A 47558-nucleotide genomic window follows, 5' to 3' on the forward strand; every position below is an offset into this window, starting at 1 on the left:
ACGAAGTGGGGCCCGGCCCGGGCCCGAGCGGACCATTCTCGGGCTCTCCACCGCCCGCGCCGTCGTTCTCGCGATGGTGCTGTGCGCGGTGGTGCTGACGCTGGCGATGCCGCTGAGCACCTATCTCAGCCAGCGCAGCGAGGCCGAACAGGTCGCCGAGCAGCGTGAACAACTCGAAGCGGACGTCGCGCGACTGACGCGCGAGAACGAGCAGGCGGACGATCCGGCGCACGTGAAGGCGCAGGCGCGGGAGCGTCTGCAGTACGTGATGCCGGGGGAGACCCCGTACCAGGTTCAGCTCCCGGGGGCGACGGCGCCGCCGGTCGAGGACCTGACCAAACCCAAGCACGACAACGACCCCTGGTACACCGACCTGTGGCGGCCGATCGCCGAGCCGCAGCCGACGCCCACGGCGCCGCCTGCGCTCGCACCGACGGTGCCGCCCGAGCCGGACGAGGCGGGGACGATGACCATTCCGGACGATCAAGGAGGACCCACCGGGTGAGCGAGCACGAGATTCCACAGGCCGACCTGGACGTGGTGGCAGCTCAGTTGGGCCGCGAGCCGCGCGGTGTCCTCGCGATCGCGTACCGCGCACCCGACGGCACCCCCGGCGTCGTCAAGACCGCGCCCCGCCTGCCGGACGGCACCCCGTTCCCGACGCTGTACTACCTGACCGACCCGAGGCTGACCGCGGAGGCCAGCCGTCAGGAGTCCGCGGGTGTGATGCGGGAGATGACCGAACGCCTCACCCGCGACGCCGCGCTGGCCGCGAACTACCGGGAGGCGCACGAGTCCTACCTGGCCGAGCGCAACGCGATCGAGTCGCTGGGCACGGATTTCACCGGCGGCGGCATGCCGGACCGCGTCAAGTGCCTGCACGTCCTGATGGCCCACGCGCTGGCGAAGGGGCCGGGGGTGAACCTCCTCGGTGACGAGTCCGTCGCCCTCGCCGCAGACCACGGGCTGCGCGGCACCGCGATTCCCGCCGACTGGCCGCAGTACGTCGCACCCGACGCCACCGGGGACGCCGAATGACCCGCGTCGCGGCCATCGACTGCGGCACCAACTCGATCCGCCTGCTCGTCGCGGACGCCGACGACAACGGCGTGCTCACCGACGTCGCGCGGGAGATGCGGGTCAACCGCCTCGGGCAGGGCGTCGACGCCACCGGGCGGTTCGCGCCCGAGGCCATCGAGCGCACCCGCGTCGCGCTCGAGGAGTACGCCGGGATGATCCGCGAGACCGGGGCGACGAAGGTCCGCATGGTCGCGACGTCCGCGACGCGTGACGCCGCGAACCGCGAGGACTTCTTCGCGATGACCCGCGAGATCCTCGGCGCCGTCATCCCCGGCGCGGAGGCCGAGGTGATCACCGGTGACGAGGAGGCCCGGCTGTCCTTCGCCGGCGCGGTCGGCGAACTCGACTCGGCCGCAGGTCCTTTCGTCGTCGTCGACCTCGGTGGCGGGTCCACCGAGCTGGTCCTCGGTGACGGTGACGGCGTGCGCGCCGCGTACTCGACGAACATCGGCTGCGTCCGGTTGACCGAGCGCTGCCTGCACGACGATCCGCCGACCGCGGAACAGGTCGAGGCGGCCCGCGCCTTCGCCGCCGAGAAGCTGGGGGAGGCGTTCGACCGCGTTCCCGTGGAGCAGGCGCACACGTGGGTCGGGGTCGCGGGCACCATGACCACCCTCGCTGCGGTGTCCCTCGAACTGCCGGAGTACGACGCCGAGCAGGTGCACCTGTCGCGGATGTCGTTGGAGCGACTGCACGAGGTGAACGCGACGCTGTTGAACATGACGCACGAGCAGCGCGCCGCGATCACCGTCATCCATCCGGGACGGGTGGACGTCATCGGCGGCGGCGCCATCGTTGCCGACGTCCTCGGTGTGGAACTTGCCCGCCGCGCCGGCATCACCGAGATGATCGTCAGCGAACACGACATCCTCGACGGCATCGCCCTGTCTGTTCTCTGACCTGGCGGCGCCCGCCCCCGTAGCCCAATTGGCAGAGGCAGCGGACTTAAAATCCGCAAAGTGTCGGTTCGAGTCCGACCGGGGGCACTCAATCGCAGCAGGTGGAAGCGGTTTCTTGGTGTTGCAGGCGTTTCGGTGTATCGCCGCACGTGGACGGGTGCCCGATGGGGCAGCGGTTGCCGTAGTGGCTGCGCGGGCATCTACCGGCTGCCGTGCTCCGGATCTCGGCCCGGTGTGATCGGTGGACGTCCACCGGGCCGGCGTCGGTCTCGGAGGGCGTAGGAGAGCGACACGCCAGCGAACGTAGTTGTCGAGCTCGCCGACGCACAGGGGAGGATCGGCCCGCCGCGCAGTCTTGTCCTGAGGAGACTGCGTGGCGGGCCGTCCACGTCGCCTCGAATGTCGAGATTCTGAGCGACGCGTACGAACGCTAACCGATGTTGCTGGTTACTTGCCAGTCACAATTGATCTTGATCGGTTTCGGGACTTCTGGCCGTCCACCCGCGTCATCGATTCACTTCGGGGAGCATTCGACCTCGCGCAGGCCTACGCTCCACGGTGACCGTCGACGACGTGGGAGGCGCCGTGCGTACCGGGACTGCTCATCGACTGCTCGTGCTCCTGGCGGCGTTCGCGCTGCTCGTCGGAGGGCCGCTCGCAGCGGCTCCGTCGGCCGGGGCGGCGGTCCCGGCGCCACCCGCCGGATACGGCTTCTCCCAAGGCGCGGCGCAACTGTTCCTCAGCGCCGACGACCTCGATCGGGAACTGGACGCGGTGTCGCAGACGGACGCGAAATGGCTTCGGGTGATGGTCGACTGGTCGACCGTCGAACGCACCGAGGGCGTCTTCGACTGGACCGTTCCGGATCGGGTGATCGGCGCGGCCCGCAGTCACGGCCTGCAGGTGCTGTCCATCGTTCTCACCGCTCCGACCTGGGCGCGGCAGGGCGGCGCGCTCGGCGCGACGTATGCCCCGCCAGCCGACCCCGCCACGTTGGGGCGGTTCATGCAGGCGTTTGTCGCCAGGTACCCGGACGTGACGCACCACGAGATCTGGAACGAGCCGAATCTTCCGATCTTCTGGGGACAGTGGCCGAACCCTGGTCAGTACACCGCACTGCTGAAGGGGGCGTACACGGCGATCAAGGCGGTGCAATCCGATTCGACGGTGGTGGCCGCCGGGCTGAGTCCGCAGGCGGGAGCGGTGGACTTCGTCACCCGGATGTACGAGGCAGGTGCGAAGGGGTACTTCGACGCCGCCGCGATGCACCCCTACGTGTTCCCGTCGGGTATCGCCGTGACGCCGAACGGGTGGACGGAGACCGAGCAGATCCGCTCGGTGATGGTCGCCAACGGTGACGGCGCCAAACAGATCTGGCTGACCGAGATGGGTGCCCCCACCACACCGGAATCGGCCGCGCCCGCGGCTTCGTCCGGGTCGGCAGGATTCGGGGCGACGGACATGGTCAGCCAGGAACAGCAGGCAGCGCAGATCGTCGACGTGCTCGGCGCGGCCGCGGCGTCTGGCTACTGCGGCCCGGCGTTCGTCTACTCGGTCCGGGACTGGGGAACGTCGCCGACCAACCGGGAGGACAACTTCGGTGCGCTGCTGACGAACGACTGGCAACCGAAGCTGGCTGCGTCGGTGCTCGCCGGATAGAGCGGCGGGACCGAAAACGCAGGCGCATTCGGATGGCGGTCAGGCCCGATCGAGAACCTTTCCAGTGGCATCCAGCAGTTCGGTGTACGACTCGCGCAGCATGTTCTCGTATGTGGCGGGCTCGGGGAGAACGGCACTGTCGACCGTGACGGTCAAGGACACCCGCTGGCCGGCCGACGAGACGAAGTGCGCCAGCGTGGCTCCATCGGCGATGGTCAGGTAGCTCACCCGATCGGCCACGGGCACGCCCATGAAGGTCGCATCGTGGACGCGGCTCGGGACGTTCGAGACCATCGTGACCGGTCCCGCGTGCAGCCTGTTCGCCTTCCGCGCGCGTTCACCGGTGATTCGGGTGACGTACGCGGGGATCGAACTCGGGACGGCTCGTAAACGAGCCATCACGGGATGCGCTTGCCGCCGCTTCTCGGTGCTCGCCGCCGCGTGCACGAGGCGGAGTCGGGTGATCGGATCGCTTTCGTTCACATGAAGATCCACGGTGCCGAGCGCGAAGCTGTTCCCCGTGTCGGCGAGGTCGTCGACGGCGATCGGCATCGCTGCGGACAGCGGCCGATCGGTCGGCTCGTCGAGGTCTGCGAGGAGTCGGCCGAGTGCCCCGGCGATCACCGTCAGCAGTACGTCGTTCACGGTGGCGCCCGGGACGGAGCGCTGGATGCCGCGGATCTCGTCGAGATCGAAGTTGATCACGCCGAGTGCTGGGTGGCCCTCGATCCGCCTGTTGAACCGGGTCGGCACGGGAGTGGCCGCTCGGCCGACGTCGACTCGAGCAGCGGCCCGCGCGAGGCGTGGCGCTCGCAGGAGAGCTCCCAGGTACTTCGCGAAATCCTCGGGCACGCGGAGTGCTTCGCGGATCGGACCGTGTGTGCGCTGCGGTATCGGGTCGGCCGCGGGTTCCGGCGTCGCGGTGAGCATTCGTCGGTACGTCGCCGCCGTCACCACCCCGTCGCCGATCGAGTGGTGGAATCGGAACGCGAGGATCGCGGCGGTGCCGGGGAGTCCGTCGCCGAGTCCTCGGACGCCGTCGATGACGGTGAGATCCCAGGGTGGCCGTGTCAGGTCCATCCGACGTTCGAGGAGCCGGGAGATCACGGCGTCTGCCTCGGCGCGGTCCGATGCGTGGGTGACCGTGACGTGGTCGGCGACGGTGAGGTCGGGATCCTCCACCCACGACGGATACGTGATGTCGCCCCACACTCGGCGTAGCTTGCGCCGAAATATCGGCGAGCAGTCGAGTCGCTCGGTCATCCAGGTCACCGCGGCTTCCTTGTCCACGCGTAGATCCGCGCCATCGACGATGGCGGTGGTGACGATGTTGGCCGGCGCGCGATCCGATTCGAGATAGATGTTCGCCGCGTCGCGAGGCGCGAGTTCAATTGCTGCTAGTTGCGTAGCAAAAGACATGCCGAGGATGCTGCCAAGCCGAAGCCCTGTCCTCCGAACAGACGACAGTCAGGACGACACTTGTGATCGATATGGGATCGATTGTTCACCAGACATTCAACCAATTACCGCCCTGCGGACGGCGAAATGATATGCAGCTTTTCGGTGTTCGCCCGCGCGTCGGTGCCGCGATCAGCGACTGCGCAGGCCGATGAACTCGGCGACTCCGCGTCCTGCGCTCTCGATCATCCCGATCGGCTTCATGGCGGTCTCGGCGACGCCGACCAGTCGCTCGACGCGCCCGACGACGGATTCGAGTCGCGCGACGACGGCGACCATGCGTTCGGCGATGGCGTCGACGTTGTCGAGGGAGGCGACGAACCGGTTCAACGCGTCGTCGAGAGTCGTGATGGTGGAGTTCATGTCGCGCATCGTCGCGTCGATGCCCGTGAGGGCGCCGTCGAGGTCGGTGAGGATGGTGTCGACCTGGCTAACAGTCAGGTCGGCATTGAGGGCGGCCTGCGCAAGCCGCCGGAAGCGTTGCCTCTCGGGCGTCGATTGGCCGGAATCTCCCCGTGTGCCCGTGTTGTCGACCATGCGGCCGATTATTCACCGAGGGGCCGGACGTTGAGGACTCCTGTGTAGATGTGACGACACACACGCGCGGCTCGGCGCGACGTTGGCAATACATTGGCAAACACAATGTGCGAAGCTTGCGCAGCGGTGTGAACCGCTGGTTCGGGGTGGATGCGGATTTCGTGGGTTGTTGCGTGTCACCTCGTAGTGCGTTGCCCCGTTCCCGATCGCGGGGGCGGGTCCTCCTTCTCGTGAAAGTGGTTGCACCTCATGCTCGACTCGTTCTGGGATTTCCTCTGGTACACCCTGCTGATCTTCGCCTTCGTGGCGTACCTGATCATCCTGTTCCAGATCATCGGCGACCTGTTCCGGGACCACAAGCTCAGTGGGGTCTGGAAGGCCGTCTGGATCTTCTTCCTGATCGTGCTGCCGTATCTGACGGCGTTCACGTACCTGATCTTCCGTGGCCGGGGCATGAGCGAGCGTGCATTCGCCGCTCACGCCGAGGCGCAGAAGGCCGCGAACGCGTACATCAAGCAGGTCGCGGGCACGAGCTCACCCGCCGAGTCGATCGCGTCGGCCAAGTCGCTGCTCGACAGCGGCACGATCACCCAGGACGAGTTCGACCAGCTGAAGGCGAAGGCGCTCGCCTGATCGGCTCAGACGCAGTTCAGGGCTCGACCGGCGACACCGGTCGAGCCCTGAACACTCTGTCGGGTCTGTCCGTGTCAGATGCGGACCAGCATCTTGCCGACGTTGCCGCCGCGCATCAGCTGGAAGAAGGCTTCAACGGCATTGTCGATGCCGTCGACGACCGTCTCGTCGTGGACCACCTCGCCCGACGCGAGCCATGGGCCCATCTTCGCCGCGAACTCCGGGAAGTGGTGCGCGTAGTTGCCGAGGGTGAACCCTTGCAGGGTCAGTCCGCGGGAGATGATCGTGACCATGTTGTCGGGCCCGGGGGTGACGTCTGTCGAGTTGTATCCGGCGATGGCGCCGCAGAGCGCGGCCCGGCCACCCGGCCGCATCACGTCGAGGGCCGCTTCCAGGTGATCGCCGCCGACGTTGTCGAAGTAGACGTCGATGCCGTCGCCCGCGATGTTCGTCAATTGCTCTCGGATGGGGGCCTGCTTGTAGTCGACGGCGGCGTCGTACCCGTACCTGTCGGTGAGCAGCGCGACCTTGTCCGGTGACCCGGCCGAGCCGAGGACCCGGGATGCACCTTCGAGGCGGGCGATCTGGCCGGCGGCAGTTCCGACGGCACCTGCCGCGCCGGAGACGAACACGGCATCGCCGGGCTTCAGGTGGGCGATGTACTTGAGACCGACGTACGCGGTCAGCCCGGTCATGCCGAGAATTCCGAGGAACACCGAGTTCGGCACGCCCGGAATCTCGTCCACGACACGGAATGCGCCCGCATCGCCCTGCGCGACGTCCCGCCATCCGAGATCGTGCACGACGACCGCTCCGACGGGGTGGGCGGGCGAGGTGGATTCGACGATGCGGCCGACGGCGCCGCCGGTCATCGTCTCGCCGAGCTGGAATGCCGGAATGTAGGACTTCACGTCGTTCATCCGGCCACGCATGTACGGGTCGACGGACAGGAACTCGTTCGCGACGCGCGCCTGGTTCGGCGCGAGGTCGGGGAGATCGACGACGACAGTGCGGAAGTCGTCGTGGGTGGGCCACCCGGTGGGGCGGGCGATCAACTGGATCTGGGTGCTGGTGGGCACTGGCTACTTCTTTCGTGGTGCGGGATTACAGCGCCAGCCCGAGTGCGAGGAGTGCGACGGCGATGAGCGGTGTCGTGCCCTGCGTGACCGCCGCGCGGGCCTTGTCCGGCGACGAGACGAGCAGGACGAGGGCGGCGGCAAGCATCGAACCGGCCCCGGCGAAGACGAGTGCGGCCCCGACCGGGACCTCGTCGATCGCGATGGCGACGATGCCGATCGCCGTGACGATTGCCAGGAAGAGGTTGTAGAAGCCCTGGTTGAACGCGAGCTCCTTCGTCGCGAGCGCTTCCTCCTGGGAGGTCCCGAACGTCGCGCGGGTGCGCGGCGCGGTCCACTTCAGCGATTCCAGCACGAAGATGTAGACGTGCAGTGCTGCCGCGACTCCGGCGAAGATCAGGCCTGCGGTCACCATGGGTCGTTCCTCCCGTTTTTGGACTGACCGTTTCAATATATACTGAAACAGTCGTTTCACAATCGGGAGTGAGGATCGCCATGCCGCGGCTTCAGGAGTTCGACACCGAGGTCGTCGTGTCAGCGGTTCGGGACGTCTTCTGGGACAAGGGTTACGAAGAGACATCGGTCCCGGACCTCGAGCGTGCGACCGGATTGAACCGATCCAGCCTCTACAACGCCTTCGGGAGCAAGCGGGGTCTGTTCGACGCCGCGGTCCAGGACTACCTCGACCGCATCGTTCGACCCCGGCTGCGCATCCTCACCGGTGAACCGACCCCGGTCGATGCTGCGGTCCGGTACTACCGCAGTCTCTCCGCGGCGCTCGGAGCGCTTCCCGACGAGTCGTCACGTGGATGCCTCCTGCTCAACAGTGCAGCAGGGTTCGCGGCGCACGACGACGCTCAGCGTGCAGTCGTCGACGCCTACCGCTCGGAACTGGCCGCGGCGCTCGCGCATGCGCTGCGCGCTCTCGATCCGTCCTCGTCGCCCGCGGACCTCGACAGGCGCACCCGGATCCTGTCGGCGCTGTCGATCAGTGCGCTGCTGCTCTCTCGTGTGAACCGGAGCGAAGCGGTGGCTTTGGCCGAGGCTGCGATCGACCAGCTCGGCGAGTGGGCGCCGGCCCAGTCGTACGCGGACGTCAGTCCCGAACCGTGAACACCGGCAGCCGGCTGTTACCCGCAGGCGCGACGTAGGTGACACGGACGCGCCGATCGGAGCTCTTGGGGAGTACCCCCTCGATGTGCGAGTAGAGCCACGGGCCCTCGTCGGTGGCGACGATCGCGATGTTGTGGGGCACCTCGCGCCAGTCCTCGTCGCCCGGGGCACGGACCACGGCTCGCGACGACACGATCGCGCCGAGCCCGGATGCGGGCACCTCGTCGAACAGGTCGCTGCGGCAGGTCCCGCACTGCGCCACCACCGGGGCCCGCAGGTCGCCGCACGTGGTGCAGCGTTTGAGGAGGAGCGCGCCGACCTCGCAGGTGGCCTCCGTCGACGGTTCTCCGAGGATTTCGGTCATCTGTTGCCTCGCCTGGTTCGTATCGGAAACGGTGTGAAGTCAGTGTCGTGGCGGGGGCTCGGCGCGGGACCCGTACTTCTACGTGGTCGGGTGCCTGTTTCGCGTAACGCACGTACCCACGCCGCCGTTGCACCCGCCCGATCTGGGGCCGAGAAGCGTCTGAGCTGCGCAAACGTGAGCGAGTTCACTGTGCGCCGTACGAAAGATCGGGAACGTGCAGGGCACGGCGATTTCGGTGCCGGTAGCATCAAGATCAAAGTTTGATAAATATTTGGTCACGATCGACGTGTCGAGATGACTTCGTTACCTTCATCTGCGTTCGAGGGTTCCCGGTTGCGCCGCTCAGCGAGTGCGACCGAGCCGACCATGCTGATGAAGGAAGTAACTGTGGCCCACACCCACAGGACGTTGACTCGTTCTCGCTCGCTCACCCGCCGCGCCGCCCTGGCGACCACCACCGCCGTCACCGGCGCGCTCGCCGTCGCCGGCCTCCAATTCGGTGCAGGCTCGGCCGCCGCCGCTCCCGTTCACGTCCCCGCGGGCGTGCTCCCCGCCGGAGTCGAGGCGCCGATCGTCGACGTGCCCGATGCCGCGACCGCGGACCTCGTCAACGGATTCCTCGCCCAGTTCGGCACCGGCAGCGTCGGGCCCCGGACCGTGCAACCCGTGTCGGGCACCCTGAGTTCCGGATACGGCGCGCGCTGGGGCACCCATCACGGCGGCATCGACATCGCCGCGCCGATCGGCACCCCGATCCAGTCGGCCGCCGACGGCGAGGTCATCTCCGCCGGACCGGCGTCCGGCTTCGGGCAGTGGGTGCGCGTCCGCCACGACGACGGCACGGTCGCCGTCTACGGTCACGTCGACACCTACTCCGTTCACGTCGGACAGCGCGTCGCCGCGGGACAGCAGATCGCCACCGTCGGCAACCGCGGGCAGTCCACCGGACCTCATCTGCATTTCGAAGTGTGGGATGCGGCCGGCAATCGGATGAACCCGAACGCGTGGCTGGGCGAGCGCGGCGTCAACCCGACCTGGGGTTCCTGACCCCGACTCGTCGCGGGCGGGTTTGCCGAATCGATATCGGGAGCGCGTTCGGTGGACGCGCCCGAGACCATCTTGTTATGTTCGGTCGCGGACAAACGGCTCACAGTTTCCTGTGAGCCGCCGACCGAAGAAACGGATGAGGTACCTGCCGTGGCAGATCATCGCAGTTCAGGGGCGCCTACGCTGGCGTTCGCCGTCGTCGATCCCGACGCGGCGCGCGGCCGTCACCGGGCTCCGGCTCAAGGTCACGGAACGGGTGTCAAAGCCGCGACGCTCGCCGCGGCAACGGGCGCGATCTTCGTGGGTGGCGCCCAGTTCGCCACGGCCACCGCGTCGGCCGCCACCATCGACATCGCGCCCCTGCCTGCCGATGTCACCGCCGGGCTGAAGTCCGTCGGCGTCGAGGTTCCGGCCGAGGTCGAGGTTCCCGACTTCGCGGCGGATGCCATCCCGGGTTTCGCCACCGCGAAGCAGTGGCTGGAGAACCAGCCCACCGGCTCCACCAACCCGCTGCCCGCTCGTACGGTGCAGCCGGTCAGCGGCACCCTCACCTCCGACTTCGGTCATCGGTGGGGCGCGCACCACGGCGGCATCGACATCGCTGCCCCGATCGGCACCCCGGTGCTCGCGGCGGCAGACGGCACCGTCATCTCCGCCGGCGAGGCGTCGGGCTTCGGCCTGTGGGTCCGCGTGATGCACGAGGACCGCACCATCACCGTCTACGGGCACGTCAACGACTACCAGGTGACGGTCGGGCAGCAGGTGAAGGCGGGCGAGCAGATCGCCACCGTCGGCAATCGTGGGCAGTCCACCGGACCGCACCTGCACTTCGAGGTGTGGGACCCGCAGGGCAACAAGACCGACCCCTCGGCCTGGCTGCGCGACAACGGCGTATCCGTGACGTGGGGCAACAACGGGCGCAACGTCTGAGTCGAGATCCGGCTCGGGCGCCGCACCCGCGACTTCCTAGGATCTGAACTCGTGACCGATACCACCGTCGCGCCGTCGACGCTCGCCGCTCTGCTCTCCTCCCGGTTCAGCTGCCGGGCCTTTCTTCCGGACCCGGTCCCGGAGGACGTGATCGTCGAGATCCTCACCATGGCGCAGCGCACCCCGTCGTGGTGCAACACGCAGCCGTGGCAGGTCGCCGTCACCGACGGCGACGCGACCGAGAGGTTCCGCGCGGGGCTTGCGGAAGCAGTCAGGACGGTCTCGCAGGCGCCGGACATCGAGTTCCCCAGTGGCTACCACGGCGTCTACCGGGACCGCCGCAAGGAAACCGCGCTGCAGCTGTACGCGAGCCTCGGCATCGCGGGTGACCGGCAGGCGTCCGCCGAGCAGACCATGAAGAACTTCGACCTCTTCGGCGCCCCGCACGTCGCCATCGTCACCACGGATGCGGCTCTCGGTACATATGCGGCCGTCGACTGCGGGCTGTACGTCAACACCTTCCTGCTCGCGGCGCAGAGCCTCGGCGTCGCGACGGTCCCGCAGGCAGCGCTGGCCGGGTGCGCACCGTACGTCCGGGACTTCTTCGAGATCCCCGACGACAGGAACGTGCTGTGCGCCATCTCGTTCGGGTACCCCGACCTCACGCACCCAGCGAACGCCTTCCGGACCGCGAGGGCCGACCTCGACTCCGTCGTCACCTGGGTGTCCCACTGACTCGAGGCGGCACCGCCTCGGTCGCAGGTGGCCACCTGACAGACTGGTGACGTGCCGGTCCCCGAGGAACTCTTCGCCACCCTGCGACGCCATCCCGACGTCGAGGCGCCCAACCTGTACGCCGTGGACGGCGCCGATCGCCTGATCCTCGACGAGGCCGCCGCCGCGCTCGTCGCCGCCGGGCCGGGTGAGGTGGTCGTGATCGGTGACCACTACGGTGCACTCACCCTCGGCGCCGTCGCGGGTTTCGGCGCGAGTGACGTTCGGGTGCACCAGGATCCGCTCACGGGCGAGCTCGCCCTCGCGGGCAACGCCGAACGGGCGGCGCTCGCGGGCGCCTGCCGGCAGCTCCCGCTCGGCGAGGAACTCCTCACCGGGGCGAGGGTCGTGCTCGTCCAACTGCCACGCAGTCTGACGGCCTTGACGGAGATCGCGGAAGTCGTTGCGCGCTACGCGGACCCGTCGGTCGTGGTGTACGCGGGCGGACGCGACAAGTACCTGACCCACGCATTCAACGACGTCCTCGCGACCTGCTTCGCCGACGTCCACGCGACCCGAGGCAGGCAGAAGTCGCGTGTCCTCGTCGCCGCGAAACCCACTCCGGTGCCGCCGACGTTCCCGCGGCGCGAGCACCTGGCCGAGCTCGACCTCGACGTCGTCGCGCACGGGGCCGCGTTCGCGGGTGCCGCCCTCGACATCGGAACCCGCTACCTGCTGGACTTCCTGCCCCGCACCGACCCGGCCGCCCGCACCGCCGTCGACCTCGGCTGCGGGACCGGACTGCTCGCGGTCTCCCTGGCACGCCTGCGCCCCGACGTCCGAGTGGTCGCCACCGACCAGTCGGCCGCGGCCGTCGCGTCCGCCGCCGCCACCGCCGCGGCGAACGAGGTCGCGGACCGGGTCACGGTGCTGCGCGACGACGTCATGTCCACGCTGGAGTCGGGCAGCGTCGACCTGATCGTCTGCAATCCGCCGTTCCACGTCGGAGCGGCGGTCCACACCGGCGCCGCCGAGTCGATGTTTCGCGCCGCCGGGCGCGTCCTGCGTCCCGGCGGCGAGTTGTGGACGGTGTACAACTCGCATCTCGCCTACCGCTCGGTCCTGCGTGCCGTGGTCGGTGACACCGAGCAGATCGGCCGGAACCCGAAGTTCACCGTCACCCGGTCGGTCGCGCGCGGCTGACGGTCACCGGGCGCGCGCCCGGCAGGTCGGGCACAATACGCGTGCCGCGCCGGTGACGCTGCCTGCGCAGGGGGTCACCCGGTAGAGTCCGAATTGTCCGACCGGGGGAACCCGGAGCGGACGGCGTTCGTTGGAAGTTCACAGGCGGGGAAACCCACCACGTCGGGCCGGACGGTCCGATCGGCCACAGGCCACGAAAGAAGGGACACGCACGGTGCGCACCACCAGCAACCCGGTGTTCCGCAACCTCCCCAAGCAGGAGGGCGGATACGCCTCGTTCGGTTCTACCGCGGCAGGCGCCGGGCAGATGACCCAGCAGTTCGGTCAGCCGCAGTACACGCAGGCCGAGCCCTACACCACCGGCCCCGCTCCGCGGGCCATGACCATCGACGACGTCGTCACCAAGACCGGCATCACGCTCGGCGTGCTGTCCGTGACCGCGATCGTCTCCTACATCCTGGTCAACCAGAACGTCGACCTCGCCGCGCCGTTCGTCATCGCGGGTGGCCTGATCGGCCTCGTGCTCGTCATGATCGCGAGCTTCGGCAACAAGATGGACAACCCGGCGATCGTCCTCGCCTACGCGGCGGCGGAGGGTGTCTTCCTCGGCGCGCTGTCGTTCCTGATGACGTTCCAGATCTCCGGCGTCAGTGCCGAGACCCTGATCGTGCAGGCCGTGCTGGGCACCTTCGGCGTGTTCTTCGGCATGCTCGTCGTCTACAAGACCGGGGCCATCCGCGTCACCCCGCGCCTGACCCGCATGATCGTCGGCGCACTGATCGGTGTCGTCGTGCTCTCGCTCGGCAACCTGATCGCCAGCTTCTTCATCGACGGCGGCCTCGGCCTCCGCGACGGCGGCGGACTTGCGATCATCTTCAGCCTCGTCTGCATCGGTATCGCCGCGTTCAGCTTCCTGCTGGACTTCGACGCCGCCGACCAGCTGATCCGCGCCCAGGCTCCGGAGAAGGCCGCCTGGGGCGTCGCCCTCGGCCTCACCGTCACCCTGGTCTGGCTGTACGTCGAGATCCTGCGCCTGCTGAGCTACTTCAACAACGACTAGCTCACACGCTGACCGTCGAACGGGCGGTTACCGGGACAACGGCCGAGGGGCCGCCCTGGTAACCGCCCGTTCGCTGTCTTGTGCACGAACTCTGCTGCTTATCCACAGGCAGCGCGTAACTCTGGATCGTGCGCGCGACCGTCTGCAGGCTGGAGACGTGGGGGACTTCGACTCGCCGTTTCTCGGCTCGCGGGCGATCGCGGACGGACGGCTCACCGAACACCAGCTTCGTCACGACTTCGCGCGAATCCACCGCGACGTGTACGTCCACAGGCGGGTGTCTGTCACCGCTGCTGTGCGCGCTCGCGCCGCGTGGTTGTTCGCGGGACCCGAGTGCACCCTGACCGGATTCTCGTCTGCCGCGCTGCACGGTACGAGGTGGATCGACGACGCCGCGCCGGCTGAGGTGTCCCGGAACGGCCACTTCCGGAGTCCGCCCGGACTGCTCGCCCACGACTACACATTCGAGCCGGACGAAGTGGTCGATCTTCAACGCATACGGGTCGCCACCGCTGCGCGTGCCGGCTTCGACCTGGCCAGGCGCCTACCCCGCGACGGTGCGATCGTCGCACTCGACGCACTGTGCGCCGCGACCGGTGTCAAACCGGAGGCGATCGCCGACATCGCGGACAGGCACACCGGGGCGCGAGGCGTCCGCACAGTCCGCCAGATCGTGCCCGACGTGGATGGCGGATCGCAGTCGCCACCGGAAACCCACACCCGCCTCGCGATCGTCGATGCGGGGCTTCCGCGCCCGGAAACCCAGATCGCCATCGCAACCTACGACGGTGCGGTGTTCGCGCACGCCGACCTCGGCTGGCGACGGTGGCGGGTGCTCGTCGAATACGACGGAGCACACCACTGGATCGACCGGGACCAGCGCTCATGGGACATCGAGCGTCTCGCGCGGATCGAGGCCCTCGGCTGGACGGTGATCCGGGTCGATTCCGCGCTGCTCTACCGGCGACGTGCTGCACTTCTGGCTCGGATCGTGGGCAAGTTGCGGGAGGCCGGCGCCGCTCTGTGACCGTCAACGGGCGGTTACCGGGACAACGGCCGAGAGGCCGCTCTGGTAACCGCCCGTTCGGCGTTCGCGGCATGCATGATCGTGCGATGGTCGTCGACTACTGCGTCATCGGTGCCGGGATCGTGGGACTCGCCACCGCGCGGGCACTGCTGCGGGCCAGGCCCGGCGCGACCGTGGTGGTGCTGGAGAAGGAACAGGGCGTCGGCGCCCATCAGACGGGCCACAACAGCGGGGTCATCCACGCCGGCATCTACTACGAGCCGGGCAGCCTCAAGGCCGACCTGTGCAAACGGGGTGCGGCCGCGACGAAGCGGTTCGCCGACGAGCACGGCATCGAGTACCGCGTCACCGGCAAGCTCCTCGTCGCGACGGACGACGTCGAGCTCGCCCGGATGGAGAAGCTCGTCGAACGGGCGCGTGTCAACGGCATCGACCACCGACGGCTGGACGCCGCCGAACTCCGGGAACGGGAGCCGCTCGTCGCAGGGCTCGGTGCCCTCCTGGTCGAGGTCACCGGCATCATCGACTACCGGCAGGTGTGTCGCGCACTCGTCGACGAGGTGACCGCCGCGGGCGGGGAGGTTCGTACCGGAAGCGCGGTGGTCGGGATCGTCGAACGGTCGGACGGCGTCACCGTCACCACCGGGACGTCGGAGGTCCACGCGAGGACGCTGATCGCCTGCGCGGGGCTGCAGGCCGACCGGATCGCGAGGCTCGCCGGCCTGCCCGTCGACTTCCAGATCATGCCGTTCCGCGGCGAGTACTACCGGCTGCGGCCCGAGAAGTCGGACGTCGTGCGGCATCTCATCTACCCGATTCCCGACCCCGACCTGCCGTTCCTCGGGGTGCACCTGAGCCCGACGATCGGCGGCGACATCACCGTCGGGCCGAACGCGGTCCTCGGGTTCGCGCGGGAGAAGTACCAGCCGTTCGGCTTCGACCGCCGGGATGCGCTGGAACTGTTGCGCTTCCCGGGGCTGCGCAGGGTGGCGGCCGCGAACGTCCGGACCGGCGCCCGGGAGATGCGGAACGCCATGTTCAAGCGCGGCTACCTCGAGGAGTGCCGCAAGTACTGCCCGTCCCTCGAACTCGACGACCTGCGCGACCGGCATGCCGGGATCCGGGCGCAGGCGGTGCTGCGGGACGGCACCTTCGTGCACGACTTCCTGATCCGTTCCACCGAGCGAATGGTGCACGTCGTCAACGCCCCGTCCCCGGCCGCGACGTCGGCGCTGCCGATCGGGGAGCTGATAGCCGAACGGGCGGTTACCGGGACGTCGGCCGAGTGGCCTGCCCGATAACCGCCCGTTCGACGGAGGAAATCAGCTGAGGCGCTCCAGCACCATCGCCATGCCCTGGCCTCCGCCGACGCACATGGTCTCGACGCCGAAGGTCTTGTCCTGCTCGCGCAGGTTGTTGAGCAGGGTGTTGGTGATGCGGGCACCGGTCATGCCGAAGGGGTGACCGATGGCGATCGCGCCGCCGGAGACGTTGATCTTGTCCTCGTCCAGGTTCAGCGCCTGCGCCGAGCCGAGGACCTGCACCGCGAACGCCTCGTTGATCTCGAACAGGTCGATGTCGGACACCGACATCTTCGCGTAGCCGAGGGCCTTCTTGACGGCCTCGATCGGGCCGAGGCCCATGATCTCGGGGGACAGGCCGGTCGCGGCGGTCGAGACGACCCGCGCGAGCGGGGTCAGGCCGAGGGCCTTCGCCTTCGTGTCGGACATGATGACCAGCGCGGCCGCGCCGTCGTTGAGCGGGCAGGCGTTGCCGGCGGTGACGGTGCCGTCGGGGCGGAAGACCGGCTTGAGGCCGGAGATGCCCTCGAGGGTGGTGCCGGCACGCGGGCCGTCGTCGGTGGAGACGACGGTGCCGTCGGCGAGGGTGACCGGGGTGATCTCCTTCTCGAAGAAGCCGCGCTTGATGGCGTCCTCGGCGCGGTTCTGCGAGCGGACGCCCCAGCGGTCCTGCTCCTCGCGGGTGATGCCGGTCAGCGACGCGACGTTCTCGGCGGTCTGGCCCATCGCGATGTAGATGTCGGGCAGCAGGCCCTGCTCGCGCGGGTCGGACCACGCGACGCCACCCTGCGCGAGGGTCGCGGTGCGGGCCTCGGCGTCGGCGTACAGCTCGTTGTGGGTGTTCGGCCAGCCGTCGGCGTTGCCGGACGGGAAGCTGGACACCGACTCGACACCGGCGGAGATGTAGACGTCACCCTCGCCCGCGCGGATGGCGTGCATCGCCATCCGGGTGGTCTGCAGCGACGACGAGCAGTAGCGGTTGACGGTCACGCCCGGCATGAAGTCGTAGCCGAGGGTGGTCGCGACAACCTTCGCGATGTTGAAGCCGGCCTTGCCGCCGGGCTGACCACATCCCAGGATCAGGTCGTCGACCTCGGCGGGATCGAGCTCCGGCACCTTCGCGAGCGCGGCGGCGACCATCTGAGCGGCCAGGTCGTCCGGGCGGACGTCCTTGAGAGATCCCTTGCCTGCGCGGCCGATCGGCGAGCGCACGGCGGAGACGATGACTGCCTCGGGCATGAGTACTCCTTCGTTGTGGGCTGTCGGGGTGTGAGGGGTGACAGCGGGGGTCTGCAGTGACGTTACGTGGGCCACTCCCCGTATCTGCCATGCGGTGTCACCCGCTGGGACGCAGCGGTGCCATCCGCTCGGCGGCCCTGCCCGCCGGAGTGTCGTGCGCTGTGGCGTCGCCGTCGCGATTTCGCCGGATCAGGCCCATCGCACTCGTGATCCGTGAGGAGATCCGACCGGATTCCGCGACCGCCGACACGGTGGGCAGCGTGGGCAGCGGGCCGCCGTCCCACTCGCCGAGTGCCGAGGCGAGGACGGGGAGCAGTTGCCGCGCCGCCAACTCGTACCCGGCCGCGGACGGGTGGAACTGGTCGGGGGAGAACATCGTGTCGGGAGCGGCGAGGAATTCGGGGGCGAGCAGGTCCGCGAGCGGCACCGGATGCCCGCCTGCGGACAGCACCGCGGAGGTCTGGGCGCGGGCGAGCAGGTGCCCCCATTCCCGGACGACGGTGCGCAGCGGTTGCGGGATGGCCGTGACCACGCCCAGGTCGGGGCAGGTGCCGACCACCACGACCGCGCCCGCGGCGCGGAGCCGTGCGACCGCCGCGCCGAGGCGCCGAGCGGACGCGTGGATCGCGTTCTTCGCGGTGACGTCGTTGGCGCCGATCAGGATGACCGCCGCGTCGGGCGGCGGACCCGCCACGAACATCGCGTCGACCTGCCCCTCGAGCCCCTTGGAGGTGGCGCCGCCGATCGCCTTGGTGCTGAGGCGGATTCGTTTCCCCGTCTCCTCGGCGAGGCCGCGCGCGAGCCGGACGCCGGGCACCTCGTCGGCGGTGACGCAGCCGACGCCGGCGGCGGTGGAGTCGCCGAAGATCATCAGGTGGATGTCGAACGGGACGCCGCGCCGCCACGGAATCGGTGCGTCGCCGCCCGGTAGGTGCACACCGTCGGCCTCCGGGGGCTTGGCGACGTTGCGGCCGATCACACCGCGGGCGGCACCCGCCTGCCCCATCAGGTACGTGTACGCCACCCAGGACGCGGTTCCCGCCGAGGACCCCGCGACGGCAGCCGCGGCACCGGCCTTCGCGGCCGTTCGCCACCGGGTGGTCCCCATCGCTCGTCCTCCGGTCGAGGTGGCTGCTGACACCGTCGAATCTAGTCGGAACCGAGGCGGGTCGGCGAGGCATCGGAACCAGGTGTTGCCGACGCAGGCGCCTCTGGGACGATGGAGGCATGCGCATCGCGGATCACGTCGTCGATCTCATCGGAAACACGCCCCTGGTGAAGCTGAACTCGGTGGTGTCACCGGGCTCCGGCCTGGTGGCCGCGAAGATCGAGTACCTGAACCCGGGTGGCAGCTCGAAGGACCGCATCGCCGTCAAGATGGTCGACGCCGCGGAGGCGTCGGGTGAGCTGAAGCCGGGCGGCACCATCGTCGAGCCGACCTCCGGCAACACCGGCATCGGCCTCGCCCTGGTCGCCCAGCAGCGTGGATACAAGTGCGTGTTCGTCTGTCCCGACAAGGTCAGCGAGGACAAGCGGAACGTGCTCAAGGCGTACGGCGCCGAGGTCGTCGTGTGCCCGACCGCCGTCGCCCCGGAGCACCCGGACAGCTACTACAACGTCTCCGACCGGCTCGTGCAGGAGATCCCCGGCGCCTGGAAGCCGAACCAGTACGCCAACCCGGGCGGCCCGGACAGCCACTACGAGACCACCGGACCCGAGATCTGGCGCGACACCGACGGCAAGGTCACCCACTTCGTAGCGGGCGTCGGCACCGGCGGCACCATCACCGGCACCGGCCGCTACCTCAAGGAGGTGTCCGGCGGGAAGGTGAAGGTCGTCGGCGCGGACCCCGAGGGCTCGGTGTACTCCGGTGGCACCGGTCGGCCGTACCTCGTCGAGGGCGTCGGCGAGGACTTCTGGCCCAGCGCCTACGACCCGTCGATTCCCGACGAGATCATCGCCGTCTCCGACGCCGACTCTTTCGACATGACCCGGCGCCTCGCCCGCGAAGAGGGTCTGCTCGTCGGCGGCTCGTGCGGCATGGCGGTCGTGGCCGCACTCCAGGTCGCCGAGCGCGATCCCGACGCCGTCGTCGTGGTGCTGCTGCCGGACGGCGGTCGCGGTTACCTGTCGAAGATCTTCAACGACAAGTGGATGGCGTCCTACGGCTTCCTGCGGACCCCGCTCGACGGCAGCAAGGCCGCCGAGCCGACCGTCGGGGACGTGCTGCGCGGCAAGTCGGGTGAGCTGCCCGATCTGGTCCACACGCATCCGACCGAGACGCTGCGCGACGCGATCGAGATCCTGCGCGAGTACGGCGTCTCTCAGATGCCGGTCGTCGGCGCGGAGCCGCCAGTGATGGCAGGCGAGGTCGCGGGCAGCGTCACCGAACGTGAACTGCTGTCCGCCGTGTTCGAGAGACGCGCGCAGCTCGCCGACCCGGTGTCCGCGCACATGAGTGCCGCGTTCCCGTTGATCGGCTCGGGCGAGCCGGTCAGCGCTGCGACGAAGGCGCTCGGCGACACGGACGCACTGATGGTCGTCGACGACGGCAAGCCGGTCGGTGTCATCACGCGACAGGATCTGCTCGGATTCCTCAGCGCCGGAGGCTGATGCGGGCCGCGGCCCCCGCTGCCGTACCCTGACCGCCATGCAGTGGGGGAGAGCAGTGGGGGTCGCCGCATGCCTGGCGTCCGTGGTGGCGTTCGGTGCCGCGTGTGGGTCGACGGTGACGGGAACGCCGCAGGCGGCGGGCGTGGCCGGCACGTCGACTGTGTGGGCTCCCACGGCCGTGCCCACCAGGAGTGCAGCCGCCGCCACTCCGTCGGGTAGCGGAGTCGGCAAGATGCTGTCGTGCCCAGAGATCGAATTGGCCGTCGCCGGTGTGATCTCGGACGCCACGTTGAACGAGCTGCCTGATTCGTTCGGTGTGGACATGTCGTCGATGTGCTTCTTCGGCGTCGGGGGATCCGACGAACCCGTCTTCGGTATGACTCTCAGCGAGTACCCGTTCCAGGCCGAGCAGATCACGTCGATGCGCGAGCACATGGCGTCCACCGGAACGGGAGGGTTGATCGAGTCCGACGCCGCGACCCGCCTCGGCGGATACCTGTCCGATCCGATCGGCCGCGGCGACGTGGGGCTGACGCTGCCCGGCGTGCTGGTGACCTTCGTGACAGTCGGGGAGGAACCGCTGCCGCGGCAGCAGGTCATCGACGTCGTGCTCGAGGTCGGCGACCTCCTGGTGGGCTGACCCGGACCGGCCCGGTTCCCGCTCGCTAGGCTGGTCGCCATGAGCGAGCAGGGATTTTCCACCAGGGCCATCCACGCCGGCTACGAGCCGGACCCCCAGACCGGTGCTGTCAACGTGCCGATCTACGCCAGCTCGACCTTCGCCCAGGACGGCGTCGGCGGCATGCGCAACGGTTTCGAGTACGCGCGCACCGGTAACCCGACGCGGCGGCCGCTCGAGGCGAATCTCGCCGCGATCGAGGGCGGCGCGTTCGGGCGCGCGTTCTCCTCGGGCATGGCGGCCACCGACTGCCTGCTGCGGTCGGTGCTGCGTCCCGGCGACCACCTGGTCATCCCGAACGACGCGTACGGCGGCACGTTCCGGCTGATCGACAAGGTCTTCACCGAGTGGGGCATCGAGCACACGCCGGCACCGATGGGCGACGTCGACGCGGTTCGGGCGGCGATCCGCCCGAACACCAAGCTGGTGTGGGTCGAGACTCCGACGAACCCGCTGCTGAACATCGGCGACATCGAGGCGCTCTCGGCGGTCGCACACGACGCGGGCGCGAAGATTGTCGTGGACAACACGTTCGCGTCGCCGTACCTGCAGCAGCCGCTGGCGCTCGGTGCCGACGTCGCGCTGCACTCGACGACGAAGTACCTCGGCGGGCACTCGGACGTCGTAGGCGGCGCGCTGGTGACCGACGACGAGGAACTCGACACGAAGTTCGCGTTCCTGCAGAACGGCGCAGGTGCGGTCCCCGGTCCGTTCGACGCGTACCTGACCATGCGCGGCATCAAGACGCTCGCACTGCGCATGGAGCGGCACAGCGACAACGCGGAGAAGATCGTCGATCTGCTGTCGGGTCACGCCGCCGTCGAGCAGGTGATCTACCCGGGACTCGCCTCGCACCCCGGTCACGCGGTCGCGTCGCGGCAGATGCGTCGTTTCGGCGGCATGGTGTCGGTGCGGCTCAAGGGCGGCGAGCAGGCAGCGCTCGACTTCTGCTCCCGGACGAAGATCTTCACCCTGGCGGAGTCGCTGGGTGGTGTCGAGTCGCTGATCGAGCACCCGGGTGCGATGACGCACGCGTCGACCGCCGGTTCCGAGCTCGAGGTTCCCGCGGACCTGGTGCGCCTGTCCGTCGGCATCGAGGACGCCGCGGACCTGCTCGCCGACGTGGAGCAGGCACTGGGCTGATCGACGCGGTCGCCCGCGCATCGGCCGAACAGCCGAAAAGGTGCGCGGGCGGCGCGTCGCACACCTTCTCCGTCACCATCGTGCCTACCGTGCCCCTAGTGGTACCGCGAGTTGCGCGCAACCTGAAGGCTGTCTAAGAGTTCGCCGGAAAAGTGCGCACCACAGCGTTAACCGTCATACGGTGATGCGAGTCACACAGGGGGCGGCGAGCGTCACACGCATCGCGGTCGACGTAGGAGGATGCGCATGGCGGTTGACCCAACAGCGGTCATCGTTGCCGTTGCCACGGCACTGGGCGGATTGGTACAGGGGTCCGATCTGCCCGCACCGGTCAAAGAGCAAGCTGCACAAGCAATTCAATCGTTCGAAGCCACGTCACCTGCAGTGGATCAGCAGGTCAGCGACGTCATCGGCCTCCTGCCCGAGCAGATGCAGGCGCAGGCCCAGCAGGCCGTCGAGGACGCCTCGCAGGCCGTCGTCGACGCCGTCGACCCGTACCTGCCACCGGCTCCACCTGCCCCGGAGCCGCCGCCGGCACCCGAACCGCCACCTGTTGCGACGCCCGAGTCGCCCAAGTCGGACGTGTACGGAGCGGACATCTCGGACGTCCCGTTCGGCGGTGACCTGTCCCGCGCGATCAACTCGTTCGACGCGGCGTTTCCCGGTGGCAACATCGCGCCGATCGGCTCGATTGCGGTGTTCGTGCCCTGGTTCAACAAGGCGGGCGCGATCTGCGACGGCATCAAGGCTCCGGTCCTGGCCGCGCTGTACAACGCGGAGAACGGCTTCCGCTACGGTCCGACCGCGCCCGTCTCCCGCACCGGCGCGAAGGGGCCCGGGCAGTTCATGCCGGGGACCTGGGAGAAGTGGGGCAAGGACGCGGACGGTGACGGCAAGATCGACGTCCTCGGAGTCGCGGATCCGGTGATGGCCTCCGGCAACCTGCTGTGCAGCATGTACGGACAGATCGAGGAGTGGAAGCGTCAGGGCGTCGTCACCGGCGACACCCTCGACCTCACCCTCGCCGGCTACAACGCCGGTGTCGACGCGGTCCGGCGGGCAGGCGGGATGCCGAACGGCGCCTACGACTACGAACACCAGACGAAGCCGTACGTGAAGAAGATCCGCGACTCCGAGCCGGTGTTCGCCGCGATCCTCGCGCCGCTCAGCAACACCGACGGCAGCATCGGCAACAAGGTCGTCGAGGCGGCGCTCGGATACCTGGGCCTGCCGTACGTGTGGGGTGGCGGCAACATCAACGGACCGTCCGGTGGCGGCTTCGACTGCTCCGGCCTGACGTCGTACGCGATGTACGCCGCGACCGGCGACACCCTGGTGTTGCCGCGCACGTCGGAGACGCAGTGGAACATCGGCACCGAGATCCCGATGACCGAGGCCCGGCCCGGTGACCTGCTGTTCGGCAACTGGCAGGCGGGCGGCCCCGGTCACGTCGCGATCTACATCGGCAACGGACAGATGGTGCACGCGCCGCAGACCGGTGACGTCGTCCGCGTCGGCCCCGTGTTCGACGGCATGAAGGCTCGCCGCATCATCTAGCGCCTGCGGCACCCGTGCGCGTTCTCGGTAGTGGGAGCTACCGAAAACGCGCGCAGGTCCGGCCTAGGATCAGGGAGTGAGCGCCGATCCCGAGAACCACGACCCGATCCTCGATGCCGCGTTGTGGGCGCTTCGCGAGCACGGACCGTTGACGTCCGAGGCATGGGCGGACCTGCTCGTCGCGGGTGGTCACGGCACTGCGGAGGAGATGGTCGGCTACGTCGAGATGATCGACGAGCTCTCGGTGGGTCTGCTCTCGGACGGGCGCAGCGTCGCCCTCGACACCCTGCTCGAGGGGCGCGTCTTCACCCACCGGCTGACCGCGCCCGAGGTGCGAACCGGCCTGATCGACGCCGAACCGGACCTGGCGCCGGTGCTGTTGCTGGCGATGGTCGACGAGGAACTGCCACGGGCGCTGTTCGCCGACTACGACGCCGACGAGATCGCCGAACTCGGAGTGTCGGATGACGAGTTCCCGGACGGCTCCGCGCTCCTGTTCGATCCCGCCGATCTCGACGGCTGCGAAGCCGGCGACGTCGTCGCGGTCGAGGTGCGCGACGGCGCGATCACGGTCCGGCGCGTCGACGGTGACCTCGCGGCCGCGGACGTGACGGCCGCGCTGAACCGGCTGATCGGTGACGACAACGCCGACAATCTCGAAACCGTCGTCTGGCAGCTGCTCGCCGACGATCCGGCACTGTGCACGACACCGACCCGACCACTGGGCGATCTCGTCGACGACGCCGGCTACGTCTGCGAGGGCGATTACGTCGCCGCCCGCGGATTCGACTTCGACGCCCACCACCTGGCCCGGCATGTCGCGCTCGTGGCCCGCGAGGCGGATCTGCATCCCGACGAGGTCGATGCGGTGCTCGCCTTCGTGCAGCTCGTCGCGGCCGTGCACGACGACGAGCTGGACCTGGACGCGGCGCGGGAGCTCCTCGAGGGCGAAGCCGACCGGCTCGCGGGGCTCGAGGACCCGGCGGCGGCAGCGGCGGCACTCGACGTCTCGTACGGCCACGAGGACGAGCAGTTGCCCGCGCTGTACACGGTGGCGGAGGCGCTGGCCGGGTACGGTCCTCGGCGGGTCCGCGCCTCGGGTCACTGGCTGGCCGGCATGGCCGCCGACTCGCTCGGCGATGTCGCAATCGCGGAACGGCACTTCGAGGACGCCGTCGGGTTGGACGAGGAGTGGACCCCTGCGTTGTTCGAACTGGCGCAGATCGCGTCCGACCGCGGCGACGCACAGCGCGGGCTCGACCTGCTGAACCGGATCGAGGGGGGAGATTCGGAACGCTTGCACGCGGTGCTCACGCGGTTCGCCCCCGCGGAGCATCCCGAACTGGGACGCAACGACAAGTGCTGGTGTGGGTCGGGCCGGAAGTACAAGGTGTGCCACCTCGGCAAGTCCGACTCGACGCTCGACGAGCGTGCGCACTGGTTGTACGAGAAGGCGCGTCTGTTCGTGCAGTCGACGTCGCTGTTCGACCAGGTCCTGCTGCTGGCCGAACTGCGCGCCACCCACCGCGGCGATGTGGAGTCCGAGGATGCCGACGCCCTGGCGCTCGACACCGTGTTGTTCGAGGGCGGCATGTTCGAGCACTTCCTCAGCCGCCGCGGCCGACTGCTGCCCGACGACGAGGTCGAACTCGCTGCCCGATGGCTGCTGGTGAGTCGGTCGGTGCACGAGGTGGTTGCGGTGAACGGGGAGTCGGCAACCCTGCGTGACGTGCGGACCGGCGACGACGCGGACGTCGTGGTACCGGACGGGGTGACCGTCGGCGATCTGTTCGCGGCGCGTGTCGTCCTCACCGGAAGCACCGTCCAGATCATCGGCGGCGCGGAGCCCGTTCCGGCGGACCGGCGCGACGACGTGCTGGCCGCCCTGGCCGCGGACCCGGTCGATCCGATCGCTCTCGTCGAGTCCCTCTCGGCCGACTGAGCGCCTCAGCCGCAGCCAGGCTGGACGTGCTGCTCGTCAGGCACGGCGATGTCGGACGTGCTGCTCGTCAGGGACGGCGATGTTCGGTGTCCTGCTCGGCCAACGCTCGGCGTGACTCCTCGTGCAGCACTTCGAGAAGTTCCTGTTCCAGCGCGACGAACTCCGGCGCGGTGACCAACGACAGTTCCCGCGGTCGGGGCAGGTCCACACGCACCTCCCGGACCACGGTCGCAGGCCTGGCGGACAGCACGATCACCCGGTCGGAGAGGAACACGGCCTCGCGGATGTCGTGGGTGATCATCAGCGCCGTCCACCGGTAGCGCTGCCACACCGACTGCAGCCACGACTGCATCTCGGTGCGGGTCAGGGAGTCGAGGGCTCCGAAGGGTTCGTCGAGCAGCAGCAGGTCTCGGTTCTGGACGACGGTCCGCAGCAGCGCGGCCCGCTGACGCATGCCGCCGGACAGTTGTGACGGCCGGGCATCCTCGAATCCGGAGAGGCCGAACGTCGGGAAGAGTTCGCGGGCACGCTGCCGCGCTTCCTGTTTCGACAGGCCCTGCACTTCGAGGCCGAGTGCCGTGTTGTCGAGGACGCTGCGCCACGGGAAGAGCAGGTCCTTCTGCGGCATGTACGCGCAGTGGCCGGCGGTGGCGGGGTCGTCACCGACGCGGACGCTGCCCGAATCGGGGGTGTCGAGCCCGGCGAGCATGGTGAAGACGGTGCTCTTCCCGCAGCCGCTGGGCCCGATGACGGCGACGAACTCGCCGGGTTCGGCGGTGAACGACACCCCGTCCAGGACCTGTCGGTCGGGTCGACCGCGTCCGGGCTGTGGGAACGATTTGGTGAGGCAGTCGACGACGAGTCGGCTCGGGATGTCAGTCACGGCTGCTCCTGTTCTCGGCGCGGGCCCACGGTGCGACGACCCGTTCGACCGCGAACGTCAGCAGGTACAGGGTGATGCTGACGAGGGCGGTGACGAGGACGGCCGCCAGCACCAGGTCGGTGCGGAACGAGTTCTTCTGCAGGTTCATGTAGATCCCGAGGCCCTGGCTTGCGCCGACGTACTCGGCGAACACCGCCCCGACCACGGCGTAGGTGATGCCGATGCGCAGCGCGGTGAAGAACCGCGGCAGCGCGGACGGCAGGCGCACGTACCGGAACACCTGCCGCTTCGTGGCGCCCATGCTGCGCAGCAGTGCGCCGGCCTCGCGGTCGGCGGCGGCGAATCCTTCGATCAAGCCGATCGCCATCGGGAAGAACGTCACCAGCGCGATGACCAGGACCTTCGGTAGCAGTCCGAAGCCGAACCAGATGATCATCAGGGGCGCGATCGCGATGATCGGCAGGGTCTGGGACGCGACGAACAGCGGCACGAACGCGCGCCGCAGCGTGGGGGAGAAGTCGACGACGATCGCGAGCGCCCACGCCAGGATCAGTGACACCCCGAACCCGATCAGTGTCACCTGCAGGGTCGCGGCGGCGTGCGTCCCGATCTCGTCGCGGTGCGCCCAGCCCTGCTCGACGACGCGCATCGGCGACGGCAGCAGTTGTGGGCGGATTCCGCTGACGTCGACGTAGATCTGCCAGATCGCCACGAGGACCGCCACTGCGACGAGCGCGGGGATGATGCGACGGACCCCCGCCGCCGGGCGACGGGCGCCGGCAGCAGGGGTCGTGTTGTCTCGCACAGCAGTTCGTTCCCCGCTACGGGGTACCGAGGTACTCATTGGTGAAGTACGTCGACCAGTCGGGCTCGGTGGTCAGCGGCGAGCCGTCCGGACCGGTGAGCAGCCCGCTGCGGTACAGGAAGCCGGAGTTGCCCGCCCATTGCTCCAGCGTCTGCCCCCCGACCGTACCGTCGGCGCCGCGCATGTACTGGTCGGCGAGCATCTGCTGGCTCTCGAACACCAGCTTCTCGTCGTTGAAGGCGCCGGGGTTGGCGTCGATGAGGTCCTGCGCGGCCGCGTCGGGATCGTCCGCTGCCGCCTGGTAGCCGCGTTGCAGGGCCTGCACGAACTTCGTCGCCTGCTCCGGGTTCGCCTCGATCCAGTCCTCGTTGGCGTCGACGACGATGGCGTACGCCTCCGGGAAGCCGTAGTCGGTGTAGTCGAAGTACTTCATCGGGGTGCCGTGGTGGTCGGCCTCGATGCCCTCCCACGCCAGGTACGAGACGGTGAAGTCGGCCTCGCCCGAGTACACGGCCTCGTAGGCGGACGTGCCGAGGGTGACGGAGTCGTAGTCGCCGGTGCCCCCGTCGTTGCGGATCACCTGTTGCAGGGTTTCCTTCTCGCCGGGATCGCCGAACCCGGCGTACGTCTTCCCGTCGAGGTCCTTCGGGCTCGCGATGTCGGCGCGGTCGGCGCGGACACCGATACCGGTCGCCCACCGCTGCAGCGGAGCGAGCACGGAGATCGTGTGCGCCCCCGACGCGCGGGAGAACGTCGACGAGTTGTGGGTGCTGATCCCGAACTCCGCGTTGCCAGCGTCGACGACGGTGTCCACGGCGGTGTTGTTGTACGGCAGGACCTCGACGTCGAGCCCGGCGTCGGCGAAGTACCCGCGCTGCAGCGCGACGAACAGGCCCGTGTGGTTGGTGTTCGGGGTCCAGTCGAGTGCGAAGCGGATGGTGTCGTCGGAACCGGAGTCCGAGCTGCACGCGGTGACGGCGGTCAGCGCGAGAGCGGCAGCGGCGATCCCGGTGACGGCACGGCGGATCCGGGCGCTCACGGTGCGGGCCAGGGCTGCGGGTTCAGGGCGGTGTCCCAGAACATGAGTTCGTACCGGGTGGCGACGGTGAACGCGGTGAGCATGTCGGCGCGCTCGCGCTCGCTCACGCCCTCGGCCGCGGCGTCCACCAGCGCTCGCGCCTGGGCCGCGGACTCCTGGAACTCGGGTGCGTCATAGGTGGTCACCCACTTGGCGTACGGGTGGTCGGGGTCGGCGGCGAGCACCTTCGCCGCGCTTGCGGCGAGGGTTCGTCCGACCTCGGCGTAGATCCAGAAGCACGGCAACGCGGCGGCGGCGGCGACCGAGTACGGCTCGGTCGCTGCGGCGGCGATCAGGTAGGAGACGTACCCGAGGCACGCGGCGGAGTGCTCCGGCGCGTCCACACGGGGAGGCAGCACGCCGAGCAGTTCCTCGTGCAGTGCGGACTCGACGGCGGCGGCGTTGGCCGCGGAGTTCGCCCAGAATGCCGCGGCCTGCGGCTCGGGAGCGCGGGCGGCGAGGAGCGCGAGCGCCTTCGCGTAGCCCGCCAGGTACAGCGAATCCTGCTCGATGTAGGTGCGGAACACCTCGAGCGGCAGCGTGCCGTCACCGAGGCGGTGCAGGAACTCGAGGTCGTCGATCGCGACCCGCAGGGCCTTCGTCTCGGCCCAGAGGTGGTCGGTGAATCCACCGGATATCGGTGTGAGCGCATGCGTCGTAGACATGACATCCCTTCGTCAGCATTACCTGGACAGGTTCTCGGGTCTCATCTCAGCCCCGCGTTCGCGGAGCACCCCGTGTCAGAACATCGACGACCGTAGCAGAACGACCTGCGACGGTCGCCGCGCACGTCTGCTGGACTTCGGCGACCCGTTGGCTGTAGTTCACTCCCGCTGCAGCGGGAGCAGCCGCGGCGTGCGTTCGGGATCGTCGGAGAGCGGCGACTGGCGCGGGCTGCCTAGCTGTCCTGTGCGATCGCATCTGTGGTATCAGGTCGGTATCATGGTCTACGTGAGCATGACGCTGCGACTGACCGACGAGCAGGACCTGTTGCTGAGTGAGCTGGCACGAGCTGAGAATGTCAGCAAGCAGGAAGCGGTGATCCGGGCGATCACCGACCGCGCCGCGCGATTGAACCAGGACAGCGACGTGCGGCGCGCCGCACGTGCCGCGATCGCCGAGTACGGGCCGCTGCTCGACCGGCTGTCGAAGTGACCCGGTACCTGACCACCGAGGACCTCGTCGCCCTGTGTGAGGAACTTGGTGGTCTACAGGTGCGCGACATCGGCCTGCTCGATGCCGCCGCCCACCGCCCGGCGGTGACGGTGTTCGGCGACGACGCCTACGTCGGGGTGCACGCCAAGGCCGCGGCGCTGCTGCAGTCGATCGTCCGCAATCATGCCCTCGTCGACGGCAACAAACGACTGTGCTGGGTGGCCGCGTACGTCTTCTACTCCCTCAATGGCAGGCACCTCGATGCCCCGGAGGACGACGCCTACAACCTTGTCATCGAGGCATCCACCGGGAATCTCGAGCTCGACGCGATCGCGGAGACGCTGGCCGGGTGGACCAGCGCCTCCGGCGGTTGACGTACATCCGAGCCGAGAACGACCAAAGTCGAGGTCGCGCCGGCTGAGGTCCGTGCAGTGCGACTCACCGTTGAGATCAACAGGAACCTGGGTCGCGCGACCCCGGGCGATGTCGGTCCTGCGTGTTACCAAACTCCCACGCATTCGACGCGGGCCACAGCGGCCGACGCGTCGGTGCCCAAGGGGGAGAGATGAAGGAAAACTGGGGGCTTCTGGTGCCCTATCTCGCGATGATCACGGGATGTCAGCTGTTCGCCACGAGCCTGTCGAAAGTGCTCTCGGCGTTGCCGTTCAAGAAGCTCGACAGGCTCGGGAAAACCATCGAGGCAGCATGCGGGCTTGCCTCCGCGACAATGCTGGTCGGGGCGTTCGTCCTCATGGCCCGGGAGTCTGACGTCATGGCAGACGTGGCGGCGGATGAGCGACTCTGGCTGGCGCGGGAATTCGCGCTCTTGTATGGCGTCGTTGCACTGTTCTATCTCGGGTGGGCGATCGCGATCGTTTTCGGGGGCCCGCACATACGATTCTGGGCTGTCGCGTTGTCGATCGGATTCCTGGTCGTCGCGTGGGCGACCACCCTGGATGCACCCGCGTCGGAGCAGGTGGCCCGTGTTGTCGTGCCGGCATTCTTCACGGTCCTGGGGCTCATCGCTGTCCCCTTCTTCGCGGCGGTGATGGTGCCCGGACTCGTCCACCGACACGTGGTTGCGCGGTGGCGCGCCTTCGTCCACTGGCTCGAACCCACGGATCTTCGGTCCAGTCCGCACTCGGCCGAGTTGTGAAGGTGCTCGCCAAACCGGCGCTCTACCGCGGGTCCACTCGCTACGTACGCCATTAGCGGCGAACCGCCCATCTCGCGTGTCCAGAGGCGCAGGGGCAGTCCTCGGCCGATCGGCGGCGGGCCAGCAGGCGGGGTTGACGCCATTCGAGCCCGGCAGCCCAAGTTTCGTAATTCCTTCAGGACCGCCGGAACCTATTCAGCAGTCGGTGCGTCTGAATTGGTGGGAACAGCTGAACGCCCGTCCGGGGAGGGGAGCGTCGCTGGTCCCGTTCTGGTGGGGCAGTCTCGCAGGGGGTGGCTGCCCCACCGGAACGACGAAACCCCGGCCCGCGCTGGTGCGCGAACCGGGGTTCCGGGGGGATCGTCTGGGCCGTCAGGCGTGGTACGGCTCCGCGCTGATCAGGGTGACCTTCATCGTCTTGCCGTTGGGCAGGACGTACTCGCGGGTCTCGCCGACCTTCGCGTCGATGAGCGCGCCGCCGAGCGGGGAGCTGGGGGAGTAGACCTCGAGCTTGTCGTTGCGGGCGCCCTCTTCGCGGGTGGCGATGAGGAACGTCTCGGTGTCGGTCTCGTCACCGTCGTAGTACACCTTGACGACCGAACCGGGCAGCGCGACGCCGGACTGCGTGGGGGCCTCGCCGACCTTGGCGCTGTTGAGGAGTTCCTGCAGCTGGCGGATGCGCGCCTCCTGCTGGCCCTGCTCCTCACGGGCGGCGTGGTAGCCACCGTTCTCCTTGAGGTCGCCTTCCTCGCGACGCTCGTTGATCTCGGCCGCGATGACCGGACGATTGGCAATGAGCTGGTCGAGTTCGCTCTTGAGCCGGTCGTGTGACTCCTGGGTCAGCCAGGTCACCTGGGTCTCGGTCATGCTCGATCACTCCTCGTAGTCGGAACCTCACGGTCCCCTGGACGGACCACCCATTCCGGTGGTCGGCTGCGGTTGGGCGCGTTGTCCCCCGGATGGTGAATCCCCCGGTCGGCCCACCGTGTGGCGGGCGCGCGCCTGGCCGCGTGTGTGCAGCAGGCCGCCTGCGTCCGGGTGCGCGTGCAACCGCACGTCCAGATGCAAATGCAGCAATACACGGCTCCAACGCGGAACCGTGTATCCGGCGAGTCTAGCACGAGCTGGGATTTTCCAGCGAAGATCCAGGTCGGCGCCGCGGCGCGGCGTGCCGCGATGTCAGTTGACGGTGAGATAGGTCGGGACGTCGGAGCCGCATCCGTACAAGTCGGCCATCGCAGCTCGTTGCGACGTCTTGATCTGGGTGTCGATCTGGACCGTGTCGTGCTCCGACGGTTGCACGACGACCTCACGACGACCAACCTCGGAACGATCCACGGACTTCGCCTGCACGATGCACAGAGCCGCTTCCGTGGGGTCTTCGCGGGTGACGGTGAAGCTGATCGCGATGGTCTCGTCGTCCACGTTCGAGTACTGGAGCACGTCGAACTTGATGTCCTTGGCCGCGAACCTGTTGTAGGCGAGCCAGGCGATGGCAATGCCGAGGAGAACGACTCCGATGGTGAGGACGATCGCCGTGATCCGGGACCCGCGGACACTGCCCTTGGGCATCGGATAGCGATCGGAGGGGGTCGTCTCGGTCATGCGCTCGACTCTCGTGCAGCGGTCCGGGCGAGCTCGTCGTGCCCGGCTGGGTGCCCTCCGCGTGGTGATCCGAGCAGGGTCACGGTGACGCTGGAGGTGTCGGGTGGAACTATAGGGGAAGGACACGGACGCCTCCCGCACGGTCGGCGCGGCAGGTGGACGGCAGCCACACGTAGGTTCCAGGCGAAGCTGAGGTGAAGGAAGACTGTGAGCGGATTGCGTCTCATGGCCGTGCACGCCCATCCCGACGACGAGTCCAGCAAGGGCGCGGCGACGATGGCCCGCTACTCAGCCGAGGGGAACGAGGTGCTCGTGGTCACCCTCACCGGCGGTGAGCGTGGCGACATCCTCAACCCGGCGATGGACGTCCCCGGCGTCCGCGACAGGATCAGCGAGGTCCGCAAGGAGGAGATGGCCGAGGCGGCTCGGATCCTCGGCGTCCAGCAGACCTGGCTCGGTTTCGTCGACTCGGGGCTGCCGGAGGGCGACCCGAAGCCGCCGCTGCCCGAGGGCTGCTTCGCGCTGGTGCCACTCGAGGAGTCCACGGAGGCGCTCGTCCGCGTGATCCGTGAATTCCGTCCACACGTGATGACCACCTACGACGAGAACGGCGGGTACCCGCACCCCGATCACATCCGCTGCCACGAGGTGTCGGTGGCGGCCTACGAGGCGGCCGCGGACCCCGATCGGTTCCCCGACACGGGCGAGCCGTGGGAGGTGCTGAAGCTGTACTACTCGCACGGGTTCATCCGGAAGCGTCTCCAACTGTTCCAGGAGGAGTACGACCGCCGCGGTGAGGAGTTCCCGATGGCGGAGTGGCTCAAGAAGTGGAAGACCGAGCAGGGTGACCTGATGGCTCGTGTCACCACCCAGATCACCTGCGGAGACCACTTCGCGCAGCGGGACGACGCGCTGCGCGCCCATGCGACGCAGATCGACCCGAACGGATCGTTCTTCGCCGTGCCCCGCGACATTCAGCAGAAGATCTGGCCGACCGAGGAGTTCGAGTTGGCCAAGACCCGCGTCACCACCGCGATCCCGGAGAACGACCTGTTCGCCGGCATCGACCACGTCGGTGTGGCCGCGGGACGTCAGGAGGAGGAGCAGTGAATCTGGCAGGCGCGACGGTCGCGTTGCTGGCGCAGACCCAGGGCACCCCGACCGGGCCCGAGTTCGGTAAGGCGTCACCGGTCGGGTTGCTGATCATCGTCGTGCTGCTCGTCGGGACCGTGCTGTTGATCCGGTCGATGAACAAGCAGTTGCGGAAGCTGCCCGACACGTTCGAACCCGAGCATCCCGAAGCGGACCAGGCGGCAGACGAGGGCACCGACCGCGGCGGCGCACTGCCGCCCGCCGGCTCCGAGGCCACGACGACGGCGACGAAGCCGTCCACGCCGCCGACCCAGACGTCGGGCTAGGCGTGGCGACGCGGCACCGGAACGCCCTCGGCGAGGCGACGAGCCCGTACCTGCGGCAGCACGCGGACAACCCTGTGCACTGGCAGCAGTGGGGTGCCGACGCGCTGGAGTGGGCGCGCGAACGCGACGTGCCGGTGCTGCTGTCCATCGGGTACGCGGCCTGCCACTGGTGTCACGTCATGGCGCACGAGTCGTTCGAGGACGCGGCGACCGCCGCGGTGATGAACGAGCACTTCGTGTGCATCAAGGTCGACCGTGAGGAACGTCCCGACCTGGACGCGATCTACATGAACGCGACGGTCGCGATGACGGGGCAGGGCGGCTGGCCGATGACCTGCTTCCTCACCCCGGACGGGGAACCGTTCTACTGCGGCACGTACTTTCCGCCGTCGCCGCGTGGCGGCATGCCGTCCTTCACACAGTTGCTCGAGGCGATCGACGATACCTGGCGGGCCCGCCGCGAGGACGTGTTGCAGGCGTCCGCGTCGATCACCACCGAACTCCGCCGCGCCGGCGGTGCGTTGCCCGCGGGAGCGGTGCCTCTCGACGACGCACTCCTCGACGCGGCGGTTGCCGCGGTGCGTGCGGACGAGGACGTCGAGCGCGGCGGATTCGGCGGGGCACCGAAGTTCCCGCCGTCGGCGCTGCTGGAGGGCATGCTCCGCAGTCACGAGCGGACCGGTTCGGCGATGGTCCTCGACTCGGTGACCCGGACCGCCGAGGCGATGGCGCGGGGCGGCCTCTTCGACCAGTTGGGTGGCGGCTTCGCGCGCTACTCCGTCGACGCCGACTGGGTGGTGCCGCACTTCGAGAAGATGCTCTACGACAACGCCCAGTTGCTGCGCGTCTACGCGCACCTGGCCCGGCGCACCGGATCGGACCTGGCGCTGCGGGTCACGGAGGCGACCGCCGAGTTCCTGCTGCGTGATCTGCGCACCGCCACAGGTTGTTTCGCGTCCGCTCTCGACGCCGACACCGAGGGCGTCGAGGGGCTGACCTACGCGTGGACTCCCGATCAGCTGATCGAGGTGCTCGGATTCGAGGACGGCGTGTGGGCGGCCGGGCTGTTGGCGGTGAGCTCCGCCGGGACCTTCGAGGCCGGGACGTCGGTGCTGCAACTCCCGGCGGACCCCGACGACTGGTCGCGCTGGGAATCGGTACGCCGCAGACTGTTCGACGCGCGGTCGACCCGGCCACAGCCTGCCCGTGACGACAAGGTGGTCACGGCCTGGAACGGCCTGGCGATCACGGCGCTCGCCGAGGCCGGCGCCGGCCTGGGCCGCCCGGAGTGGATCGACGCCGCAGCGCGTTGCGCACGGTCGCTGCTCGACGAGCACCTGGTGGACGGCCGCCTCCGGCGGGCGTCGCTGGGGTCGGTCGTCGGTGACGCGGCCGCCGTCCTCGACGACCACGCGGCGCTGGCCACCGGACTGCTCACCCTGCATCAGGTGACCGGCGACGTCGACTGGCTTGCTCGCGCACAGCAGATTCTCGACGCGGCCCTGGAACACTTTGCGGACGAGTCCGAGCCGGGCTGCTGGTTCGACACAGCCGACGACGCGGAGACGCTGATCGCGCGGCCCCGTGACCCCGTGGACGGTGCGACGCCGTCAGGTGCGTCCTCGATGGCGGAGGCGCTGCTGCTCGCGTCGGTGCTGTCGGGCCCGGCGGAGGCCGGACGGTACGGCACCGCCGCGTCCGCGACGATCGATCGGGGAACCATTCTGCTGCAGCGTGTTCCAAGGTCGGCGGGGCACTGGCTCGCGGTCGCAGAGGCTGCCGTCCGGGGCCCGATCCAGGTGGCGGTCGCGACCGACGGGTCGTCGGATCTGCTCGACGAGGCGCGCAGGATCGCGCCCGGCGGAGTTGTCGTCGTCGGAGGCGCGCCCGATTCTGCTCCACTGCTGGCCGATCGACCGCTCGTCGACGGCGCATCCGCGGCCTACGTGTGCCGTGGCGTCGTCTGCGATCGGCCGGTGACGAACGTCGACGCGTTGGCGGAGGCGCTCGCCCGGTAGCAGCACGCGGCCGTCCGGTGCCCTTGCGTAAGGTGAGCGCACTGTTGTCTTCGTCGGGGGTGTTCGGTGCGGGGTGTGGTCGCGGGATTCGCGTTGGCGTCGGTGCTGTTGGTGGGGTGTGGCACCGAGACCGTGAGTGGTGAGGCTGTGGGGGCTTCGGGAAGTGCGTCCGCGGGGAGTGGGCCAGTCGACGGGTGCGCCGTCCTGCCGGACGAGGCGCTGGTGGCGGCCGGTTTCGACCCGTCCAAGAAGATGGCGCCTGACGAGGAGCACGAGGGGTGGGCGGGCTGCATCATCTCAGGCGACGGCGTATCCCTGATGACTGCTCTCACGAACATGACGATGGACGAGGTGCGGTCGGATAGGGGGATCACTGATCAGGTGGATGTTTCGGTCGCCGGCCGGATCGCGGTGCAGCATCGGAGACGGGCGACCGCCATCGAGGATTCGTGCATTCTGGCGTTCGACACTTCGGAAGGCGTGATGATGCTTCGGCTTGAACGAAAGGTGTCCAATCCTGAGAAGCCGGACATGTGTGGGTCGCTGTCGGAGCGTGCGGTGCATCTTGTTCCGTTCATTCCGGCGTGAGGGTTCAGTGGCGTTGCCGGTTTTGATGATTTCTTCGGGGGAGTGATCGGTCGTGGGGGATGTCGTTGATGCCGGGGCGTTGGGTGAGCTGGCGCGGTCGGTGGAGTCCGGAAATCTGAGGCTGGAGGAGGGGACGGCCGAGCGGTGCGTCGAGGCGTGCAATGCGTTGATAACCGAGTTGGCCGAGGTGGACGATCAACTCGGCTACCGGCAGTGGCGGCCGCAGTTCGGTGCCTTTGCCGCCGGTGAGGAGCTGGCGGACAAGTTCGAGCAGTTGGCGGTGGGACCGGACGGGTCGTTGCGTGTGGCCTTGCGCAGTCACATCGAGGCTGTGACGAAGATGCGGGATCTGTTCGAGGCGGCGGGACGGGCGTACCGGGAGGCCGAGGAGGCGAACGCGGCCCGGCTGGCGGCGGCGGGCGGGTCACAGTGAGTGGGTTGGAAATTCGGCGTAATCGGGGGTGTTCGGTGCGGGGTGTGGTCGCGGGATTCGTGTTTACGTCGGTGTTGTTGGTCGGGTGTGGCACCGAGACCGTGAGTGGTGAAGCTGTGGGTGCTCCGGAGAGTGCGTCCGCGGGGAGCGGGCCCTTCGATGGGTGCGTCGGTATCCCTGATGAAGCGCTGGCCGCTGCGGGCCTCGATCCCACGAAGAAGGCTCCCGACGAGGAGTCCGGGACTTTGGGGTGGACGATTTGCACCGTCGAGGGTGATGGCGTGTATCTGATGATCGCCGGCACAGATATGACGCTAGACGGCGTTCGGGCAGATTCGCTGACCATCGATCATCGAGACGTGGAGGTGGCGGGACGGCTCGCGGTCCAGCACCGCAGGCTGTACGACACGGTGGAGGAGTCGTGCATCCTGGCGTTCGGCAGTGCTCAGGGTGTGACGATGCTTCGGCTGGACGCGAAGCTGTCCAACTCCGATCCGGGCGATCTCTGTTTGTCGTTGTCGGACCGGGCGGTGGGCCTGGTTCCGTACCTCCCTTCGTAAAGTGCATGAGCTGAAACGGATCTGACCAACTCTGTGTAAGGGGAACATCGTGGGGGAGATTCTTGATGCTGGACAGCCGGGTTCGTTGAGTCAGGCTGTGACTGATGGTGCACTGAGGTTGGATGAAGGAGTTGCCGAGCGGTGCATCGGGGCGTGCGATGCTCTTCTCGCGGAACTGGATGCGTTGGGTGCTGAGTTCAATAGCGGCCAGTGGAGACCTCGATTTGGGGCTTTCTCGGTTGGTGAGGAACTTGCGGTCAAGTTCGAGAAGTTGGCGAATGGACCCGAGGGGTCACTTCGTGTGGCACTGCTGAGTCACATCGAAGTCGTCAAGCAGATGCGGGATCTGTTCGAGGCTGCTGGTCGGGCGTATCGGGAGGCCGAGGAGGCGAATGCGGCCCGGTTGGCGGCGGTGGGGGATTCCCTGTGATCGGCCGGTGGAACCGAAAGGCACTGCGCTGCGTCTGAGTGTGTGAGTGGAGTGTTGTCGTGACGGGGAGCAGTTGTGATGCGGCGTTGCCGTGTGGGTCGACCGACGAGCGAAGGGGTGTAGCGGCATGGGGGTTCTCTCGGACGCCTGGAACGAGTACGTCGTCGATCCGGTCGCAGATGCAGCGGCGGACCTCGTCACCGCCGACAACCCGCTTGGCGCATTCACGCGGCAGGTCGCCGGATCCGATGCGACGAACTGGGCCGATCAGCGCCAAGCGACCGACGACGCCGATGCGCAGCGTGAGGCGCTGGGCATCCGCACAGATACCTGTCCGGTCCCGACACTCGTCATGGACAACTTCGATGCCATGACCCACGAGGAGATGCTGACGCGGACGGACGCGATCTCCGCTGAGGCGATCGACGCGAGCGCACGGGCGTGGTCGGGCGTCGCCGAGAGGATCGCACCGGCGGTCGAAACGTTCCGTACGACAATCGCATCCGCGATCGGATCCGGCTGGGAGGGGTCCGCGGCGGAGGCGGCGTCGGCGCGTGTCGGTGCCGCGTCCACCGATCTCGGGAGACTCTCGGACGAGGCGGTCGACGTTGCCCGTCAGCTGGCAGAGGCTCAGATCGGTTTCCACGAGGCCCAGCGCAAGATGCCACCGACGACCGATCAGCCGAGCATCCTGAGCGGACTCAACCCGTTGTCGTGGCTGTTGAAGGACGAGATGCACGAACGGAACGAGCTGCGTGAAGCGGCACTCCTCGTCCTGAAAGGTGTGTACGCCCCGACGGCCCTCCAGACCGACGCCGGATGGTCCGGCGTCCAGTTCGAGCGCGCCCGGACATGGGATCCGGCTTCCGTCACCCCTCAGGACGACAGCGGCAGCGGCGGCGGCGGTGGCGGTGGTGGCTGGAGCGCCGAGGACGGCACCACGCCGCCGGGAGTCGACGGGAACGGGACCTCGACGGGCGACGGTGATCAGACGAGCGACGGTGATCAGACGAGCGGTGACGGAGCGGGTGACATCGCGGCCGACACTGCGAACCGCGGTGCGTTCGATCAGTCGACAGGTACAGATGGCTACTCCGACGCCCAGGTGAATCCCGCGTCGAGCGCAGTGGACAACGCATGGACGACGCCGGCCTCGGCGAGCGGCAACGCGGCGGGACCCGCTGGTGCCCACGGGTCGTCGGCCGGCTCCGGGTACGGTGCCGGTTCGGGGTCCGGAGCGGGAGGAAGCGGTTACGGTGCAGGAGGATTCGGCGGCGGGTCCGGATCGGGTGGCGTCCCGGGCGGGTTCGCTGTCACCGGTGGTGGCGCGGCGGCGGGTGTGGGCGCGTCCGCAGCTCCCTCCGCGGGGGCCGCGGGCAGGGCGGGTGCACCCGGCATGGGCATGGCGCCACCGGCGGCGCGTGGAGGCGGCGGGGGCGACGACGACACCGAGCACACCACGCCCGGGTACCTGGTGAACGCCGACAACGGCAACGAGCTCGTGGGCAGCCTGCCGCTCGTCGCTCCTCCGGTGTTCGGCGCATGACCGGCCGGCCCGCTGCCGAGTGGTGTTTCTCGGCAATGGAATTCGACGTTCTGTGGCGCCTGTTCGGTCGTGACAGGCTCCCGTACCCGATGGCGTACCGCAGTTCGGCGGAGTCGGCGGACGCCGAGCAGCGCGCGCGGGGGGGTGCCGCGCAGTCCCTCCGCTCGGGCGTGGACGGGACGCTGCAGGGTGCGATGTCGGCGCTGCTCGAACCCGAGCTGCGGGTCGAGGTGTGCGCCTTCACCGGCGCCGGACTCACCTCCGTGACCCGGGTGCACGCCGGCCTCCGCGGCGGTAGCGCCGTCGTCGTCCGCCAATTGCCCGGCGCGGACGTCGACAGCGGTGGCGACGTACGGATCGCCGTGGTGCCGCGTACTCGGGTGTCGAACGCGGTGATCGCGGCGCTGCCGTCGGCGGACCGCGGGACGGGGCGTCGGCTCGTCGCCGAACCGGAGCGTGGCAACGGTTCGCTGATGCGCCCGGTCGCCGGCCGGGGCACGCCGGACGACGTGCGGGCCTTCTTCGCGCAGCGCAGGCTGGGTATCGGCGAGATAGGGGTTCACCCCGGTCCCGCGGTCGACTGGCGCCCCACCGACGACGGTGGCGTGTTCCAGTGGATCGACGTCGCGGACGGCCGCTATCTGGTCAACCGCGCCGACGACGTCGTCGAGGTGCTGCCCGCGGGGGCGGCCGAGCTGGGCTCGCAGCTCGCGACACTCGTCGACCGAGTCGGCCGGAAGAGTCAGGCGAGCAGCACCAGCCACACCGCGAGGTAGTGGCAGACGGCGGCGATCACGGTGCCGGCGTGGAAGAACTCGTGGTGCCCGAACGTCTCGGGCCACGGGTTCGGCCACCGCGCCGCGTACAGGACCCCGCCGACGCTGTAGAGCACGCCACCGACCGCCAGCAGGATCAGCGGTAGCCAGCCGACCTGCTCGACCAGATCCCCCGCAACGGGTACGAGGGCCCAGCCCAGCAGCAGATAGAGAGGCACGCCGACCCATCGAGGTGCGGTGGGCCACAACATCTTCAGCGCGACCCCGGCGACTGCACCCGACCACACGACCGTCAGCAGCGTTCGTCCGGTGGCCGTCGGGAGCGCGAGGGTCGCGAAGGGTGTGTAGCTGCCGGCGATGAACACGAAGATCATCGAGTGGTCGGCGCGCTTCATCCAGGTGCGTGAGCGCGCCGTCGGCCAGTGGATGCGGTGGTAGGCGGCGCTCACACCGAACACGCCGCACACGGTCGCGGCGTAGACGGCGGTCGCGACGCCCGCCCGAGTGGACACCGTGAAGGCCGAGACGACGAGCGCTGCACCCGCGACGACGGCCACGACGAAGGCCCACAGGTGGATCCATCCGCGCAGCCGTGGTTTGACCGGGATGAGTGGTTCGTCCAGGGCGGTCATCTGGCGTCTCCCAGGGCTCGGATCTCACAACCTACGGAACCGTAGGTTGTGGTTTTCGGTCACTGTACCCCGCGGTCGGCCGGGCGGACGGGCCGTCGACGGCCGGGGAGTGGCCGAGAGCGCCGGTGCCTGACGCGGTGGAGGTGCGCGGGCGTAATGTGACCTCCCGTGGTGATGTCCAGGTGAAGCCCTCCGACCTGCTGTACAGCCTCTACGAGCGGCGCCTCACCGGGCAGCTCGACGGGATGCAGCGTCCTCGCCATGTCGCGGTGATGTGTGACGGAAACCGCCGCTGGGCGCGGGAGAACGGATTCACCGACGTCGCGCACGGCCACCGCATGGGCGCGCTCAAGATCGCCGAACTGCTCACCTGGTGTGACGAGGCCGGCATCGAGATGGCGACGATCTACCTGCTCTCCACCGAGAACCTGCGCCGCGACCCCGAGGAACTCGACACCCTCATCGAGATCATCACCGACGTCGTCGAGGAGATCTCCGGACCGGACCAGAACTGGTCCGTGAAGATCGTCGGCACCCTCGACCTCCTGCCGGAGGACTCCGCTCGCCGGCTGCGGGAGGCCGCCGACCGCACCGCCGGACGGACGGGTACCCACGTCAACGTCGCGGTCGGGTACGGGGGCAGGCAGGAGATCGCCGATGCGGTCCGCTCACTGGTCGCGCAGAAACAGGACGAGGGTCTCGAGGGCGCCGCGCTGGTCGACGCGATCAGCGTCGAGGCCATCGACGGGCACCTGTACACGTCCGGCCAGCCCGACCCGGACCTGGTGATCCGCACGTCCGGGGAGCAGCGGCTGTCCGGGTTCCTGCTCTGGCAGAGCGCGTACTCGGAGATCTGGTTCACGGAGGCGTACTGGCCGGAGTTCCGCCGCGTCGACTTCCTCCGCGCGCTCCGCGACTACGCCGCCCGGCACCGCCGCTTCGGGACGTAGGGCATCTCTCCCAATCCCCGGTCGGCGCCCCTGCCGTTCGATCGCCGCCCTGCTGCGTTGTCGTCGGCGCAGATACAACCGCGGTATCTGCTTCTCCTCCGCGCAGGAGCGGAGCCCGCGGAGCGACTCCTGGGGCTTGCCGGGCGACGATCGATTCGGCAGGTGCATCCGAGAGGGATCGGGAGACCTGCCCTGGCACTTCCGCACTCGTGCGCGGTCAGCGGGTCCCAAGACCCGGAAACCGCGCACGAGCGGCGGAGCCGCCTACAGCTTGCGCAGCCGCAGCCTGTTGATGGAGTGGTCGGCGTCCTTGCGCAGCACCAGCGTCGCGCGAGGACGGGTCGGCAGGATGTTCTCGACCAGGTTCGGGCGGTTGATCGAGTTCCAGATGTCCTCGGCGGCGATGGTGGCGTGCTCGTCCGACAGGTTCGAGTAGTGGTGGAAGTGGGCCTGCGGGTCCGCGAAGGACGTCTTGCGCAGCGCCAGGAAGCGTTTGATGTACCAGCGCTCGATGTCCTCGACCTTCGCGTCGACGTAGATCGAGAAGTCGAACAGGTCGGAGACCATCAGCCTCGGGCCCGTCTGCAGCACGTTCAGGCCCTCGAGGATCAGGATGTCGGGCTGCCGGATCAGGTGGTACTGCCCGGGGACGATGTCATACGAGCGATGCGAATAGACCGGGGCGGCAACCTCTTCGGAACCGGATTTCACCTCGGTGACGAACCGGAGCAGCTTGCGACGGTCGTAGCTCTCCGGAAAACCCTTGCGGTGCATGATGCCGCGGCGCGTCAGCTCCGCCGTGGGGTACAGGAAACCGTCGGTGGTGACCAGGTCGACCCGGGGATGGTGTTCCCAGCGCGCGAGCAGCGCCTGCAGCACGCGAGCGGTGGTGGACTTTCCGACGGCGACCGAGCCCGCGACACCGATGACGAACGGCACCTGACGATCCGGGTGCTTCTCGCCGAGGAAGGTCGCGGTGGCGGCGAACAGGCGCTGCCGGGCGGCGACCTGCAGGTGGATCAGTCGGGCCAGCGGCAGGTACACCTCGGCGACCTCGTCGAGGTCGATCTGCTCACCGAGGCCCCGCATGCCCTGGAGTTCCTCCTCCGTGAGCACGAGCGGCGTCGACTTCCGCAGTGTCCGCCACTGCTTCCGGTCGAATTCGACGTAGGGGCTGCTTTCGCTCACCCTCGCCATTCGCGCGCCCCGGCCTCGATCTGCATCGCCTCGATCTGCATAGGTGGATTGTGCTCGCCCACACAGTCCGATGCTGCGTCGGGTCCGGCCACTAGGGTGCACAGGTATGGACGCCACCACCTTCGTACGCGAGTATCTGCTGCTCGGGCTCGGTTTCGACCGGATCGAGGACGGGTTCGTCGACGCATTCACCGGCGACCCCGAACTGCGTAGGCAGGTGGAGAACGCGCCCCCGCCGGAGCCTCGGCAGCTCGCCCGCCGGGCCGCGGAACTGCGGGCGGAACTGCCCAGTGTCGAGGTCGCCCCCGACCGCGCCGAGTTCCTGGACGTGCACCTGCGTGCCCTCGAGTGCTCGGCGCGCAAGTTCGCGGGCGAGGACATCGGCTTCGTCGACGAGGTGCACGCCTACTTCGACGTCCGGATCGAGCCGGGGTCCGTCGACGACTACCGGGCCGCGCACCGGGCGATGGACGAGGTCCTCGCGGGCGACGGCAGCCGCCCGTTGGCGGAGCGACTGCAGGCGCACCGAACGGCGGACGAGATCCCGCCGGAGCGGCTCGCCGAGTGCGTCGACGCGTTCTCGTCGGCGCTGCGTGACCTCGTGCGCGCCCGGTACCCGCTGCCGGACACCGAACGCGTCGAGTACGAGGTGGTCGGGGACAAGCCCTGGTCGGGGTTCAACTACTACCTGGGTGACTACCGGTCGAAGGTCGCCATCAATTCCGACCTCAAGCAGCACATGGCGCACCTTCCGCACCTGATCGCGCACGAGTCGTACCCTGGGCACCACACCGAGCACTGCCGCAAGGAGGCGGGACTCGTTGACGCCGGCCAGGTCGAGCACACGATCTTCCTGGTCAACACCCCCCAGTGCCTGATGGCGGAGGGCCTCGCGGACCACGCGTTGGGCGCGATCGTCGGGCCTGGCTGGGGCAAGTGGGCGGAGGAGATCTACGCGGATCTCGGCCTCCGCTTCGACGGGGAGCGCGCCGAGGCCCTGTCGACGGCGTCGGCGGGGTTGCTGGGGGTGCGGCAGGACGCGGCGCTGCTGCTGCACGACCGCGGACGGTCCCAGGACGAGGTCGCGGAGTTCCTGCAGACCTGGAACCTCACGTCGCCGGAACGGGCCCGGCAGTCGCTGCGATTCCTGTCGTCGTCGCTGTGGCGGGCCTATTCGTCGACCTACGTCGAGGGCTATCGGCTGCTGGACACGTGGCTCGGCCGCGCCGGGGACGCGGCCGAGCGGGCCGAGTTGTTCCGCAGGCTCCTGGATGAGCCGCTCATCCCGTCGTCGTTGCGCTGAGGTCGCGACCTCAGCCTCGCGGCGACCACCCACCCGGCCCGGGGCCGAGGGCGGCGAACGAGCCGATGTGGGCCCGGTTGTGCTTGACCCGACGGGCCAGCAGCCAGCGGTCGCCTCTGCGTACCCAGCTGTCGCGATAGTCGCCGAGCGTGCGGAACGTCAGCTCGGACCGGTCACCGGCACCGATGTGCATGTCGGACACGTAGGCACGGCTGGTGGCCGTGTCGCCGTCCACGTCGACCAGCACGTTTCCGAGCAGGTGTTGTGTCGGCCCGCAGTCGTCGAGGAACGATCGGATGCTCGTGACGATCGCGACCAGGCCACGCAGTTCCCCGGTGCCCAGGTCCGCGGTGACGTCCGGCGCGACCAGGTCGTCGAGTGCCGCCCAGTCGCGATCGTCCATGGCACGGGCGATCAGAATCAGGGTGCGGGTGATCGCGCGTTCGGCGAGCATGTCGTCGAGGGTCATCGGGTCTCCGTGGGTGGGTTCGGCAGTGATGTGTCCGGACATCGAACCGTGATCCCGCCCCGGCGGACACCCGATGTCCCGTTGGCCGGTACCACCCGGTCGGGACCCGTGACCGGGTGCCGTTGACCTGGCCCTAGAATGGACGTGCCCCTGCCCGGCCTTCCACTTGGAGACTCCTCGATGACCGCTGTGCCCAGCACCGACGTCAACAATGCCTCGCTCGCCGAACTCGACCCCGAGGTCGCCGCGGCAATGAACGGCGAGCTGGCCCGTCAGCGCGACACCCTCGAGATGATCGCGTCCGAGAACTTCGTGCCCCGCGCGGTGCTGCAGGCGCAGGGCAGCGTCCTGACCAACAAGTACGCCGAGGGCTACCCGGGTCGCCGCTACTACGGCGGCTGCGAGCACGTCGACGTCGTGGAGAATCTCGCCAAGGAACGCGCCAAGGCCGTCTTCGGCGCCGAGTTCGCGAACGTGCAGCCGCACGCCGGTGCCCAGGCCAACGCCGCCGTGCTGATGTCGCTGATGAACCCCGGCGAGAAGCTGATGGGCATGGACCTCGCGCACGGCGGGCACCTCACCCACGGCATGAAGCTGAACTTCTCCGGCAAGCTCTACCAGGTCGCGTCCTACGGCGTCCGCGAGGACACCCACGTCGTCGACATGGACCAGGTCCGCGAGATCGCCCTCGCCGAGCGTCCGCAGGTGCTCATCGCCGGATGGTCCGCGTACCCGCGTCACCTCGACTTCGCCGCGTTCCGGTCGATCGCCGACGAGGTCGGCGCGAAGCTGTGGGTCGACATGGCGCACTTCGCCGGTCTGGTCGCCGCCGGTCTGCACCCCTCCCCGGTGCCGCACGCCGACGTCGTGTCCACCACCGTCCACAAGACCCTCGGCGGCCCCCGCTCCGGCATGATCCTGGCCAAGCAGGAATGGGCGAAGAAGCTGAACTCGTCGGTGTTCCCCGGTCAGCAGGGCGGGCCGCTGATGCACGCGATCGCCGCGAAGGCCGTCGCGATGAAGATCGCCGCCACCCCCGAGTTCAAGGAGCGCCAGGAGCGCACCCTCGCCGGCTCGAAGATCCTCGCCGAGCGTCTCGGTGGCGCCGACGTCGCGGGCAACGGCATCTCCGTCCTCACCGGCGGCACCGACGTGCACCTGGTGCTCGTCGACCTGCGCAACTCCGAGCTCGACGGCCAGCAGGGCGAGGATCTGCTGCACGAGATCGGAATCACCGTCAACCGCAACGCCGTTCCGTTCGACCCGCGCCCGCCGATGAACCCGTCCGGCCTGCGCATCGGCACTCCGGCGCTGGCCACCCGCGGCTTCGGCGAGGCCGAGTTCACCGAGGTCGCCGACATCATCGCCACCGCCCTCGCCAACGGCCAGAACACCGACGTCGCGGCCCTGCGTGCCCGGGTGTCGAAGCTGGCCCTGGACTTCCCGCTGTACGACGGCCTGGAGAACTGGGGACTGCTCTCCAAGAACGTCTGATCATTCGTCCTACGAAACGGCCCGCATCCGAAGGGATGGGGGCCGTTTCGCGTTGACGGTGACTGGGCGCGTGCAGCGTCGTGCTCTGTCTGCCGTTCACCTCCCTGCTGTCCGATTCGGGACAGCTGATGCCATCGGGGCTGCAGAGGCTGTTCTGGCGTCCGGAAGTCCTGCGAACGCGGGATTCTCGCGATCTTGGTTTACGCAACGTTCACCGTGTTGGTCGCGCAGGGACGGGTGATGTGGACGTAGCGTTCAGACCAACGGGTGACAGGGGAAGTTGCCCGTCCGGGAGGTTCGAGTCGTGACTGACATCGCGCAGTGCGAGGGGACCGGCGCCCGGTCCCTGTGGGCTTCGGCCCACCCGGACCGGCCGGCCCAGCGAACCGCCGCTTGCGCGGGCGCCGCGTCAGCGTAGGAGCCACCGTGACCGCAAACCGCTCCGTCCGCACCTACGTCCTCGACACCTCCGTCCTGCTCTCCGATCCGTGGGCTGTCACCCGGTTCGCCGAGCACGCGGTCGTGCTGCCGCTGGTTGTCATCAGCGAGCTGGAGGGCAAGCGACACCATCACGAGCTGGGATGGTTTGCGCGAGAGGCGCTTCGGATGCTGGACGACCTGAGACTCGAGCACGGCAGGCTCGATCAACCGGTGCCGATCGGCTCAGAGGACGGCACGCTCCAGGTCGAGTTGAACCATACCGACCCGGCCGTGCTCCCGGTGGGATTCCGCACCGATTCGAATGATTCACGCATCCTCGCGTGCGCGCTGAACCTCGCCGCCGAGGGCAACGACGTGGTCCTCGTCAGCAAGGACATCCCGCTCCGCGTCAAGGCGGGCGCGGTCGGCCTGCCCGCCGACGAATACCACGCGCAGGACGTGGTGACGTCGGGCTGGACCGGTATGACGGAACTCGACGTCGCATCGGAGCAGATCGACCAGCTCTTCGGTGACGGAGTGATCGACCTCGAGCAGGCCCGGGAGCTTCCCTGCCACACGGGAATCCGGCTTCTCGGTGGCAGGTCGAGCGCGCTCGGTCGCGTCACCCCCGACAAGCAGGTCCAGCTGGTGCGGGGCGAGCGGGAGGCGTTCGGGCTGCACGGGCGGTCCGCCGAGCAGCGCGTCGCGCTCGACCTGCTCCTAGACGAGAGCGTCGGCATCGTCTCGCTCGGCGGCAAGGCGGGCACCGGCAAGTCGGCGCTCGCGCTCACGGCCGGCCTCGAAGCGGTGCTCGAGCGTCGCACACACCGCAAGGTCGTTGTTTTCCGCCCGCTCTACGCGGTCGGCGGGCAGGAACTCGGCTACCTGCCGGGCAGTGAGAGCGAGAAGATGGGGCCGTGGGCACAGGCCGTCTTCGACACCCTCGACGGCCTCGCCAGTCCCGAGGTGATGGACGAGGTCATCAACCGGGGAATGCTGGAAGTGCTGCCGCTCACCCACATTCGCGGCCGGTCCCTGCACGACTCGTTCGTGATCGTCGACGAGGCGCAGTCCCTGGAGCGGAACGTGCTCCTCACGGTGCTGTCCCGCCTCGGTAGTGGTTCACGGGTGGTGCTGACCCACGACGTAGCGCAGCGCGACAACCTGCGGGTCGGTCGGCACGACGGCGTTGCCGCGGTGATCGAAAAGCTCAAGGGGCACCCGCTTTTCGCGCACATCACGCTGACTCGCAGTGAGCGCTCGCCGATCGCGGCGCTGGTGACCGAGATGCTCGAGGAGTTCGGCCCGGCGTAGGCGGCTCCGCCACCTGTGCGCGCTTTTGGTAGTGGGAACTACCAAAAACGCGCA

At 68.7% G+C, this 47558-nt stretch carries 50 protein-coding genes, 1 tRNA gene and 1 riboswitch; of the genes, 35 read left to right on the forward strand and 16 right to left on the reverse strand.

Annotated features, from left to right (window positions below; translation table 11 throughout):
• The 5 genes from ACFSJG_RS03735 to ACFSJG_RS03755 all read left to right on the forward strand — a co-directional run.
• A partial coding sequence (locus tag ACFSJG_RS03735) for an FtsB family cell division protein (RefSeq protein ID WP_378483865.1) occupies positions 1 to 505 on the forward strand: 505 nt, incomplete at its 5' end.
• Entirely contained in the window at positions 502 to 1038 is a 537-nt protein-coding gene (locus ACFSJG_RS03740) for a DUF501 domain-containing protein (protein ID WP_378483866.1), read from the forward strand. The genes ACFSJG_RS03735 and ACFSJG_RS03740, both read left to right, overlap by 4 nt.
• On the forward strand, positions 1035 to 1979 hold the full coding sequence (locus ACFSJG_RS03745) for a Ppx/GppA phosphatase family protein (RefSeq protein WP_378483867.1): 945 nt from the start codon (positions 1035 to 1037) through the stop codon (positions 1977 to 1979). Before ACFSJG_RS03740 ends, ACFSJG_RS03745 begins: the two co-directional genes overlap by 4 nt.
• Before the next feature lie 13 nt (positions 1980 to 1992).
• A tRNA-Leu gene (locus ACFSJG_RS03750) sits at positions 1993 to 2066 on the forward strand.
• A 471-nt stretch (positions 2067 to 2537) separates the two neighbouring features.
• Complete coding sequence (locus ACFSJG_RS03755; RefSeq protein ID WP_378483868.1) at positions 2538 to 3638, forward strand: hypothetical protein; 1101 nt, start codon at positions 2538 to 2540, stop codon at positions 3636 to 3638.
• Positions 3639 to 3677: 39 nt separating this feature from the next.
• On the opposite strand, the gene ACFSJG_RS03760 is transcribed toward ACFSJG_RS03755, so the two are convergent.
• Together ACFSJG_RS03760 and ACFSJG_RS03765 are read right to left on the reverse strand one after the other, a co-directional pair.
• On the reverse strand, positions 3678 to 5057 hold the full coding sequence (locus tag ACFSJG_RS03760; protein WP_378483869.1) for a wax ester/triacylglycerol synthase domain-containing protein: 1380 nt from the start codon (positions 5055 to 5057) through the stop codon (positions 3678 to 3680).
• Positions 5058 to 5228: 171 nt separating this feature from the next.
• On the reverse strand, positions 5229 to 5633 hold the full coding sequence (locus ACFSJG_RS03765) for a hypothetical protein (protein WP_378483870.1): 405 nt from the start codon (positions 5631 to 5633) through the stop codon (positions 5229 to 5231).
• Between the two features lie 249 nt (positions 5634 to 5882).
• Between ACFSJG_RS03765 and ACFSJG_RS03770 the strand changes: the two genes are divergently transcribed.
• Positions 5883 to 6266, forward strand: a complete 384-nt coding sequence (locus tag ACFSJG_RS03770) for an SHOCT domain-containing protein (protein WP_378483871.1) — start codon at positions 5883 to 5885, stop codon at positions 6264 to 6266.
• Positions 6267 to 6340: 74 nt separating this feature from the next.
• On the opposite strand, the gene ACFSJG_RS03775 is transcribed toward ACFSJG_RS03770, so the two are convergent.
• Entirely contained in the window at positions 6341 to 7345 is a 1005-nt protein-coding gene (locus ACFSJG_RS03775; RefSeq protein ID WP_378483872.1) for an NADP-dependent oxidoreductase, read from the reverse strand.
• A 25-nt stretch (positions 7346 to 7370) separates the two neighbouring features.
• Positions 7371 to 7757, reverse strand: coding sequence for a DUF1304 domain-containing protein (locus ACFSJG_RS03780; RefSeq protein WP_378483873.1), 387 nt, complete (start codon positions 7755 to 7757; stop codon positions 7371 to 7373).
• An 80-nt stretch (positions 7758 to 7837) separates the two neighbouring features.
• On the opposite strand from ACFSJG_RS03780, the gene ACFSJG_RS03785 reads away from it, so the two are divergent.
• On the forward strand, positions 7838 to 8455 hold the full coding sequence (locus tag ACFSJG_RS03785) for a TetR/AcrR family transcriptional regulator (RefSeq protein ID WP_378483874.1): 618 nt from the start codon (positions 7838 to 7840) through the stop codon (positions 8453 to 8455).
• Here the strand turns inward: ACFSJG_RS03785 and ACFSJG_RS03790 are convergent.
• Entirely contained in the window at positions 8439 to 8819 is a 381-nt protein-coding gene (locus tag ACFSJG_RS03790) for a Zn-ribbon domain-containing OB-fold protein (RefSeq protein WP_378483875.1), read from the reverse strand. The genes ACFSJG_RS03785 and ACFSJG_RS03790 overlap by 17 nt on opposite strands.
• Positions 8820 to 9206: 387 nt before the next feature.
• On the opposite strand from ACFSJG_RS03790, the gene ACFSJG_RS03795 reads away from it, so the two are divergent.
• The 7 genes from ACFSJG_RS03795 to lhgO all read left to right on the forward strand — a co-directional run bounded on the left by ACFSJG_RS03795 (position 9207) and on the right by lhgO (position 16101).
• Positions 9207 to 9866: a M23 family metallopeptidase gene (locus ACFSJG_RS03795; RefSeq protein WP_378483876.1), complete on the forward strand. Its 660-nt coding sequence runs from the start codon at positions 9207 to 9209 to the stop codon at positions 9864 to 9866.
• A gap of 150 nt (positions 9867 to 10016) precedes the next feature.
• Positions 10017 to 10796, forward strand: a complete 780-nt coding sequence (locus ACFSJG_RS03800) for a M23 family metallopeptidase (protein ID WP_378483877.1) — start codon at positions 10017 to 10019, stop codon at positions 10794 to 10796.
• A gap of 51 nt (positions 10797 to 10847) precedes the next feature.
• The gene (locus tag ACFSJG_RS03805; RefSeq protein ID WP_378483878.1) at positions 10848 to 11531 is read left to right on the forward strand and encodes a nitroreductase; all 684 of its coding nucleotides are present in this window, start codon (positions 10848 to 10850) and stop codon (positions 11529 to 11531) included.
• A 51-nt stretch (positions 11532 to 11582) separates the two neighbouring features.
• Entirely contained in the window at positions 11583 to 12713 is a 1131-nt protein-coding gene (locus ACFSJG_RS03810; protein ID WP_378483879.1) for a class I SAM-dependent methyltransferase, read from the forward strand.
• Between the two features lie 214 nt (positions 12714 to 12927).
• Positions 12928 to 13773, forward strand: a complete 846-nt coding sequence (locus tag ACFSJG_RS03815) for a Bax inhibitor-1/YccA family protein (protein ID WP_378483880.1) — start codon at positions 12928 to 12930, stop codon at positions 13771 to 13773.
• 157 nt (positions 13774 to 13930) lie between these two features.
• Positions 13931 to 14800, forward strand: a complete 870-nt coding sequence (locus ACFSJG_RS03820; RefSeq protein WP_378483881.1) for an endonuclease domain-containing protein — start codon at positions 13931 to 13933, stop codon at positions 14798 to 14800.
• Between the two features lie 71 nt (positions 14801 to 14871).
• A complete protein-coding gene (lhgO, locus tag ACFSJG_RS03825) occupies positions 14872 to 16101 on the forward strand; it encodes an L-2-hydroxyglutarate oxidase (RefSeq protein WP_378483882.1) in 1230 nt (409 codons plus the stop codon).
• A gap of 21 nt (positions 16102 to 16122) precedes the next feature.
• On the opposite strand, the gene ACFSJG_RS03830 is transcribed toward lhgO, so the two are convergent.
• Entirely contained in the window at positions 16123 to 17340 is a 1218-nt protein-coding gene (locus ACFSJG_RS03830) for an acetyl-CoA C-acetyltransferase (protein WP_378483883.1), read from the reverse strand.
• A gap of 97 nt (positions 17341 to 17437) precedes the next feature.
• Entirely contained in the window at positions 17438 to 18448 is a 1011-nt protein-coding gene (locus ACFSJG_RS03835; RefSeq protein WP_378483884.1) for an SGNH/GDSL hydrolase family protein, read from the reverse strand.
• Between the two features lie 119 nt (positions 18449 to 18567).
• On the opposite strand from ACFSJG_RS03835, the gene ACFSJG_RS03840 reads away from it, so the two are divergent.
• The 5 genes from ACFSJG_RS03840 to ACFSJG_RS03860 all read left to right on the forward strand — a co-directional run bounded on the left by ACFSJG_RS03840 (position 18568) and on the right by ACFSJG_RS03860 (position 25274).
• Positions 18568 to 19953 (forward strand): cystathionine beta-synthase, encoded by a 1386-nt coding sequence (locus ACFSJG_RS03840; RefSeq protein ID WP_378483885.1) that lies wholly within the window; start codon positions 18568 to 18570, stop codon positions 19951 to 19953.
• Positions 19954 to 19990: 37 nt separating this feature from the next.
• The gene (locus tag ACFSJG_RS03845) at positions 19991 to 20593 is read left to right on the forward strand and encodes a hypothetical protein (RefSeq protein ID WP_378483886.1); all 603 of its coding nucleotides are present in this window, start codon (positions 19991 to 19993) and stop codon (positions 20591 to 20593) included.
• Between the two features lie 39 nt (positions 20594 to 20632).
• Positions 20633 to 21775, forward strand: coding sequence for a cystathionine gamma-synthase (locus ACFSJG_RS03850; protein ID WP_378483887.1), 1143 nt, complete (start codon positions 20633 to 20635; stop codon positions 21773 to 21775).
• 246 nt (positions 21776 to 22021) lie between these two features.
• Entirely contained in the window at positions 22022 to 23332 is a 1311-nt protein-coding gene (locus ACFSJG_RS03855) for a C40 family peptidase (protein WP_378483888.1), read from the forward strand.
• Positions 23333 to 23408: 76 nt separating this feature from the next.
• Positions 23409 to 25274, forward strand: coding sequence for an SEC-C metal-binding domain-containing protein (locus ACFSJG_RS03860; RefSeq protein ID WP_378483889.1), 1866 nt, complete (start codon positions 23409 to 23411; stop codon positions 25272 to 25274).
• 67 nt (positions 25275 to 25341) lie between these two features.
• Here ACFSJG_RS03860 and ACFSJG_RS03865 read toward each other — a convergent pair whose 3' ends face one another.
• The 4 genes from ACFSJG_RS03865 to ACFSJG_RS03880 form a co-directional block, all read right to left on the reverse strand.
• Positions 25342 to 26157, reverse strand: a complete 816-nt coding sequence (locus ACFSJG_RS03865) for an ABC transporter ATP-binding protein (protein WP_378483890.1) — start codon at positions 26155 to 26157, stop codon at positions 25342 to 25344.
• Entirely contained in the window at positions 26150 to 27001 is an 852-nt protein-coding gene (locus tag ACFSJG_RS03870) for an ABC transporter permease (RefSeq protein WP_378483891.1), read from the reverse strand. Before ACFSJG_RS03870 ends, ACFSJG_RS03865 begins: the two co-directional genes overlap by 8 nt.
• Positions 26979 to 28001: an ABC transporter substrate-binding protein gene (locus ACFSJG_RS03875; protein WP_378483892.1), complete on the reverse strand. Its 1023-nt coding sequence runs from the start codon at positions 27999 to 28001 to the stop codon at positions 26979 to 26981. Before ACFSJG_RS03875 ends, ACFSJG_RS03870 begins: the two co-directional genes overlap by 23 nt.
• Positions 27998 to 28705: a TenA family protein gene (locus ACFSJG_RS03880; RefSeq protein ID WP_378483893.1), complete on the reverse strand. Its 708-nt coding sequence runs from the start codon at positions 28703 to 28705 to the stop codon at positions 27998 to 28000. Before ACFSJG_RS03880 ends, ACFSJG_RS03875 begins: the two co-directional genes overlap by 4 nt.
• A riboswitch (TPP riboswitch) is annotated at positions 28693 to 28788 on the reverse strand. Its footprint overlaps the gene before it by 13 nt.
• 209 nt (positions 28789 to 28997) lie before the next feature.
• Between ACFSJG_RS03880 and ACFSJG_RS03885 the strand changes: the two genes are divergently transcribed.
• From ACFSJG_RS03885 to ACFSJG_RS03895, 3 genes are all read left to right on the forward strand, one after another.
• A complete protein-coding gene (locus ACFSJG_RS03885; protein ID WP_378484249.1) occupies positions 28998 to 29195 on the forward strand; it encodes a CopG family transcriptional regulator in 198 nt (65 codons plus the stop codon).
• Positions 29192 to 29569: a type II toxin-antitoxin system death-on-curing family toxin gene (locus tag ACFSJG_RS03890; protein WP_378483894.1), complete on the forward strand. Its 378-nt coding sequence runs from the start codon at positions 29192 to 29194 to the stop codon at positions 29567 to 29569. The genes ACFSJG_RS03885 and ACFSJG_RS03890 overlap by 4 nt, the downstream gene beginning before the upstream one ends.
• A gap of 191 nt (positions 29570 to 29760) precedes the next feature.
• Complete coding sequence (locus tag ACFSJG_RS03895) at positions 29761 to 30351, forward strand: hypothetical protein (protein WP_378483895.1); 591 nt, start codon at positions 29761 to 29763, stop codon at positions 30349 to 30351.
• Between the two features lie 372 nt (positions 30352 to 30723).
• Here ACFSJG_RS03895 and greA read toward each other — a convergent pair whose 3' ends face one another.
• Positions 30724 to 31218: a transcription elongation factor GreA gene (gene greA / locus ACFSJG_RS03900; RefSeq protein WP_007532191.1), complete on the reverse strand. Its 495-nt coding sequence runs from the start codon at positions 31216 to 31218 to the stop codon at positions 30724 to 30726.
• Between the two features lie 312 nt (positions 31219 to 31530).
• Positions 31531 to 31956: a DUF4307 domain-containing protein gene (locus ACFSJG_RS03905; protein WP_378483896.1), complete on the reverse strand. Its 426-nt coding sequence runs from the start codon at positions 31954 to 31956 to the stop codon at positions 31531 to 31533.
• Positions 31957 to 32163: 207 nt separating this feature from the next.
• On the opposite strand from ACFSJG_RS03905, the gene mca reads away from it, so the two are divergent.
• The 9 genes from mca (at position 32164) to ACFSJG_RS03950 (ending at position 39725) form a co-directional block, all read left to right on the forward strand.
• Positions 32164 to 33066 carry a mycothiol conjugate amidase Mca gene (mca, locus tag ACFSJG_RS03910; RefSeq protein ID WP_378483897.1) on the forward strand — a complete coding sequence of 301 codons (903 nt, stop codon included), beginning with the start codon at positions 32164 to 32166 and terminating at the stop codon, positions 33064 to 33066.
• Positions 33063 to 33374, forward strand: coding sequence for a hypothetical protein (locus ACFSJG_RS03915; RefSeq protein ID WP_378483898.1), 312 nt, complete (start codon positions 33063 to 33065; stop codon positions 33372 to 33374). The genes mca and ACFSJG_RS03915 overlap by 4 nt, the downstream gene beginning before the upstream one ends.
• 2 nt (positions 33375 to 33376) lie before the next feature.
• The gene (locus ACFSJG_RS03920; protein ID WP_378483899.1) at positions 33377 to 35392 is read left to right on the forward strand and encodes a thioredoxin domain-containing protein; all 2016 of its coding nucleotides are present in this window, start codon (positions 33377 to 33379) and stop codon (positions 35390 to 35392) included.
• 75 nt (positions 35393 to 35467) lie between these two features.
• Positions 35468 to 35980, forward strand: coding sequence for a DUF3558 domain-containing protein (locus tag ACFSJG_RS03925; RefSeq protein ID WP_378483900.1), 513 nt, complete (start codon positions 35468 to 35470; stop codon positions 35978 to 35980).
• 52 nt (positions 35981 to 36032) lie between these two features.
• Positions 36033 to 36413, forward strand: a complete 381-nt coding sequence (locus ACFSJG_RS03930; protein ID WP_378483901.1) for a hypothetical protein — start codon at positions 36033 to 36035, stop codon at positions 36411 to 36413.
• A gap of 44 nt (positions 36414 to 36457) precedes the next feature.
• A complete protein-coding gene (locus ACFSJG_RS03935; RefSeq protein WP_378483902.1) occupies positions 36458 to 36973 on the forward strand; it encodes a DUF3558 family protein in 516 nt (171 codons plus the stop codon).
• Positions 36974 to 37022: 49 nt separating this feature from the next.
• A complete protein-coding gene (locus ACFSJG_RS03940) occupies positions 37023 to 37403 on the forward strand; it encodes a hypothetical protein (protein ID WP_378483903.1) in 381 nt (126 codons plus the stop codon).
• Positions 37404 to 37530: 127 nt separating this feature from the next.
• Complete coding sequence (locus ACFSJG_RS03945) at positions 37531 to 38949, forward strand: PPE domain-containing protein (RefSeq protein ID WP_378483904.1); 1419 nt, start codon at positions 37531 to 37533, stop codon at positions 38947 to 38949.
• Positions 38950 to 38984: 35 nt separating this feature from the next.
• On the forward strand, positions 38985 to 39725 hold the full coding sequence (locus ACFSJG_RS03950; RefSeq protein WP_378483905.1) for an ESX secretion-associated protein EspG: 741 nt from the start codon (positions 38985 to 38987) through the stop codon (positions 39723 to 39725).
• Here the strand turns inward: ACFSJG_RS03950 and trhA are convergent.
• The gene (gene trhA / locus ACFSJG_RS03955) at positions 39692 to 40357 is read right to left on the reverse strand and encodes a PAQR family membrane homeostasis protein TrhA (RefSeq protein ID WP_378483906.1); all 666 of its coding nucleotides are present in this window, start codon (positions 40355 to 40357) and stop codon (positions 39692 to 39694) included. The two genes, ACFSJG_RS03950 and trhA, sit on opposite strands and share 34 nt — an antisense overlap.
• Positions 40358 to 40539: 182 nt before the next feature.
• Here trhA and ACFSJG_RS03960 point away from each other — a divergent pair, with 182 nt between their 5' ends.
• A complete protein-coding gene (locus ACFSJG_RS03960) occupies positions 40540 to 41307 on the forward strand; it encodes an isoprenyl transferase (RefSeq protein ID WP_378483907.1) in 768 nt (255 codons plus the stop codon).
• A 264-nt stretch (positions 41308 to 41571) separates the two neighbouring features.
• On the opposite strand, the gene coaA is transcribed toward ACFSJG_RS03960, so the two are convergent.
• On the reverse strand, positions 41572 to 42504 hold the full coding sequence (gene coaA, locus ACFSJG_RS03965; RefSeq protein WP_007532343.1) for a type I pantothenate kinase: 933 nt from the start codon (positions 42502 to 42504) through the stop codon (positions 41572 to 41574).
• Positions 42505 to 42610: 106 nt separating this feature from the next.
• Here coaA and ACFSJG_RS03970 point away from each other — a divergent pair, with 106 nt between their 5' ends.
• Complete coding sequence (locus ACFSJG_RS03970) at positions 42611 to 43807, forward strand: DUF885 domain-containing protein (RefSeq protein WP_378483908.1); 1197 nt, start codon at positions 42611 to 42613, stop codon at positions 43805 to 43807.
• Positions 43808 to 43817: 10 nt separating this feature from the next.
• Here ACFSJG_RS03970 and ACFSJG_RS03975 read toward each other — a convergent pair whose 3' ends face one another.
• Positions 43818 to 44276, reverse strand: coding sequence for a nuclear transport factor 2 family protein (locus ACFSJG_RS03975; protein WP_378483909.1), 459 nt, complete (start codon positions 44274 to 44276; stop codon positions 43818 to 43820).
• Between the two features lie 180 nt (positions 44277 to 44456).
• Here ACFSJG_RS03975 and glyA point away from each other — a divergent pair, with 180 nt between their 5' ends.
• Together glyA and ACFSJG_RS03985 are read left to right on the forward strand one after the other, a co-directional pair.
• Positions 44457 to 45770 (forward strand): serine hydroxymethyltransferase, encoded by a 1314-nt coding sequence (glyA, locus tag ACFSJG_RS03980; protein ID WP_378483910.1) that lies wholly within the window; start codon positions 44457 to 44459, stop codon positions 45768 to 45770.
• A gap of 426 nt (positions 45771 to 46196) precedes the next feature.
• Entirely contained in the window at positions 46197 to 47504 is a 1308-nt protein-coding gene (locus ACFSJG_RS03985) for a PhoH family protein (RefSeq protein ID WP_378483911.1), read from the forward strand.
• Positions 47505 to 47558: the final 54 nt, after the last annotated feature.

The sequence above is a fragment of the Rhodococcus gannanensis genome, assembly GCF_042681175.1.
GTDB classification, from domain to species: Bacteria; Actinomycetota; Actinomycetes; order Mycobacteriales; family Mycobacteriaceae; genus Rhodococcus_G; species Rhodococcus_G gannanensis.

Bases quoted from the DNA above. Each gene is read 5' to 3' on its own strand.
- ACFSJG_RS03785 (WP_378483874.1), top strand. From the start codon at position 7,838: ATGCCGCGGCTTCAGGAGTTCGACACCGAGGTCGTCGTGTCAGCGGTT.
- coaA (WP_007532343.1), bottom strand. From the start codon at position 42,504: ATGGCGAGGGTGAGCGAAAGCAGCCCCTACGTCGAATTCGACCGGAAG.
- ACFSJG_RS03830 (WP_378483883.1), bottom strand. From the start codon at position 17,340: ATGCCCGAGGCAGTCATCGTCTCCGCCGTGCGCTCGCCGATCGGCCGC.
- ACFSJG_RS03760 (WP_378483869.1), bottom strand. From the start codon at position 5,057: ATGTCTTTTGCTACGCAACTAGCAGCAATTGAACTCGCGCCTCGCGAC.
- ACFSJG_RS03885 (WP_378484249.1), top strand. From the start codon at position 28,998: ATGACGCTGCGACTGACCGACGAGCAGGACCTGTTGCTGAGTGAGCTG.
- ACFSJG_RS03970 (WP_378483908.1), top strand. From the start codon at position 42,611: ATGGACGCCACCACCTTCGTACGCGAGTATCTGCTGCTCGGGCTCGGT.
- ACFSJG_RS03895 (WP_378483895.1), top strand. From the start codon at position 29,761: ATGAAGGAAAACTGGGGGCTTCTGGTGCCCTATCTCGCGATGATCACG.
- ACFSJG_RS03835 (WP_378483884.1), bottom strand. From the start codon at position 18,448: ATGGGGACCACCCGGTGGCGAACGGCCGCGAAGGCCGGTGCCGCGGCT.
- ACFSJG_RS03855 (WP_378483888.1), top strand. From the start codon at position 22,022: ATGGCGGTTGACCCAACAGCGGTCATCGTTGCCGTTGCCACGGCACTG.
- ACFSJG_RS03745 (WP_378483867.1), top strand. From the start codon at position 1,035: ATGACCCGCGTCGCGGCCATCGACTGCGGCACCAACTCGATCCGCCTG.
- ACFSJG_RS03870 (WP_378483891.1), bottom strand. From the start codon at position 27,001: ATGAGTACCTCGGTACCCCGTAGCGGGGAACGAACTGCTGTGCGAGAC.
- ACFSJG_RS03780 (WP_378483873.1), bottom strand. From the start codon at position 7,757: ATGGTGACCGCAGGCCTGATCTTCGCCGGAGTCGCGGCAGCACTGCAC.
- ACFSJG_RS03905 (WP_378483896.1), bottom strand. From the start codon at position 31,956: ATGACCGAGACGACCCCCTCCGATCGCTATCCGATGCCCAAGGGCAGT.
- ACFSJG_RS03975 (WP_378483909.1), bottom strand. From the start codon at position 44,276: ATGACCCTCGACGACATGCTCGCCGAACGCGCGATCACCCGCACCCTG.
- ACFSJG_RS03945 (WP_378483904.1), top strand. From the start codon at position 37,531: ATGGGGGTTCTCTCGGACGCCTGGAACGAGTACGTCGTCGATCCGGTC.
- lhgO (WP_378483882.1), top strand. From the start codon at position 14,872: ATGCATGATCGTGCGATGGTCGTCGACTACTGCGTCATCGGTGCCGGG.
- glyA (WP_378483910.1), top strand. From the start codon at position 44,457: ATGACCGCTGTGCCCAGCACCGACGTCAACAATGCCTCGCTCGCCGAA.
- ACFSJG_RS03840 (WP_378483885.1), top strand. From the start codon at position 18,568: ATGCGCATCGCGGATCACGTCGTCGATCTCATCGGAAACACGCCCCTG.
- ACFSJG_RS03950 (WP_378483905.1), top strand. From the start codon at position 38,985: ATGGAATTCGACGTTCTGTGGCGCCTGTTCGGTCGTGACAGGCTCCCG.
- ACFSJG_RS03765 (WP_378483870.1), bottom strand. From the start codon at position 5,633: ATGGTCGACAACACGGGCACACGGGGAGATTCCGGCCAATCGACGCCC.
- trhA (WP_378483906.1), bottom strand. From the start codon at position 40,357: ATGACCGCCCTGGACGAACCACTCATCCCGGTCAAACCACGGCTGCGC.
- ACFSJG_RS03770 (WP_378483871.1), top strand. From the start codon at position 5,883: ATGCTCGACTCGTTCTGGGATTTCCTCTGGTACACCCTGCTGATCTTC.
- greA (WP_007532191.1), bottom strand. From the start codon at position 31,218: ATGACCGAGACCCAGGTGACCTGGCTGACCCAGGAGTCACACGACCGG.
- ACFSJG_RS03790 (WP_378483875.1), bottom strand. From the start codon at position 8,819: ATGACCGAAATCCTCGGAGAACCGTCGACGGAGGCCACCTGCGAGGTC.
- ACFSJG_RS03880 (WP_378483893.1), bottom strand. From the start codon at position 28,705: ATGTCTACGACGCATGCGCTCACACCGATATCCGGTGGATTCACCGAC.
- ACFSJG_RS03845 (WP_378483886.1), top strand. From the start codon at position 19,991: ATGCAGTGGGGGAGAGCAGTGGGGGTCGCCGCATGCCTGGCGTCCGTG.
- ACFSJG_RS03850 (WP_378483887.1), top strand. From the start codon at position 20,633: ATGAGCGAGCAGGGATTTTCCACCAGGGCCATCCACGCCGGCTACGAG.